The sequence below is a fragment of the Bartonella bovis 91-4 genome (assembly GCF_000384965.1).
Taxonomy (GTDB): Bacteria; Pseudomonadota; Alphaproteobacteria; order Rhizobiales; family Rhizobiaceae; genus Bartonella; species Bartonella bovis.
Genome location: NZ_CM001844.1, coordinates 269869 through 327539 on the forward strand (window position 1 = coordinate 269869; position 57671 = coordinate 327539).

Here is a 57671-nt window from a genome sequence, read left to right on the forward strand (position 1 = left end):
TTCATTACAACTGTTTTTTCAATTGGGACGTAAGAGGAAAGATTATCCATGATTTCCCGTAGATAAGGGGTACGTTTAGTTCTCCATAATCCAGGTTCAGCACTGGATAGTGTGCTTAAATAACGGTTTTTATCTGCCCATTGTGAAACTGTGTAGGGAGGGTCTGGTTGACACGCTTGACAGGCATGAAAATAAAAAAAAACTTCTCCTGTATCAGTCACTCTTCTCCTCCTTATGGTCTTGAGTATCCTGATCATGGAAAGGAACGGGAATTTTATTTATTTCCTGTAAAGCTTCTCGGATATAATGATCAATAGCACCAATCAGGCTTGCGCCATCACACTCAACCTGAGCTGCAATACGTGCACCAAAGCGATGAGGAAAATGCAGCATGATATCACGATAAGCTCTTCCAAAATTACGTGCTGCCCTCTTTACTTCTTCACGGTCAAGTGTTGTTTCTTTTTTTTGCTCAAGGTCAATTGTCTCACTTTCAAGAGCAACTTGCATTCTTTGGAGTTTTATCTTGTGTTCATTAGCTCCTTCTATAGAAGTTTGCTTTGTCTTTGTGCGAAGTTTTCCATCATCACCTACAACATAGGCTTGCTTGGTGGGATTCTCATTCCATAAAGCTGTAGCTAATTCTTCATTGATAGAACCATCATCATAAAGGGCTTCATTAAACTTTCCCGTCTTAAAACGAGCAATAACCGCATTAGGATAAACACCCATCTTTTTCGCAAACGCTCGAGCCGATAGCCCTTCTCTGGTCTGTTTAGTCATGTGTTTATTATTTTCTGAACTAGTTTTTTAAAGACTTTATTGTATTTGTGGATACATTTTGCTATACATACGTTATGAAAAGCATTAAAATATGTGGCATAAACTGGGACGAAGGTAACTGGCCTAAATGTGCTAAACATGGAGTTTCTAAAAAAGAAATTGAGTATTTATTCTCCGGTCATGGTCACCTAGTTATCAAAGATGACCCAAACGTTAGAGAGGAGCGGTTTAGAGCTATCGGGAAAAGCTATAATAAGCGATACATTTTTTTAGTTTTTACCCTTAGAACAATGAGCAATAAATTATTTGTGCGCCCCATTAGCGCTCGTTATATGCATCAAAAGGAAATTGATTTTTATGAAAACCTCTAAATTAAAACAGATGCCGGTTTTTAAAACCGATGAAGAAGCGGAAAACTTTGTAGATACTGCAGATCTCACTGAGTATGATTTAACAGGTTTTAAACCCGTTCATTTCGAATTTTTACCTAAAGAAGCCTCTATTAATATCCGTTTGCCTCAAGCACTTATGAACGCTTTAAAAGAAAAAGCTAAAAACCAAGCTATTCCCTATACACGTTATGTCCGACATCTTATTGAGCAAGATTTACAAAAAAGCTATCGTGATTAACATCCTCTAAGCTTCAGTATGACAATAGTTCCTCTTGACTCTAGTTTAAAAAGGCCGGAAATTTAATCCCAGCCTTTATGTTTTTTCACACTTGATAAGATATTCCATCCGAGCACGGACTATAAGCTTTCAACAAAGGATCCAACATTTTTGGAAGTTCTGAATTGCCAAAACCTGTAAGAATTGCCAGAATCTTAATCGTATCTGGAGTCTCACTTTGAAGCTTTGCAATTAGAGCCTTTTCTACCACGTCCATAATCTCAACCAGAGTATTACAGTCCTCCATTTCAATATTCTCACGAGTAGCAAACTGAAACAAAGCCATCCACACATCACATAAAAAGTCGATACTATTACTCATTGCACACCTCCATGGAATTCTTCACTCAGGTATGCCAATCCTTTGGATGTGATTTTTGCACTGGAAACGCTCTTTTCCGTCCCGTCTGGTCTTTGAATGGTTTTGGTTACACAATCCATCAATCCTTTTTTGATTTTGTCCTGATAAGGTAACAAAGGTCCACTTGAAAAGCGACGATAAGCCCAATCATTGCCTTGTAAGTACTTAACAAACTCTTTGGGTTTTACTTTTAAATCCTTTGCAGCTTCATATATACCAAACAGACCGTCAGAACGTTTTAAATGTTCAAGCGCTTCTGCTTTTGGTTTAAGCGTGTTAACTTCAGTTCTCAAATCTTCCAATTGTGTAATGCTCTCTAAAAGCAATTGTCTAATTGTAAGAGGATTCTGCAAAGCATTTACGAGGTCTAAAGGCTGTTTTGCTTTCCGTTCGCATTCGATGAAATATTGACGGGCTTGTTTACCTTTTTTGTTGTTCTCAACCATAGACAGCTCTTTGGCTACGTTTAAGGTGAGATGATATTCTTTTAATACTACATTTTGACGTTCGCCAATTTTGGCGAGCGTTAAAACATAATCTTTTCCTTCCTCAAATTCGTATTTTTTAATACGGTCTTTGATCCAGTTTGTGAAATCACGGCCAACTTTTAAAAAAGCATGCAACTCACGCGCATTGACTGTCTGAACAGTTTCCTGCCCAACAGTTTGTTCTTTAATTTCTATAAGACTGTTCATGATGAACTCCTAGGTAATTAAGTTTTCTTAATGACACTCAAAAAAAGAGCGCCGGGTGTTAAGAAACACGGTACCTAGTCCGTCGTTATGCTTTTCCCGTGAAGGTATTGTATAGCATAACTACACCCGACGAGGTCATTATATGCTGCATACATACAATGAGTCAAAGCCTTTAATATGTGCGGAAAAAAGATTGTCTCGGCAACCAATCCGCTAGGTATTTAAAGGTGTTTCTTAAGCACCTGATTCGCATATAGACGTATTCCTACTATGTTGTCAATAGGTAAAAGTAATTGCCTAATTGTAAGAGGATTCTGCAAAGCACTTACGAGGTCTAGTTGTGAACTCCCTCCTTGTTTTTCCAATTCTTGCCAGCGGTCTATAATTTTAGCTCGTAATGTCGTGCTATACCCTGACACGAGAATTAAACATTCACGTTTGGGAAGGTGATAGCAGGGAAGTATACGACCCGTTGAATCTTTATACGAGCCTGCAAAATCACTCACCTCAATTTTGAGGTCAGTACATATTTGTCGAATATCTCTTACAATATTATCATGTCTTTTACCACATAACTCGGCAATTTCACGGCTAGACATAGTCTGAGCCATTACACTGTTAGTAGTTCTTTCTTTTATCTCTATAAGATTGTTCATGATGAACTCCTAGATGTAATTAGTGTTTGTTAATGACACCCAAAAGGGCGCCGGGTGCTAACAAACACGGCATCTAGTCCGTCGTTATGCTTTCCCCATAAAGGGTATTGTATTGCATAACTACACCCGACAAGATCACTATACGCTACACGCATACAATGAGTCAAAGCCTTTAATATGTGCGGAAGACTGATTATTTCGGCAACCAATCCGCTAGATGTTTTAAGGTGTTTGTTAGGCACCTGACTCGTGTATATAAATGCTTCTGCAACATTGTCAATAGGTAAAAGCATTTTTTGTTAAAACAATTGTATGTTGTACAACATGTGCATATAAATTGTTATTTATCAATAATTTATGTGTACAATGTACAGTCATTTAAAAAATTTGTCGCTAGCGATATGTCGCGCTTGATTGCCCCGCAACACCCCCATCCCACTGGAAAGTACCTTTTAAAAACTTTTGTCTTAATAGTTTGATTTGAAACATTAAAATCATCATATTCTTGTCTATAAATTGGTATGGTTTAAGAGTGTGAGGCCTTTTGATTGACCATATATTCTTGCCGAGCAATTTGGCTCTGTATATTTTTAGTTAGCCTCTCACGAGCATGGTGTTCAATAGAACTTGAGACCTTTGTTTTAGACATGACATAAGCAATCGAGGTGCCGTCTTGTTTTGCGATTGGAAACTTATCTCCAGAGGTTCTTGTAAAAACATGCCCTCCCATTTTTAGATTAACACGCTCTGGAAACTTTCCCCCTCGAATGAAACCATGAGGCATGACTTCTCTTTTGTCAAAGATTTTGTAAATGACGCCACGCTTGGTTTCTCTTGCCTTAAAGATCTTAAGAGGGAGGGGAGAAGCTGAACCAATGATATCGGCTTCAAGAAATTTTGCTGTGGCTTTATCGTTAATGTAGACACCTTTTTTAACGCGTTTTGGTGGAATTGAAGCATCCTCTGCAACCTTCTTTTCAGCAAAACGCTTAACCTGTTTGGCTGTGGTATTAATAGCATTACGCAAAGCCCAATGAAGACGTGGGGCTTGAAGACTTGTAAAAGTATTTTCTGCTTGTTGCAGATACCACTTGGCATGGATCTTTAACGCCAAAATCTAAACCTTTTTTGTTCCACGCGTTGATGATTTAGAAGCTTTCGTTTTTTTAGACTGTTCGTCGGTTTCTATAGACGTTTGTTCAGTTTCTTCAACAACCTGTGTAACTTCTTGCGTATCTACGTCTGTAGAGACCTCTTGCTCATTAGGCTTTGGTTTTTCCTCAACAGTTTGTGATAGCCATTCTTGATAAAGCTTAGCAGCACCAGCACGTTTAAGACGATCATAGACTTGCGAGGAAATCTCAACGAATGGATTACTTGGTGTGGAAGGTTCAAAACGGACAGTAGCTTTGTTGTCACCAAGGACGCACATAGGCCTTGTGATGACTGCTTGTACTTTTTGCATGATTATTCCTTTTGAGAAATGTCAGACATAAAAAAACCTCACTCTCGGGAGGAAGAGAGGAGGTCAATAAATAGGAGTGACTAAACTTGACTTATTTAATAAAAAACCCCGCATTTACAGGGCTTTCAAAGACGTCAACGGCAAGAAGAACTTACGTGAATACTCAATTTTGGGCGCACTAAAACTAATGCAGTAATATCATTAAATACTATTTCCACCCCCCTGTCAACTAAAAAAATCATAATCTGGTATTTGTTAAGTGTAAATGTAAGCTTTCTGTTGACGTTTCTATTTTTTTATACTATAAAATATGACATGATTAAAACGTTTAAAAGCAAAACACTGGCTGAGCTATTTGCAACGGGAAATTCATCCAAAATTGACAAGAGACTTTTTAAACGGATCATTGTTCGTCTTGACCGTTTAGATGTTGCTGAAAAACCCGAAGACATGAATCTTCCAGGATTTAATTTTCACGCTTTAATTGGATTTCACCCCACTCGTTACACTGTACATGTGAATGGACCATGGTGTATCACATTTGAATTTGACTCATGTAATGCTTATCGTGTTAATCTTGAACAATATCACTAGGAGTAAAATTATGAATGATATTCCTGTACAATGCAAAAGAAACCGCTGTCCTTCTCATCCAGGTGATTTACTGGCAGAAATTATTCCAGCAACTGGCAAAACAAAATTAGAAATTGCACAAATGCTTGGGATATCACGCCAGCATCTTTATGATATTTTGAAAACAAAAAAACCAATTTCTCCCTCCGTTTCAGCTCGTTTAGGTAAATTGTTTGGGGATGGTGCTGCTGTCTGGTTGCGTATGCAAGCAGCTTATGATGCTTGGCATGCTGAGCGTGAAACAGATGTTAGTAAAGTTCCAACTATTCATATTATTTGAAAACCACATTAAAGCTGGAACTTACAAAGTTTTTTTCTTTTCCGGACAGTATTTCTGAAGAGCGTTTAGAGCGATGCGTAGAGAATTGACAAGATATTCCAGTTGTTGGTCTTCAATAACGATATACTGCAAAGCAGCATGAAGATTATACTGACGATATATCCCCTGTGTTTCTCTGATAACCTCTTGCATTGCTTTATAGTGTAAATGTTCATTTTAGCTTTTATATATATTTTTTCTATGTCCAACAGCTAAAACCAAAACCAAAAGCTCTTTGTCGTAGAGATCACATAATATCCTGTAATCTCCCACACGATATCTCCACAAACCTGATAATGGGCCTTTCAAAGGCTTACCCACTACACGCACATCTTCAAGCAGAGCAACGTGCTTATCTAAAAAATCAACAATCCGTCGTGCTTCTTTTTTATCACATTTTTTTAAAAAATTGAGAGCTTTTTTTTCATATCTAATCGTCCAAGCCAAGCTCTTTCCTCACCTCTTCAGAGCTATAAAAAGTAGCATTTCCCTTTCGAATACGCTCTCTTACTTGTGAAGCTAAATAATAATCCTCAGCGTCCTCTATTCCCTGTTCAATAATTTCACGCAAATAAAAAGACTTTGTACGTCCTGTTTTAAGAGCTAAATTATTCAAACGCGCTTCAAGCTCACTTGGTAATCGAATAGATATCGTCATAGTACATTCCTCACCTTTTTGTGTTCATTGTAATACAAGTACAACGCATTGTACAGAAAAATGTTTTACGTCATATCTTTCTTTCCAAATGTTTGTGTATTTTTTATTATTTTAATGCTGTTGCGAGAAGTATTTCTGAAGAGCGTTTAGAGCGATGCGTAGAGAATTGACAAGGTGGTCCATTGGTTGATCTTCAATAACGATATACTGCAACGCAGCGTGAAGATTATACTGACGATATAACCCTTGTGCTTCTCTGATAACCTCTTGGACAGCTTCATAGCGATCAGTTGCTATTTCAACCCACTGTTCCCTTTCTCTATCATCAGAAGATGTTGGCATTTCATCATAAACCGCCCCCGGCAACCCTTTCGCACACCGATAATTGTTTAGCACCTGAATATACTGCTGCGATGCATCGTACTGATCTTGATTAATCTTTTTTTCCAATAAATATAACCGTCCTACATAAGTGCCCATAAGCGGGTTTTTCGCCTCTTGAATGCTCACCCCATAACGCTTGGCACGCATTTCAAGAGTTAATTGATCAACAGGCTCACGAGGCTTTTTTGCACGCGAGATACGTCCATTGGGTTCTCTTATTTGACCGACTACTCTAGGTCTTCCCCGTTTTTTGCGTTTCTTCATGATAACTCTCCTGATTAAAACGGGATTTTGTCATTCAAAGTCGTTTCTAAATACTGTTGTTGCCTACTGTTTTCCCATGCCATTGTTTGCTCTTGAACGGCCATATCAATCTCATCCTTTTGAACATTATTAAGGATTTTCAATTCACCTTTATATTGGGATAAGACAATTTCTGTTGTGTAGTGTGTTTGCCCGCTTTTATCTTGCCATTTACGCGTCTGTAATTGACTTTCAACATAAACCTTGGAACCTTTGTTGAGATATTGCAGTGCAATCTTTGCAAGATGTGGATTAAAAACAACGACAGAATGCCATTCTGTTTTTTCTACTTTTTGCCCCGTTGTTTTGTCTAAATACTTTTGAGATGTACCTATACGAAAATTCGCCACTTCTACTCCAGATGGCATTATTCTGCTTTCTGGATCGGCACCCAGATAGCCGACTAAAATTACTTTATTGATCATGTTTTTATATCTTTTCTAAGGAAAATAATTGAAACGAAATGAGGATATGAAAAGCTATTTTTATACTATCATAATAGTGTGCATTTTCCAAAGAAAAAATGGTATAAATTATTGAAAATAAACAGTTTATTGTTTGTTTTATCAGTGCATAAATGATGTTTTTTGTGCTATAATTTCATTGCTTGATGCCAAGCAAATTATAAACCAGCGCGACTTGTTGAAATTTGAGTGATTTTTTCAAATTCATCTACTGGTTTGTACCGTAAAATACCATTTAATCAGGCACCCGAGATAACACTATGGAAACAACAAAAGGCAAGACTCTATTTAAACGGCAAAAACTATTGTTAGCCTTACTTCAAGAATTTGGAGGATACCTTTCAAGTACAGATTTTCAAAAGTATTTATTTTTATTTACGCAATGGGAAGAAAAACAAAGTTATGAATTTGTGCCTTACAAATATGGATGTTTCTCTTTTCAATCTTATGCGGACAAACACAAACTTATAGAATTCGGCATGCTTGCTGATGAAAATGATTGGCAGCTTACATCAATGGAAAGTGATTATTGTGCTGATATTGAATGTGCTACACGAAAGAAAATTTCTTCATTTGTTGAAAAATTTAGCAAACTCAAAGGTGATGAACTTATTCGATATGTCTACAAAGAGTATCCATATTTTGCAATCAATAGCTGTATAGTAAATAATCTTATGGAGAAAAAAGATTTAGAGAAAATCGATACATTTCGACCAAAGGATGAAACCTTTTGTTTCTTTACCATTGGATATGAAGGGCAATCTCTTGAAAACTATCTCAATCGTCTTATCAAAAATAATATCAAAACTTTGTGCGATGTTCGCAAAAACCCGCTAAGTCGCAAATATGGTTTTTCTAAAACGCAATTGTCTAAAATTGTAAATGCATTGGGTATTGAATATAGGCATATTCCAGAACTGGGTATTATTTCTGAAAAGCGTCAAGATTTGAAAACGCAAAAGGATTATGAGCGGCTTTTTCAAGATTATAACAATACAACTCTTAAGAATAATTCTCTTGCGATAGATAAATTATATCAACTTTTTTTAGACAAAAAACGCATTGCAATTACTTGTTTTGAAGAGCATGTATGCATGTGTCATAGAGGGCAAATTGCACTCGCTCTCTCCAAATTACATCAGTGGAAATTTAATATAAAACATATCTGATTAAATAAGAAAATGTGCTGTCATTGGAACAAAAGATTGTGTTTGACATTATCTTTTATGTTGCGTAAAAGCTACATATGTTTATTATTAAGAAAACCCTGCATTTTACCAAGTGGTTAAATTCCTTAAAAGACAGACAGGCACAAAAGAAAATTGCTGCACGTATTTTGCGTCTTGAATATGGTCTTTTTGGTGATGTTAAATATTTTCAAGGTATTGGAGAATTAAAAATAAATTATGGTCCTGGTTATCGAGTTTATTTTATAAAACAAGGGCAAGAAATTATTTTACTCCTTAGTGGTGGTGATAAATCTACCCAACAAAAGGATATTGAAAAAGCCCTGCAAATAGTAAAAGAGGTCAATGATGAAAATAACACCCTTTGACGCTAGCGAGTATTTCAAAACTCCTGAGGATTTTAAAGAATTATTACAAGATGCTTTGGAAACTAAAAACAGTGGTTATGTTTCCCATGTATTGGGCATTATTGCACGCAAACAAGGAATGACAACCATTTCAAACAAAACAGGCTTAAACCGAGAATCTCTTTATCGCTCTTTAAGTGACAAAGGTGATCCTAAGCTTTCAACTTTTTTTAATATTTTGAGTGCTTTAAATTTGCAAATTAGCCTAACACCTATCCAAAATGAAGAACACACATCTTTAGAAAAAGCTTAAAGAAATTCTCTCCCCATTTTCAGGGGAAAGGTATAGTTTATATTCCTTGTAATTAAGCAGCTTTTGCAACAGGGCTTTCTAAAACACGCTTGGCTTGTGTTGTAACTGATTTGTAATGTTCAAGCTCTCCCTCGAGTTCATTTGCATCTGACAAACGCTTGATAATCATTCCAAAAATTTCACCAATACCTGAGGGCGATTTTAATAAATCACGCGATAACAATTCATAGTTGGGTTGTAATTGACCTTCAAGTTCCATCCAACGATCAATAATCTTAGCACGTAACACTGTACTATAACCTGAAATTAAAATAAGGCATTCACGTTTGGGGAGGTTAAAGCAGTTTTGCGTCTTTTTTTGCTTGTCTAAATAGGTGCCCCCAAATTTGGGGAGACCTCCTTCAGAGTATAATTCTTCAAGCATTTTCTTGATATCACGCATAACATGATCGTGTCTTTTACCACACAATTTTGCAATCTCACGACTAGACATTGTCAGTGTAGTTTGTGGGTTTTTTACTAAATCATTCATGATGAACTCCTATGCAGTTAAATGTTTGTAATGACACCCAGAAGGGCGCCGGGTGTTAACAAACACGGTGCATAGTCCGTCGTTATGCTTTCCCCATAAAGGTATTGTATAGCATAACCACACCCGACAAAATCACTATACGTCACACACATACAATGAGTCAAAGTCTTTAATTTACGGAAAAAAGATTGTCTCGGCAATCTATCCGCTATGCACTATAAGGTGTTTGTTAGGCACCTGATTCACATATAGGCGTATTCCTGTTATGTTGTCAAACGAAAAAATCACCGCACTAAGTAACTAATTAAGTTCCTTAAAGCATTTACTCTAAAGGAGAGTAGACAGCATTTAAGTTAAACAAATGTACAAGACTGTTTATGAAACCGTACATTTGAAAGATAATATTAGATACAAAAATTAAAAAAAAGTACCATAACAAAACATCCCAATAAAAATGAAATTCCCATTTAGAATCCCAAGGTAAAACAACCTCTTGTTTGAGATTACTTGGGAAAATTAACAAAAGAAGTGCTATAAAGACTATATTCAAAAAACTATACAAATATTTGCGCAAATAAGCTGTTACAATATTCAGATCTGTTGTTGTTTTATGTTGATGTTCAGGACTGTGATGCAATTTTGAAGATGCTCGAGATTTAAAAAAGGATGCCATGAAAGTCATTGTTACCAAAATAGCAAGCGATGAAAATATTAAAACAGCTTGAATAAATTCGGTGTTTTTTTCTATTTGCAAAAACTGTAACACCGCAAATCCTATGATGTATATCGCTACAATTCTAATCTTTTTAAACATATTCAGATGCTTTCGATAGCTTTATGTAACTAGTTGGTTGAGTTGTTCAAAGTATTAATAGTTTTAGGAAGATCACCCCCGTGAATCCAAGCGCTTATTTGCGCCATCATACTAAAATTCGCGTTGTCTGGATCTTTATCGTAATAACAACGCCCTCTAAATGCTTCAAATGTTCGTTTTCCATCTTCACACTCATAAAGGTTGTAAAAATACTCAACCGATACCGTCGTCCATGAATCATGACGTATCAATGTCTCATGACCATGAACAGTGCCAAAAAAACGTTTTTTCATTGGTTTCGGAGGGGTTTCACAGAAAAGATATTTTAAAATTTCATAATAATGTTCATAACTATTGTCCTGATTTTAGTACAATCTTAAAGGTTTAGATTTTACTTACGAAAGTAGTTAAGCAGCGTTGCAAAGTGATAGTATATTTTGTTCTAGTGATTGTGGAATTTTGATTTTAGGTGAAAAAATCATCAGCTCTTGAGCTTTTCTCTTATTTTGTAGAGAATAGCGTATATTAAATTCTACTTTAGGATATTGACTGTACAAGAATTTAACTTCTTCTGCATTGTCATAAGTAATTAACCAAAGAGCATTCACATGTTTAGAAATGATGTTTTCTAAATGGTGGTGGTCTTTAGTTTTATAAAATGAAGTATAGAACCCTTTGCCCTTTTTAAAATATGGAGGATCCATATAAAGGCAAATGTTTTCATCTTTATCGGTTCTTCCATAACGTAGCAAAAATTCCTTCGCATCTAGCTGCGTTAAATATATCCTATCTTTTTTTGCGCTTATGTTTTTAATTCGGTCAATTAAATTTCCTTTATTGAATCTACAGTCTATTTTGTAATTCCCGGTTTGCTCTTTTCCTCCAATGGGACCAGCATTTTTAATAATTCCTGATCTGTTTGTTCGATTCAAAAAGAGGGCAGCAAACCCTACGGCAAGCACATCTGCTTTTTCAGGAGAAATTTCCTTTTGTTTGTACCATTCTTCTAAGTTAATAGTCGTCGTGTTAATTTTTTCTATTAATTCTTCTGTTTTGTACAAAACACAATGCCAAAAACTCCAAATAAACGGATCAATATCATTGATGTAAATATCTTTAACATCACCATTTAAAAGAAGTTTTAGAGCCAATCCGCCACCACCAGCAAAAGGCTCACGATAAGAGCATCCATTTAATCCATTTTTCTCAAAGATTTCTTTGATTTTTCCATAGAGTGCAGTCTTACCGCCAGGATACCTTAATGGAGAATAACTACAAACCATCTTTTTCAACCCCTCAATAATTAGAAAAAAACGTGATGGAAGCATTTTCATGATCCCTCGCGATTTTCTTAAATTAGCTTCATACAGAGCATTTTATGTTCCCAATGTGGAATTCATCAAAAAACTTCTCAATCTTTCTCTACGGTGCCTTTCTGTCGATTTAAACGCATATCTAATCCAAAAATGATCAGCACTTTTCTCTATTTTGCTGTCTCAAATACTTTGCGAAGTTCTTGTTGAAAAGCTTCCAGATGATCTGACGTTATCCGCTTCCCTCGTTCTTTGCTCTCTAACTCAGGCTTTTGAAGATTTTTAAGAATACAACTAGCCCTTGTTCGAATACGGTTTTCAAGTTTTTCACAGTAATGATAAAAATCTGCCGTTGATGGCATAAAGGTCGTGTTTAACCCTTCTGCTTTTCCTTTCAAGGCATCCTTTGTTGCTGTTTGCAATACCCAGCTGCTTACTCCATCAAGAGCGTAGAAATACGCAACCGATGTTGATTTTTCGTCTGATCCCAATTGGCTTTTTAAACCGCTTGAAAGGACAAAATACGCCGTTTGAATTTCTTCTTCAGTGGCTTTTTTCTTAAGCTTTTTCAGTGCATCATTAACCAATGAGGTAGCTTTCTTTGCTTCTGCAATCGATGGTTTTTGTCCCGTCTTCCAAAGGAATGGCGGTTCTTTCGTCATCCTCGAATAAAAATTTGTAGACACTGTCTGAATTTTTGATATTGGACATGTGCTGTGCAACTCGATAATTCCACCCACGCTGTTGGTTTGTGCACTCAATGCTCGGTTTTCCATAGTTTTTTCCTTTCTCTAATTCTTCGATTTTCCTTCGCACCCAAACACGCCATGCTGCCGGCCAGTCCTTTTTGACAGCGTTGGGGCTAGCGCTTGAACGCCAGTGATCTTTAAAATTTTCAATCTCGATTCTAACCCGCTCTGAAGGCAAACCCTCTTGAATGGCAAAATCGTAATCAGGTTCGAAATCCTCAGGAATGCGACAGCCTCGTTCACCCCTAGACCGTTTGGTTTTCTTTTCAGGGCTTTTTTGCTGTGAAACGGGTGATTGATTTTCTGATGAGGGCGTATCGTGATCCAAATGCTTCTCAACCATCTCATCGGTTGTTTTACTTTGAACCGAAACTTCAGTTGCTAAATCTTCTGAACCATTTTCTTTTTTTGATAACACGATAGTGTTAGTTTTTTTATATATCTGATTCTGATTCTTTATAGCTTGATTTTGCTTATCGTTTGCTTGAAGCAAAAAATCGTTTTGCTTATCATTTGCTTCAACATAATCGTTAGCAAATTGTTTTTTAAGCATTTTTGCTTGTACACCTTTTTTCCCAGCTTCACTACGCACTTGCGATATATGCTCTTGCTTATCAATAAAGTTTTTAAGTTCTCCCTCGACTTGCAAACTCCATAAACGACCATCTTCTAAACGAACGATTTTCTGATCACGCAACAAAAAATCTAATGCCTTATTAAAAGCCTTAACCGAACAACCAGCACTGTGTGCTAATTTACTTTGATCACAAAAAATAGGTTCACCACTTCTACGCATGTGCCATTGCAGTATTACGTATGTCGCTATCTGAAATGCTTTCATTCCACTCGTATCAGCAAGACAATCAGACGAAAAACTTTTTACCCAAGGTAATTTAGTTGCCATAATTTTCCTCCTGCTCTTGAATAAAAGCAGCTTCTTTTAACTCCTCTTCAACACGAAGATTCCATAATCCTTCATTCGTTTGGACTAACTTGTCATTTTTGATTAAATAATCGACAACAGTTGCGAGCTTTTTTTCAGTGCAATTGCATACACGTGCAAGCGTTTTGAAATCTTCTTTCACAGGTGACTTTTTGTCATACATGCAAATAAGAAGCATAATATAAATTCCTCTTTGCTCTGGTGTCATTCCGCCTGTACCGCTGGCCCAGTCATCCAGGTAGAATCTTATCCACGGTATAACATTAGACATGTGCATCTCCTTCTTTCTTTAAGTATAAAATTGCCAAGCCTGTCTTCGCACCTAGATCAAAACAAGGAATGGTTTGTGAATTAAATTTCTTTTTTGATGGGGACGATTATCACACCCTATCTGTTGTGCTCACATTGAGTAGAGGCACTCGTGTCAGTTTCTGTGGTGTTGTTAACCGTACACATAGCCATATGCACCTTTAGAAATTTCTGTATTGCCTGAAATTCGCGCATTGTCGTAAACTAAAACATCACCGTGCACCCGCGCTTTGCCGGAAACTTCTGCAAAGCCATGAACCCAAGCATCACCATAAACCTGTGCATTATCAAAAACATCTGCACTGCCGGAAACCCAGGCATTGTCGTAAACGCGTGCATCACCAAAAATCTCTGCATTACCGTAAATCTGTGCACGGTCGCCAATGAGTGCATTTTCGTAAACGCGTACATCGTCGTAAACTTCTGCTTTACCGGAAACCAAAGCATTGTCGTAAATGCGTGCATCACCATACACCTGCGCATCGTCATAAACCCAACAATCACCCTCGTGAGAAAGATTGTTTTCTTTTTTTATGAAACCACCCAAATCACCAGCTTTAACATTACTAAAGTTTCTTAATGCTCTAATTCGATAAAGAGTGTGGGTGTACTCCATTCTAAATCTTAATATATGAACTTGCTTACTTTCTTCCGTAAGCTCGTATTTTATCTTCATAATTGTCCCCTCAGTTTAGGTAATACGTGGCTATACACGCTATGACAGAATGTCTAGCGCGTAGCTTTATTGAAAAAATGTTTTTGAAAGTAGCCTTCTAAAAACTCTGAACGCTAAACAATAAGAGGGCCACGTTTAATGGAATACGAGGTTAAGCTTGAGCACATTCCTTTTTTTCAAAAGGAATAACTTTCATTGGTTGGGAAATCTCTACCGGTTTAACTGATTTTGTTATGTTACTTTTACCATTGCTCTGGCTAAGAATATCAAACAACTTCACCTTTAAAGCCAATGTTTTCTTTTGCTTCTGTAACGCCTTATTTTTTTGCTCAATTAGATTAGACAGCTTTTCAAGTGCAATTTGCTCTTCCTTAATCAACTGATTTTCTTCTACAAGGGTTTCTTCGTAGCGTTTTAGACAACTTTCGACTTTTGACTTATGCAACATTTCTTTTAATGAAAGGGCATTTTCTTTGAGTAAGCGAACATTTTTTTGAGTAGAAGATTGTATTATAAACTCATCTGTACTATCCTCACAAGGCGTTGCCTCTGTATATTCTTCTATTAATTTACTTGCATTCTCTATTCTTTTGTTACGACTTACTAATCTGTAAAATCGTGTATAAATTTCTTTTATCATCTCTTTTGCTTTCATATTCTTTCTTCTATTTGACAGGGCGAATTATCTCGTTGATGTTCAGTATCTGTGGAACTTTCGGTAAATGTAGACGTTGGGGATAATGCGGAATCACGTAATGGTGAGTTATATGAAAATGACAAAAAATCTTCCGCTTTAATTGGCACACCAATTCTCTTGGCTTCATTTAAAAGAGGTGGAATATGCTTTATTGGAATCCTTCCACCAGTCCCACCTTTCGATACAGGACGAAGCCAAACATATACACGTGTTCTATGAACCCCAAGTAATTGAGATACTCTACGAACACCACCCAATAAATCTATTATTTCGTAAAATTGTTTCATAATTTATATTGTAGCTTATTTCGGTACAAAATCAACAAAAAATGTAATGAAAATCACAAAAGATTTTTTTTCTAACAAAGATATAATGAAAACTATGAATAGCATTATGAAAATTTGGCTAAGTGAAGCCTTGCAAGAATCTGGATTATCTCAATCATCGCTTGCTAGACAACTGAGTGAGAAAATGCAGCGTCCTATCTATCGTTCTGCAGTCAATAAAATGCTAACAGGAGAACGGGGAATAAGTATGCAAGAGGGTATAGCAATTGAAGAAATCACAAAATATCCTCTTCCACGAAAAAAAACTATACCTTTAATGGGTTATGTGGGAGCAGGTTCAGAAGTTATTCCTTATGAAGATGGTTGGCTTGAAGAAGTGGAAATACCTCCATACATCACAAAAGATACATACGCAGTAAAAGTTGAGGGCGACTCAATGGAACCATTCATTGAGGATAAATCTATTTTGTTTTACTCACAAAACATGTCTCCAAATTTACTTCTTAACAAAAAAGCAATTGTCTATACGCAAGATGGACGTTGTTTTGTAAAGATCGTGAAGCAAGGCAGTAAACCCGGTTTATTTAATTTAGAAAGTTTAAATAGGCTGTATCCAGAAATAAAAGATATCCAATTAGTGTGGGCAGCTCCTATAGACTGGATAAAACCACCAAGACTTTAAAGTAGTAAAATGAGTATAGTTTTCCGTTCTTACGATATGTTTGTTAATACAAGAAGAATTGTTCTACCAAAAGATATAGGGGCCCTTTTTCGGGAAGTCACAACTACTTATCAAATAGATGATAAATGCATTACCTTAACGATAAAAAAATTCTATCAAGATGCTTGTTGGGTTTCTGCTTTAGTAGGAAATAAGGATCCCTATAATGATCAAGTTATTGATACTAACACAGATAAACTTGAAAAAATCACCAATCCACGTATTAAAACACTAGTTGAGCAAAACCAACAATTTTTTGGATTTTTTCTTCCTCAAATATCTACTTTTTATGCTTCAAATAAAAAGCTCAATAATCTTTTAGTTTCTTATTACAAAAAACATTTTCCCCAAAAACAGATTGTTTTTGAACCCACTTTTCTTGATAGTGAAAAAGTTGCTGAAAAACTTAAAACACTAAATAATATAAAAATGTCGATAGATTATGATGTACATAAATCCCCAAGTTTATGGCAAAAGAATGAAGAAATAACCTATATGTGTAAGCCTATAAACAAACTATTTCCTTCTGGTGATATTACTTACGTAAACTTATCCATTGGCTTAAAGACTCAAGATAAATTGTCGATAAAAAATTTTTTTAATAACTTTCTTAAAAACAACAAAGTAGGAAAATTGCGCTGTACAGGTAAAACGCAAGACGATTTCGATGCAGTTTTTAATACTGAAGAATTTCAACAACAAGTAATTGTTACTGCGAAAAAAGATAAAAATGGGCTCTATAAAGAAGATTCGATACAAACACAAATAATATCGCAAATAAATAAGTTACAGAGAATAGACACCATTTAATCTAAAGAAGAGTAGACACCATTTAAGTTAAACAAATTTACAAGATTGTTTATGAAACTGTGCATTTGAAAGGCAATATCAGACACGAAAATTAAAAAAGAGTACCATAACAAAACATCCCAATAAAAATGAAACTCCCATTTTGAATCCAAAGGCAAAACAACCTCTTGTCTAAGATTACTTGGGAAAAGTAACAACAAAAGTGCTATAAAGACCATATACAAAAAACTATACAGATATTTGCGCAAATAATCTGTTAGAATATTTAGATCTGTTGTTGTTTTATGTTGATGTTCAGGATTGTGGTGCAATTCTGAAGCAAGTCGGGAGTTAAAGAAGGCTGCCATGAAAGTCATTGTTACCCCAAAAGCAATAGATGAAAATATTAAAACAGCTTGAATAAATTCAGTATTTTTTTCTATTTTTAAAAACCACAAAATTACAAATCCAGTAATATATATTGCTAAGACTCTAATTTTTTTGAACATATCCCCTCCTTTTTTAGTAATTACAGCTTTAATTTTCTGGGCTATTTTGCATTTTTATGCAAAAAGTTTCTAAAATCATTACATTTTTATTGACATATGTTACTAAATTCGCTACATATTTGGCATACAAACCACAAAAATACAAATTAATTATATCATAAAAAGTATTAAGAAAGCTAGCTGATCTAGTTTGTCAGCAATATAAATTTAACTACCAACATGAAATGGAGGGGATGAAAAATGAATGAACAGGTTTTTGTGGCTGATCATGAGATTCTGTTAGTTGTATGTGATGATGGTAATCACCCTTCTTTATCAGGACCACTTGATCAAACTGAAGTCATGAACATTGTTAACGGTGTAGACGATGTTGTAAGCATTCTTCGTGTTGATCTTCATTCAGACCACTATAATGATATTTCAGAAGAAATCGCTAAACTTTATGTAAAGGATAGCGACTCCTCTCTTTTAGAGCGTAAGACACATCCCTTTATAGTTGATAGTGATGCATATCATCTTCTGAAAGAGGATGTAGAAAAACAGAGATATGCTGATGCGACCTATGGCACTTATGAAGAGCAACACCGTTTACGTCCTTGCGATGTTTTAAATATGAATTATCAGAGAGGCTGTGATGGAAGCTCCTATTAATAATCAGGATAATAAAACTGATCAAGAAACCGTGCGAATGGTGAAAATGGTGAAGGCTCATATATTACATGAGCGTTTAAAAATAAAAACCAACTTTAATGATTGGATTACTAAACGCATCCAAGAATATGAATTTGAGGAAGGGGAGGACTTTCGTATATTGCCTTTTGAAGATTCAAATGACCATTCAAAAAAGAAATACTACCTTACCGTAGACATGGCAAAAAAGCTTGCCCAAGCTGAGAAAAGTGGTGCAGCCAGAATAGTCTATCAACACCTCGCGTTTTGCGTTTGACAGATAAAGCAATAACACTTTCTTCCCAACACATCTAAAAATCAATCCAAGCAATATGAGGTCTGCAATGGAAGCGCTTATCGCTATTCATAACAATACAATTAATCAAGAAACTGTACAAACAGTCAATGCACGTGAGTTGCATGCATTCTTGGAAGTAGGAAAAGATTTTTCTACTTGGATTAAAGATCGTATTAATCAATATGAATTTGAAGAAGGAAAAGACTTTATCAAAACACAAGATTTGCGGTCCCCAAAATTGGGGAGCGCAAAATCTAGGGTTGTTCTTGCAATAAATTATCATCTCACCTTAGACATGGCGAAAGAACTTGCTATGGTCGAACGTAATGAGAAAGGAAAGCAAGCTCGTCAATATTTCATTGACTGCGAACGAAAAGCAAAACAAATAACAACCTCTCAAATTGACTACTCTAATCCCCAGGTCATGTTAGGTTTTTTTACACACTTAAAAAATGAAAATGAACGCAAAGATCATATCATTGCTGAGTTAATCCCAAAGGCAGAAGCACTTGAACGTTTAAAACGATCTGATGGCATGTTTGGTATAACCCAAGCAGCAAAAATGTTAGGTTTACTCCCCAAAGATTTAACGAGTCGCTTGCTTAATAATTATTGGGCTTATCGTAGTGGCATGGATAAACGTTTGTTACCTTATCAGGATAAAATCAATAAAGGACTGATGGATTGTGAACCTCACACTATTCAAACCATAAGCGGAAGAAAAAAAACCGTTCTGAGTACAAAGATCACATCCAAAGGATTAGCACGCCTAAGTGAGCAATTCCAAAAACAGACTCTGCATTAAGAAAAATATCAATCAAAACACACCCTTTTCAGCACATGCGTACTTCACGCTACATGTGAGGTGCACCTCAATTAAGGATAAAGATAATGACAACTTCCATCGTAGAGAAAGTGGCGCAGAAATATGGTTTATCAGAACAAGAGTTTCGCAAAAAAATCATAAAGAATTGTATCAATTTCAATATTTCTGAGGAAGATTTTGAAGACTTTATTTACCTTGCCGATAGGTATCGATTAAATCCTCTAGACAATGAAATATATGCCATCCCTAAAAGAGGAAGGGGTGTTAGCGCGGTCGCTTCTATTAACGGATGGTATAAAATCATACGTTCACACCCTAACTTTAATGGGATAAAATTAAAAAAAGAACGCGATAATGAAGGTAAGTTGATTGCTTATGAATGTTCCATATCTTTGAAAAACATTAAATATCCAATAGAAATCTCTGAAGAGATGGAAGAATGTAAACGCAATACGGAACATTGGCGGACAAATCCTTCTCGCATGTTACGTCATAAAGCTATTACGCAATGTGCACGTCTTGCCTTCGGTTTTCCTAATATCTACGATGAGGATGAAGCTGAGCGCATCAATGAGGTTTTTATCAATGAGGTTAATGAAGTTAACCACACCCCCCAAAACGAAAGGGTTTCTGATGATTTACTTGCGCAAATCAAAGAGTTAATGGAACAAACAAAAACAGAAGAAGAAAAAGTACTTTCTTTTGCAGAAGTTACAAATCTCACAGAAATGTCTCTTGAGACGGGGCAAATTGTTTTAGAAGGTTTGAAGGAAAGACAACGCTTCAAGATAGCAGAAGAGAAACAAGCTTTACCTTCACCAAAACAATCACACACACCAACTCAACAAGATTTAATAGGGGTGTGAGATGGAACAAAGAACACCAGAGTGGTTTCAAGCTCGTTTAGGTAAAGTAACAGCTTCAAACATTGACAGCATTGTCAGTAAAACAAATAAGGGCTCACCGACAAGTAAATATGAAGAATATAAAAATAAACTTATCAGGGAACGTTTAGAAGATGAAATAATACCATCTTATGAAACGTCAGCCATGCGATGGGGACGTGAACATGAAGACAAGGCAATTGAAGAATACAGCTTTAGACGTGGGGTCATTGTCACCCGATGCGGATTTATTCCTCACCCAACAATTGAAATGGCAGGGGCTAGTCCTGATGGTCTCGTTGGAGATGATGGCCTTGTAGAAGTCAAATGTCCTCAACCGGGAACACATATGTTTTTTTTGCGAACTGGCAAAATCAAACCTGAATATATCTTACAAATGCAATTCCAAATGGCTTGTACAGGGCGAAAATGGTGTGATTTTGTCAGTTATGATCCTTTGCTCAAAAAGAAATTAATTGGTTTTCGTGTAAAGATTCAACGCGTTCAACGCGATGATGAACAAATTGAGCTCATCAATAAAGCTGTCGAAACTTTTTTAGAAGAAATAGAACAAGAAACGCGAATCTTTACACAAGCTGCTTAAACCCATAGGGGGCGCTCTTTCATTGCATTCTCTTTAGCGCCCCCAACCATTTATGTAATCCAAAAAAAGAAAGGTAATAAGATGATATTTGATGATGGCGATAAATATGTCACGACACGTGAATGTGCACAGCTTTTTAATGTGTCAACAACAACGATTCGCAATTGGGTGATACGAGGAGTATTTCCCCAACCATATAAGCTTGGTAAGTCAGTTAGATGGAGAAAAAAAGAGGTTTTGGCATTCACCCCAAAGGAAATAAGCTAAAAATAACACAAATTTAGATAAAATTATATAAACTCTAAAGGGTGGACTAAAAGGTGGACTGAAAATTATCTAATTAAGTAAAAATCTATATATTTCAATATGTTAAACAAATAAAATGGTGCCCAGACGCGGATTCGAACCACGGACACGCGGATTTTCAGTCCGCTGCTCTACCAACTGAGCTATCTGGGCACGTTTCAATAAATATATGAAACGTGTGCGGTTATAACATTAAAATTCTTGCTGTCTAGCCGTCAAAGTAAAAATAATCGATTTTTATAAGTTTTCTCTTTATATTTCAGACATTATGATTATTGTTTTGTAAAATTAATTTAATAAGTATCTTGCGATGAATTAGGTTTATTATGGTCAGAATTACTAATTTTCTTTTGGGGCAAACAAAGAGAAATGCCTTTTAAAGGATTAAATTAAAAGGCATTTCTTGATTGAAGTGTGATTCATATAAGGTCTTTTTTATGTTTAATTTTAGCAATAAAATAGAAAACACTTTTTATGCTTGCATAACTAGGCTATAAGAGTGGCGTTTCAATAAGCGATTTTCTTCAACGAAAAGTGAACTTTTTGCCGGAAGTAAAGTAATGATATTGTTGAAGGAACCGTATTCTCGTCCCAGTAATCCTCATTTTTCTTCAGGTCCCTGCAGTAAGCGGCCTGGGTGGAGCGTTAAGGTTCTTGAAAATGCATTGCTTGGGCGTTCGCATCGTGCCCAGCTAGGCAAATTAAAACTTTCTGAAGCTATTAATTTAACCCGTGATATTCTTAGAGTTCCTTCTGATTATCGTATTGGTATTGTTCCTGCCTCGGATACAGGTGCTGTTGAGATGGCTCTATGGTCTTTATTAGGAGAACGGGGTGTTGATATGGTGGCTTGGGAAAGCTTTGGTTCAGGCTGGATCACCGATGTTGTTGAGCAATTAAAACTTTCTGATGTGCGTCGGTTGGAAGCTCCTTATGGTGAATTACCAGACTTAACAAAAATTGATTTTGATCGTGATGTTGTGTTTACGTGGAATGGGACAACTTCAGGTGTGCGTGTTCCTAATGCATCTTTCATTCCAAAGAAGCGTGAAGGTTTAGTAATTTGCGATGCAACATCAGCAATTTTTGCACAAGATCTTGATTTTTCAAGATTAGATGTTGTTACTTTTTCGTGGCAAAAGGTTTTAGGGGGTGAAGCGGCTCATGGTATGTTGATTTTAAGTCCTCGTGCTATTAAGCGGCTTGAGCATTATGTTCCAACTTGGCCTTTGCCTAAAATTTTCCGCATGACAAAAGGCGGAAAATTAAACGAAGGTATCTTTAATGGCGAGACGATTAATACACCTTCTTTGCTATGCGTTGAAGATTATCTTGATGCATTAAGGTGGGCAAAATCTTTAGGTGGTTTGCAGGCATTAATAGCACGAGCCGATAAAAACTTTGCCATTCTTGATAATTTTGTCCGTAGAACAGTTTGGTTAGAGCACTTAGCAAAAGTTCCTCAAACACGTTCTAATACATCTGTTTGTTTAACAATTGTGGATCCAATTATTGCTGATTTGGATATTGAAGAGCAGAGATCTTTTGTGAAAGCAATTGTATCCCGTCTTGATAAGGCTGGTGTTGCTTATGATATTGGTGCTTATCGGGATGCTCCTCCAGGGTTTCGGATTTGGACTGGTGCAACAATTGAAGCTTCTGATCTTAAGTTATTAACAGACTGGCTTGAATGGGCATTTCAAGTTGAAAAAGCTCATCTTTAAATAATCTTTATTATTTTTCATAATGCGGTTTTTTCAGTAACTAGAGTGCAGCAACTTATGTGAGATATTTTGTATAATTTATTAGATAAATTATACAAACCATTATTTAGATTTTTAAGATCGGAATGTACAAATGAGTTATTCACCATATCTTAGAAAAGAAAAAATGAGCTAAAATATTGGTATTTATGATGTGATTTATCTTGATTATCAGGGAATTTGTGGCTTAATAATATGAAATCGGCAAGAAGTTGAAATGAAGAGTCGCACTTTTTATAGGGTTTAGCTATAAGAAGCCGCTTGGTTTGGGATACTGGCGTTATTTCACCAAATACGATGGAGAGAATTATGACCAATGTGGTAGTGGTCGGCACACAATGGGGTGATGAGGGCAAAGGTAAAATTGTAGATTGGTTGTCAGAATGTGCAGATATTGTTGTCCGATATCAAGGAGGGCATAATGCAGGTCATACACTGGTTATTGACGGAGTGAGTTATAAATTATCACTTTTACCATCAGGTTTGATTCGTGGAAAGCTGTCAATTATCGGTAATGGTGTTGTGGTTGATCCCCATCATTTTGTTGCAGAATTAAAAAAATTGTGCTCTCAGGGCGTGAAGATTACACCAGAAATTTTGCGTATTGCTGAAAACGCTCCTTTAATCCTTTCTGTACACCGCGATCTTGATACGGCGAGAGAAAATAATATTTCAAGTTTACTAATTGGTACGACAAAACGTGGTATTGGTCCTGCTTATGAAGATAAAGTAGGTCGTCGGTCTATCCATGTGAGGGATTTAGCTGAAACTGATACACTTATGGCTAAGATTGAGCGTCTTTTGGAGCATCATAATGCTTTACGTCGTGGTATGGGAATTGCAGAAATTGATTCACAAATGCTACATGATGAATTGATGCAAGTAGCAGATGAAATTCTACCTTTTATGGATTGTACGTGGCGTCTTTTGAATGAGAGCTCTCGGATGGGAAAGCGCATTCTTTTTGAAGGTGCACAAGGTGCGTTGTTAGATAATGATTTTGGAACTTATCCTTATGTGACATCATCTAACACAGTTTCTGGGCAAGCTGCTGTAGGTTCAGGTATGGGGCCTGGTTCAATTCATTATGTTTTAGGTATTACAAAGGCTTATACCACACGGGTGGGAGAGGGGCCATTTCCGACAGAGCAGATAAATGATGTTGGTGAGTTTCTTGGGACGCATGGGAATGAATTTGGTGTTGTGACTGGTCGAAAGCGTCGATGCGGTTGGTTTGATGCTGTTTTAGTACGTCAGACGGTAGATATTTGTGGCGTTCATGGTATTGCACTGACAAAGCTTGATATTCTAGATGGCTTAGATGAAATTAAAGTTTGTGTGGGTTATGAACTTGATGGTAAAAGAATTGATTATTTGCCATCTTCTATGGAGGCACAAGCTCATGTAAAGCCAATTTATAAAACATTAAAGGGCTGGAAGGAAACGACAACATGTGCAAAAAGCTGGAAAGAATTGCCGGTGCAGGCTATTAAATATATACGCTATATTGAGGAATTGATAGGTGTACCGGTAGCTTTATTGTCAATTGGCCCTGAGCGTGAAAATACAATCCTTATTACTGATCCTTTTGCAGATTAATCGTTGTTTGTAGATTTCAATATTGGCTTTAAACTTATATTTTCTCTATTTTTTAGTGAGAATAGGGACTCATATGTGTGAAAAAGAGTATAAATTAATATTGTTTATTTTTTATGCATTTTAAAACTGCTACAATATTTTGTGCCAATGTAAATTATAATCAATTTAAAAGATTCAAAAAGGGAGGTTAAAAACGGTTTAAGCTTTTGTGAACTAAATTTTTTCTTAAATTTGAGAAAGACTATATAAAATATGGTAGATTTCGTTGGGATTTTAAAAAAGAAAATTGATGCACAAAATAATATTACACCACAGTTGCGCGAGCGGATTTATAAACAAGCCTTTGAAATACTAGAGCACAAGTTTGTAAAAATAAAAATGCCAAAAAAAATGGCAGATGCGCAAAGACAGGCTTTACAAAGTGCTATTACGGCTATTGAAGAGGAATATTTAACTGCTGAAAAAGAGTTACTTTCTTCAATTATGGGGTGGGATTTTACAGGTAAAGATGATGATAACGAAAGTACACAACAGTCTATACTGTCGCAAAATAATGATACGTTGGTTGTAGTTACAGAAGAAAAAAGGCAACAATTATCTGTTAGAGGTAGAAAGAGTAAAAAGGCACTTGATAAGATTTCTGTAGAATCGAATATGTCAAATACGGAGTCTGTTAATGTAGATACTACTTTAACTCCTTGTTCGCATAAAATACATTCAAATGTGAAAAAAAATATTCTTAAAGAAACCGCTTTGCAAATAGATACTTCTCATGTTGTTTCACATATTTTTGCTCAGGCTCTTCGGCGCGCTAAACGACCAATTGTGAGAAAACGTATCTTAATAGGTATCGCTATCTTTATTATTTTTTTTATTTTATTGATAAGCGTTTTTTTTGTTGGTGAATATATGTTTGGATCATACAATAATCAGATACAGGAGGCAAATATTCAATTTCATGGATCACAAAAAGAAGGCCAAACTAATCAAAAGTTGATGCAACGCTTATTGGAAGATGGGAGTGAAGTTGATACTACAGGTTCAATTGAAAAAACGGAATTTCTGAGTGAGAAGGAAGCATTGACAATTGTTTCTACCGATTCGAAAACAATTGAACATCCAGGTGAAGCTATATTCTATAAAATATACGCAGATCATGATTCAGAAAAAGTGATAACGGGTAATGCTTGGTGGTCGCTTATCAAAGAAGCTTCTATTAAAAATGCACCAGAAGAATTAGCTATACGAGGTAATATAAATATTCCAAGTGAGGGCTTATTATTACAGTTAACTTTGCGCCGTAATATCGATCCATCTTTCCCTGCCGCTTATATTATGGATCTTGTTTTTATCACTACTGATAAATTTTCAAGTCAAGCAATACATGATATTAAAGAGCTAACCTTTAAGGCAAATAAACAATCAATTGGTCAGCCTTTAGAGAGAGCTCCTATAGCTAAGATTGATGATGATTTTTTTCTTGTTGCATTAAGTAACAGTTATCCATTTCTTAACCAAAACTTACAAATGATTCGAGAGTTAGATTGGATTCATTTGGTGATAAGTGACAAAAATGGCCATATGCACGAATTAACTTTTACAAAGGGGCCAACAGGTAAGGCTATTTTTAATGAAGTTATTGAACAATGGCTTGCACAAACAGCTAAACCAACAATTTTCGATTAGAAAAAAATATATTAAAATGAAAGAGGTGAAAATAGCTTCTTTTAAAAAGCTAAAGCCCTATAAACCAACCTTTTAACAGGTTAGTTTATAGGTATGATTGGATTATCTCTCTATCTTAACTGATTCATGTTCAGAAATGTGCAAACAGCGTTGTTTTTGTGCTTTTTTCTGGGATAGAATAGCTGCTTTAATAGAATTTCGCACTTTTTCAAATGCGCGCATTTCGATTTGTCTTATGCGTTCTCGGCTGATATTAAATGTACTTGAGAGCTCTTCAAGTGTCAGCGCTTCATCGTTTAACCGACGTGCTTTAAATATATACCTTTCGCGCTCATTAAGATTATCTAGAGCGTGTATTAACATGGAGCGACGATTTTCTAATTCATCTTGTTCAATCAAAATTTGCTCTTGACTATTTGAATCATCAACTAACCAATCTTGCCATTCACTTTTCTCACCTTCTTTTGTGCGAAGAGGTGTATTAAGTGAAGTATCGCCGCTAAGTCGATGATTCATGGATACAACTTCATCTTCTGTAACATTTAATCGCGTCGCAATCTCTTTGACTTGTTCTGCATTGAGATCACCGTCATCAAGAGCTTGAAGTTTATTTTTTAATTTACGAAGATTGAAGAACAAGCGCTTTTGATTAGCAGTTGTTCCTATTTTTACTAGACTCCAAGATCGTAAGACATATTCTTGGATTGATGCTTTAATCCACCACATCGCATAAGTTGCAAGACGAAATCCCCGTTCTGGTTCAAAACGTTTAACAGCTTGCATAAGTCCAATGTTACCTTCTGAAATAACCTCTCCAATAGGTAAGCCGTAACCTCGATATCCTATTGCAATTTTAGCTACAAGACGTAAATGACTTGTTACTAGTTTATGCGCAGCTTTTGGGTCGTTATGTTCACGATAACGCTTAGCTAACATATACTCTTCTTTTGGCTTAAGCATTGGAAAACGACGTATTTCTTCTAAGTAACGACTCAGACCTCCATCATCTGCTACTATTGATGGTAAGTTTACATGGGCCATATAGCACCCTCCTTTCACATGAATTCCCTAATAAGGCAAATTCTATTTCCAAGTACTATATAAGTATTTCTTTCTTTTTTCCATCATTATAATTTTTAATTTTGTTCGAAAATGGATATTTTATTATGAAATCATTGAGGTGGGTAAAAGTTCCGATTAAGTTTTTTAAAATGATTGATAAGTTCAGCCATATCTTGAGGGAGTGGTGAGGAAAAAGACATAACTTCACCTTTTGCGGGATGCTCGAAGGTAAGGTTAGCTGCATGAAGTGCTTGCCGGTTAAATTGGTCGATAGCGTTTTTAATTATCGAATTAAGTGTGTTTGCTTTTGTTTTAAAGGCATTTCCATAAACTGTATCTCCTACAAGTGGGTGTCCAATATGGGCCATATGAACACGGATTTGATGTGTGCGTCCAGTTTCCAAACGACATTCCAAAAGACTGGCAAAAGGTTCTGCATCTGCACATGTTTTATATTTTTCAAGTAAAGAAAAATGTGTAATAGCACGGCGAGCATGCACATTTTGGTGACGGAAAACAGTTTGCTTTATTCGGTTATGGGGGGAACGACCAAGTGGCACATCAATTGTTCCAATGTTGCGACGTGGAGCGTTCCAAATCAAAGCATGATAGCGCCGATCTAGTGCGCAAGTACGCCCGTGGTCAGAAAATTGAGCGCTGAGACTTTTGTGAGCAAAATCATTTTTAGCAATAACCATAATTCCGCTTGTATTTTTATCAAGGCGGTGGACAATACCAGGACGTTTAACACCACCAATGCCAGATAAACTATTGCCACAATGGTGAATAAGGGCATTAACCAATGTGCCCGTCCAATTGCCATGACCGGGATGGACAACAAGGCCAGCTGGTTTATTAATAACAATGATATGGTCATCTTCAAATAGGATCTCGAGTATAATAGCTTCACCTTCAAGATGTATGTTCTTGAGAGGAGGTATCGTCAATTCAATTGCCTGGTTGGGTTGCAATTTTGTTTTCGGTTCTTTTATTGATTGGCCATCAACTTTAAGATAGCCTTCACGGATCAGAGTTTGCAAACGTGAACGCGATAGTTCATTATGATATTTTTTAGCAAGCCATTGATCAATACGTTGTCCAAGAGCACTCTCATCCGTTATTTGTTGTATCACCATGCGATCCTGTTTTTGAAGTTTTATAAGATTTTTTACCAGTATGAAATTGCTTTGGTATCCAGGAATTCTTCAATCCCCCATCTTCCGCCTTCACGGGCGCGTCCGGAAAATTTTACTCCTCCAAAATAACTACCATTTGGTAAATTGTGTCCATTAATTTCCACCATACCAGAGCGCAATTGTACAGCAATACGCCGACATTTAGCTTGATCTTGCGATTGTATATAGTTTGTGAGTCCATATTCTGTGTCATTGGCTAAGGTGACAGCTTCATTTTCTGTATTAAAAGGAAGGATTGAAAGGACTGGGCCAAATATTTCTTCTCGGAAAATGCGCATGTCAGATTTGACATCGGCAAAAACTGTCGGGCGTACATAATAACCGCGTGTCATTCCTATGGGTAAACCAATTCCACCTGCGACAAGAGTTGCACCTTCATCAATTCCAGATTGGATAAGGGCTTGTATTTTATCATATTGTTGTTTTGAGGCTACAGGGCCAATATGATCTCCTGCTTTATGGTTCGAGGCTACCATGGTTGTTTCAGCAATATGCTGTGCCGTTTTTACAGCTTTATCATAGATGGAATGTTCTACAAGCATGCGCGTTGGTGCATTGCAGCTTTGTCCACTATTGTAAAAACAATGTCGTACACCACGTTGTACAGCATCTATATCGGCATCAGCAAAGATGATATTGGCTCCTTTACCTCCAAGTTCTAGACAGACACGCTTTAAAGTATCACTAGCGTTTTTAGAAATAACTTTTCCTACTCTGGTTGAGCCGGTAAAACTAATCATTGCTATATCTGGGTGAGAAGATAGATAAGAACCTACATTGTCTCCATCGCCGTTGATGAGATTAAAAACGCCAGCCGGCAGAGCAGCTTCATCTAAAATTTCAGTAAAAAGCATGGCAGAAAGAGGAGCAATTTCAGAGGGTTTTAAAACCATAGTGCAGCCAGCTAATAATGCTGGAATAACTTTAAGGGTTATTTGATGTATGGGCCAATTCCATGGAGTGATCAATCCTACAACGCCAATAGAATCATATTGAAGGATTGCATTGTTATTTCCTTTTATCAAAGCTTTTTGGAATAAAAATTCTTCAAAAGCTTTGATGAAATCGCGAATATTATAACTACCGGCTGTAGTTTGCGCATGGCGTGCCATATCGATAGGAGCACCCATTTCCATTGAAATGGCTTTAGCCATATCCTCAAAGCGTTTTTCATAGATTTCTAAAATTTTTTCAACAAAGGCAAGACGTTGAGTTGGTGTGGTTGTTTTCCAATTTTGAAAAGCCTTTTTAGCAGCTGCAATCGCTTTATCTATATCTTGGATACTGCTAGTGCTGATAATAGCGCAAGCTTCTTCTGTTGAGGGGTTAATGACATATAGATCATTGGAAATGCTCGGATCTTGCCAGAGGCCATTAATATAAAATTTTCGTTTATTTAACATGGCTTGCTTCCTATTTCTTCGTTTTTAAAATTGTATACTACTAGAATTTTTTATAACAAAACTATTTTTGTTGAATACGAGTAAATGTTGATTATTATATTGCAAGTATCAAGCGTATTGAGATGGGTGGGGTTTTGCCAAATTAAAAAAAGTAATGATTATTTTATATCATTTTTATGATTGGTGTTTGCATGAATAGAGTTGTTTTATGCGTTGTTCATACTTCACGTCTGTGAACAGTGTTAAAAGCTTATGAGAAAATCGAATCAAGGCTTTTTTATTAGATGGATTTCTAAAAATTTTAGATACATTTGAATTTTTCTTGATAAAAATACAATTAATAAGGCTTATTTTTGTTTTAAATTGGCTGATGACAAAAGGTTATTAACCTTCATGATGTATTGCTTGCGCGTTCTTTTTAAAAAATTATTTTCATTGTTATAATTTTGTTGGGTGTCATGCGTAATTTAAAAACTATATCTATGTCTACATCTTGTTTGGTTGATAAGAATGCAGAAAGTGCATCAGAACAAAACTCATCTGACATTTTTGATAAGATGTTTTCTTATCCAACAGTATGGAAGAAGGCTTTTACTCTTGAACAGAATGTGCGTTTCACTCGAACTCCAGAAGTTGAAATTTTGCGTCGTCGTATAGAAGAAAATCCAGTTTTTGCAAAACGGTTTAAAGCTTTTGCAAAGCAAGAACCGCAAAAATTAACGGATGTTACGGAATTTAAAGCGCAACCTCAGGCTGCAGAAAAGGTGTTTCAATCTCAATCACTTGAAAATAAAGCATCACTTTATTGTTCAACAACCCTTGGGCAATCAGTGCAACAGGCTGTTAGTGCACCAATTGAAAAGGATACAATGGAGCGTACCTTACAGGTAGAGGAAGTAGCACAAGAATCGAAAGCTGTTGCTTATCTTTCTGATAATGCATTTTTTGAATATGCGCCCTTTTTACTAGAGCAAGTTAGTATTCAAACTTTGCAAGAAGAAGTTGCGCTTGTTAATTTAGAAAATAATAAGACTTTGCTGGGAAGTGTTTCTTCTTTTGATGAAACAGTTTCTACTCTTTACCGCGTGTTTGAATGTCATTTCCCGCAATTTGATAATGTGACTGTGTCAGAAGTTTCAGAAAATGATGTTAAGGCTATTAAGGGAATTTCTGATTTAAATCATATTAACGATGAGATTGTTAAAGAGGTTCAGATACAGAGTGCTGAGCCTGTTTTTAAGGAAAACGAAGAAATTGAAAAGGTTCAAGAGCTGTCTGTTATTGAAACGCCTGATTATGAGATAAGCGATGTGATAAACACTGCAGTAGGCAATGATTCCAATAATATTGCTCATTATATGACAGCTGATGTGACAAAAAACGTTGAAAATCTTTCTGTAATGAAAGCAGCAGGAAGCATAATGGGAACCGCTGATATGTCATTTCGCAACCATACCTCTGCTTTTGTACCAACTTCCCAATCTATTGTTAGTGGTACTTATGAATTACCTCCAATTGAATTATTACAAGAGCCTGTTTTTCAGGATGATACGGTGATTTCTCAAGAAATGTTGGAGCGTAGTTCTGGACTTTTAGAAAGCGTTTTGGAAGATTTTGGTATTAAGGGTGAAATTATTCATGTTCGCTCAGGACCGGTGGTAACAATGTATGAATTTGAGCCGGCTGCTGGGGTAAAATCATCGCGAGTTATAGGTCTTTCTGATGACATTGCTCGTTCTATGTCTGCCATGTCTGCACGTGTTGCTGTGATTCCTGGGCGCAATGTTATTGGAATTGAATTACCAAATGCGGTACGTGAAACTGTTTATTTGCGTGAATTAGTTCAGTCGAGCACTTTTCGCGATAGTGAATTTAAATTAGCTCTTGCCTTGGGGAAGGGAATTAATGGTGATCCTGTAATTGCAGAATTAGCAAAAATGCCTCATTTATTGATTGCAGGTACTACAGGGTCAGGCAAATCTGTTGCTATTAATACAATGATTTTATCCATTCTTTATCGAATGACACCAGAGCAATGCCGTTTAATTATGGTTGATCCTAAGATGTTGGAGCTTTCTGTCTATGATGGTATTCCTCATCTTTTAACACCTGTAGTCACTGATCCAAAGAAAGCTGTAACAGCTTTAAAATGGGCTGTTCGTGAAATGGAAGAACGCTACCGCAAAATGGCAAAATTAGGTGTACGTAATATTGATGGTTTTAATGCACGAGTTGCGCTTGCTGTCGAAAAAGGTGAGACGATTATGTGCACCGTTCAGTCTGGCTTTGATAAGGAAAGTGGTGAAATACTTTATCGTGAAGAAGAGATGACTTTAACACAATTACCTTATATTGTTATTATTGTTGATGAGATGGCTGATCTCATGATGGTTGCTGGTAAAGAGATTGAGAGCGTCATTCAACGTTTAGCACAAATGGCGCGTGCTGCAGGCATTCACCTTATTATGGCAACACAACGTCCTTCTGTTGACGTGATTACCGGCACGATTAAGGCAAATTTTCCTACACGTATTTCTTTTCAGATAACTTCAAAAATTGATAGTCGTACAATTTTGGGTGAACAAGGTGCTGAAACACTTTTAGGTCAGGGAGATATGCTTTATATGGTTGGTGGTGGACGCATTGAGCGTGTTCATGGGCCTTTTGTTTCTGATGAAGAAGTTGAATCTGTGGTTGCTCATCTTAAAGTACAAGGAAAACCTGATTATTTAGCAACAGTAACAGATAGTGAACACGATGATGACAAGATCGAAGATGCTCATTCAGTTGCTGAAATTATTGCGGCGGGAAGTTCTAATGAGGACGGTGAAGAACTTTATATGCAAGCTGTTAAGGTTGTAATGCGTGATGGAAAATGTTCAACATCCTATATTCAGCGTCGACTTGCAATTGGTTATAATAAAGCTGCTTCTCTCGTTGAACGGATGGAAGAAGAAGGTATTGTTGGAGCTGCTAATCATGTGGGGAAACGTGAAATTTTACTCAATGGGCGTAATGATTAAGATGAATTTTAAAAGTGCATAAAGACAGTAATTTTAAAAATTAAAAACTTTATTTCATAAGGGCGGACATTATTTCCGCTCTTAATTTTTATGTCGCGAAGTGTTAAAAAGAATTTATAGAGAAAGACAAAGTAGAAATGCTATCTTATATTTAAAATTATTGGCAATAGTGCAGCTGAATAAAAAAGAGGTTGAAAATGTCTTTAGCATTTTTAGATTATCTAAAATGTAAAGAAATTAAACAGGCCTTTATAAAAGGACAAATAGCTTTTGTCTTATCTTTCGATGGTAGAAAGATTCTATGGTTAAATGGCGCTGCAGCACGTTTTTTTGGTTTTTCTTCTGTTATAGAGGCCATTAAACATCAGTCTTTCTTTGATGAAGAACTGCGTCGCCAAATATTAAAAAATGCACAATATACACGCTCTATCACGTTGCATGGTTTAAAGTGCTGTGCTGAGTTTTCTATAATTTCTATTGATATTACTGGTCTAGGTAAAGCATTTGTACTTGAAGCTTTGCCAGAAGAGGATGTTTCTCTTATTGCTGGTTTGAATGATGCAGCAATGTTTGCTGCAATTATTGATCAACATGCAGCTGTGTTGGAAGCTTCTTCCCATTTTAATTTTGTTGATGAAACAGTTAAAATTTTACTCCAAACGATTGATGATGATATTCCGGTGACAACTGTTTTACCTATAGCAGGTGTTAATACACAAATTGGTGTGGTCCGCTTAGGAGTAAAACCGACGAGTTTTTTAGTGTTATATACGCAATTGAATGAAAATGAATTGGATAAAGGTCAAGAAACTTTTAGTTTTAAGCCACATCTTTTGCCGCGGCGTTTTATCTGGAAAATGGATGCAAATGGCTATTTTTATGAGATTTCAAAAGAGTTAGCTGAAATTGTCGGCCCTATGTCTTCCAATATTATAGGATCTGATTGTCATAAACTTGCTGATCAATTTAATGATGAACGATACCGATCACTAAGTAGCTTTATTGAAGCGGCTATACCTTGGAAAAAACAGAAAGTTCATTGGCCTGTTGACGGTTGTCTAGAACGAGTTGATGTTGAATTGTCTGCTGTTCCAGTTTTTGATATCAATCGTCAGTTCAAGGGATTCCATGGTTTTGGGATTTTAAAAGCACAAGAAAATATACAAGATGAAAGAAATAAAAAACTGAATGTAAAAACATCGGGTCTTTCAGAGATAGAGCGTTCAGCTTTTCATGAAATTGCAGAACGGTTGCGTGGCGAATTACATTTGTCCTTGGAGCACGAAAATACAGTTAAGGAAACGGCAGTCCAATTGCCATGTGCACAGATATTACCGGTGAATATTGTAAAACAAGCTTTAATAAAGGAACCTGAAGTAATTTTATCATTGTTAGATACAGTAACTGATGGTGTTTTGTGGCTTGATGGACAGGGTTGTATTCAGTCCGCTAGTGACGCTGCTTTGGCGTTGATTGGTTATGAAATGGATGAATTACTGGCACGGCAGTTATCATCATTATTTACGTTGCAAAGCCGAGTTTTGATTGAAGAATATTTTAAACTGATCCGCATGAAGGGAAAAAATCAAATCTTTAATCGTGGTGAGATAGCTGATTTGATAACAAAAAATAACGAGAATATAAGGGTTTCTATGACAATTGTACCTTTGACTCTACAAGACAATTATGCTGTTATGTTGCGTGATATGACAGGAATGATTTTATCGCCTTTAGATACAATATCAGAAGAAAATAAAGTGATTGAAGTTGTTCATGAAATGCGAACACCTTTGAATGCTCTTATTGGTTTTGCAGAAATTATGAAAAATGGCCGTTTTGGTTTAATAGAAAATGAGCGTTATCGTAGATATTTACATGATATTATTTTGTCTGGAAAACATATATTATCTCTAGTTAATCAATTATTAGAGTCCTCTAAAGCAAATTATTCTAGCTCAAATAGCACAATTGATGCATCTCTTATAACTCAAAAATTTGATGTAACAGCTTGTTTGCGTTCCAGTGTAGCTTTTCTTGAAACGCAGGCAAATCATAATGGCATTATTATGCGTATTATTACACCGGCATGTGTGCCATCTATTTGTATATCGCAACAAATATTTCAACAGATTATATGGAATCTTCTTTCCAATGCCATCCGTTTTACGCCTTCAGGTGGACAAATTGTTATTCATGTTTCTTATGGAAAAAAAGAGCGAGTAAAGATTTCAATTAGTGATAATGGTTTAGGGATGAGTGATGAAGAAGTTGTGCAAGCCATGCAACCTTATGGACAGGTAGAACACAAGGATGGCCGATGTGGGGACAACGTATTTGTCGGGACTGGTTTAGGACTTCCAATATGTAAAACAATGGTGGAAGAGGTTGGTGGCCAGTTTTTGTTATTTTCAAAACCCAATCACGGAACAACTGTAGAGATGTTTTTTCCTGTGCTGCGTGAGTGAAGCTATGTAATGGATTGATCTTTTTGGGCCAATAAATCTCTAATTTCTGTCAAGAGTTGTTCTTCAAGAGACATTTCTTTTAGCTTTGCCACTTCTTTTTGCCGGCGCATTTTATTTAAGCCTTTGACAAATAAAAAAAGGATCAAAGCAATAATCAAAAAATTGATAAAAAGTGTTATAAAGTTTCCATAGGCAATGGTAGCACCTGCCTCTTTTGCAGCACTTAATGTGGCTTTTTTCTCGCCGGCAAGCTGAATAAACATATTAGAAAAATCAATACCACCTGTGATAAAGCCGATGATTGGCATAAAAATATCGTTGACAATTGAATTGATCAAGCCACTAAAAGCACTTCCTATAATCACACCAATAGCAAGATCAATCATATTTCCTTTTAAGGCAAATTCTTTGAATTCTTTAAGCATTGCATTTCCCTCCTCATGTATATGATGTATAGCTGTTTTAACTATTGCTTTTGGTAAAAAAAGAAAGAGAGAGAAGGTTTATTTTCTTGAAAAATTACATTGCAAATATCAGCATTCTTTTTTCATAGTATTGTAATGTGTAAAAAATACTAATTAATGCTTCATGATACGATAGTACTTTTAAGGTTCAGATGAATGAAAAGCTTTTGGGTAAAAGTTGTATATACTCTTTCTTTTCAATGACAAAGTGAGAAAATATATTTTATTGATAAAATCAATTCAGGAATTTTATAGAAAAATTTTGAAAAAGAAGGCGTATTTACGAGATCGTCTTTTTCTTTGTAGGAAGATTGATCAATTTTTTAATATGTGAAGAAGTTGTTAAAGGGAGTAAAAAAGCATTTTCGAAATAAGAATAATCGCTTTATCAATCGATATTTTAAAATAAGCTTGATTAATTATTTCTTCTTGTTTTGGGAGTTGATTTCTTTATTTGTATAGTGTGTTTTATTGGTGGTTTTTGATTTTGGAAAATTAAAATAAGATGAAAATGGTAGTTTTCATTTTATAAAGAGAGATTTTGTGAGTTTTTTTCATTGTATTGGTCGTTCTGTTTTATTTATGTTGGATCCAGAGCGTGCGCATCGTTTGGCCATTGCTGGGTTAAAAACAGGATTGAGTGAATGCTTAAAGATTTTTGATAAGCGTTTGTGTGTGACTGTTGCAGGTCTTGAATTTAAAAATTTTATTGGTCTTGCTGCGGGGTTCGATAAAAATGCAGAGGTTATAGATGGTGTTTTGAATTTAGGATTTGGTTTTACTGAGATTGGTACAGTTACACCAAAACCTCAAATGGGAAATCCCAAACCACGACTCTTCCGTTTGGTAGAAGATGAAGCTATTATTAATAGAATGGGTTTTAATAATGACGGACATCAGGCCGTTTACAAAAGGATTTGTGCGCGTAAGCAAGATGGTATTATAGGGATCAATATTGGCGCTAATAAGGATACGGTCGATAGGATTGATGATTATATTGCGGGTATTACTTGTTTTTATGATGTAGCTGATTATTTCACAATTAATATTTCTTCACCTAATACACCAGGGTTGCGTGATTTACAGGCGCGTAAGAGTTTGAGTTTTTTAATGAAGGCGATTTCACAAGCGCGTAATGAAAAAAAGGAAAAACATAGTTTCTCTGTTCCGATTTTTTTAAAAATTGCACCTGATTTAACGGAGCAGGAATTAGACGATATAGCTGAAGAAATGAAACTATCTGATTTTGATGGTTTAATTGTTTCCAATACTACCCTTTTACGTCAGGGTCTTAAGAATAGTGCATTAATTAGCGAAGAAGGAGGGTTGTCAGGGCGTCCACTGTTTGAGCATTCCACCATTGTGCTTGCGAAAATGCGTCAAAAATTGGGTAAGGAGATTGCAATTATTGGTGTTGGAGGTGTACGTGATGCACAAACAGCTTTGGAAAAAATTAAAGCCGGAGCAGATTTAGTCCAGCTGTATAGTGGAATGATTTATGAGGGGCCAGAACTTGCCGTAACTATTATGAAGGATGTTTTGCAGATTATGCAGCAAGATGGTGCTGATACTATAAAAGCTTATCGTGATCATAGTGTTGACAATTGGGCAAAACGTGCACTTCTTTTATCGTAAGATTGTTGTATTTTCACAAAAAAATGTAAGATTCTTTTTAAGGGGCTTGCAAACTCTTTTGATCTTCCGTATGTCACACAGACGAAGAATAAATATTTTTTAGGCGGTTGTAGCTCAGTTGGTTAGAGCGCTGGTTTGTGGCACCAGAGGTCGTAGGTTCGAATCCCACCAACCGTACCATTTTTCCAATATATTTTAATATAATTCAAAGTTTGGAAAGATCATGAAGCGCATTTTATCTTGATAAAGCTTATGATGTTCTGTAAAACAAATTAAATCAATGCAGTTTTTGCAGGTGTTTATGTATAAAATGATACCATAACAAGGGGGAGCTTTAATTGTTTTTTGGGTTTGTGTGTTATAGCTGTGAGAAATAGCGAGCCAATGAAACGCAAAGGTTATAAGCCTGTTTCTGATTTTCTAAAAAGTTTGCGTGGTGTAAACAATTGGGAACAAGTTTCGCAGTGGCTTTCATTTCGAGATGTGGAAGATATTGAGTGTATTACACCTGATCAAGCGGGGGTAGCACGTGGCAAGATGATGCTTTCTAAAAAATTCACATCAGAGACATCTTTAGCATTGCCTTCAGCAGTTTTTATGACAACGATTTCAGGATCTTATCCCGAAGATGGAAATGGTTTTGAATATCCAAAGACAGATGGTGATTTGCGTCTTGAGCCTGATCTTTCTACACTGAGTATTGTGCCATGGGAAGATGCACCTACAGCACAGGTGATTTGTGATCTTGTATATCAAAATGGGCAAGCTGTTGATTATACGCCGCGTAATGTTTTACGGACAGTGATTGATTTTTATGCTCAAATGGGGCTGAAACCGATTGTTTCACCAGAAATTGAGTTTTATTTAGTAGAAAAGAATCCTGATCCTGATTACCCTTTAGTACCTCCAGTTGGTCGTTCTGGGCGTTCGATTGGTGGTGGGCAAGGCTACTCGATTGCGGGTGTTAATGAATTTGATGAGTTGATTGACGATATTTATCAATTTTCAGAGGCACAAGGATTGGAAATTGATACTCTCATTCATGAGGAAGGAGCTGGTCAATTTGAAATTAATTTACGGCATGGTGATCCTATTGAATTAGCTGATCAAGTCTTTATGTTTAAACGAACAATTCGTGAAGCAGCACTTAAACATAATATGTATGCAACTTTTATGGCCAAGCCTATTCAGGGGCAACCGGGTTCTGCCATGCATATTCACCAGTCTGTTATCGACAAAAAAACTGGAAACAATATTTTTACAGAAAAAGATGGTGGGGAAAGTATGTGTTTTCGCCACTTTATTGGTGGTTTGCAAAAGCATATGGCTGGAGTATTTGTTATGCTTGCTCCTTATGTTAATTCTTATCGACGCCTTATGCCTTGCGTTTCAGCGCCGGTTAATTTGCGGTGGGGATACGATAATCGTACTACAGCATTTCGCGTGCCACGTTCTGTTCCACAAGGACGACGTGTTGAGAATAGACTTCCTTCGTCGGACGCTAATCCTTATTTAGCGCTTGCTGCTTCTTTAGCGTGTGGGCTCATTGGTTTGCAGCATAAGCTTGAACCAGATGAACCGGCAGAAAAAACTGTAAATTCTGATAATATTGAATTACCACGCGGATTGATTGAAGCGGTCAATTTATTTGAACAAGATAAAGTGTTACGCGCTATTTTAGGAGATGCATTTGTAAGCACTTATGCTGCTATCAAACGACAAGAATTTGAAACTTTTATGCAAGTGATTAGCCCGTGGGAGCGTGAATATCTCTTGCTTAATGTTTGAATATTATTACTATGGTTAATTCTCATCAAATTTCCCCAGGAATTTCTTGGTATGAGGATACTCTAGAAGACCGTCCTTCTTATCCTCTGTTTGTTGGTGATCAGGTACAGTGCGATGTAATTATTGTTGGGGGTGGATTTACAGGGCTTTCAGCTGCTTATCATTTAGCTAAGGCTGGAATGAGTGTCGTTTTGTTTGAAGCTTCATGCTTTGGTGACGGTGCTTCGGGGCGCAATGGTGGGCAATTGGGAACGGGTCAACGACAATGGGTAGAAACATTAGAGAATAAGTATGGTTTTGAACGAAGTAAGATATTATTTGATTTAGCCGAAGAAGCCAAAAGGGATATATTATCTTGGTGCGCTATGCCTGATTGCAATATCGACTTTATAGCAGGCCAACTTTCCGTTACCCATAAAAAACGTGAGATCAAAGTTTATCAGCAGCATGTTGAGACGATGCAACGTTATGGTTATCATGGTCTTACTTTTATGGATAAATCTGAAACAGATGAACGACTTGGTTCGTCTTTTTATCATAGTGGTATCTGTGATGTAGATACTGGCCATATCAATCCACTAAAGTTAATTGTTTGGTTAGCAAAAAAAGCAAAGAGAGTTGGTGCTAAACTTTATGAGAAGACTCAAGTGAAAGCGATAAAGTGCAACAATAATCAGTGCGTAGTGGTAACAGAACGAGGCAATATAAAGGCTGAGAGTGTTTTATTGGCAACCAATGCATATAATCTTGGGCTTCAGGATTTTGTGCAGAAACATATTTTTTCTATTCGTTCTTATATTGGAGCAACTGAGCCACTACCAGAGAATAGTTCGATTCTTCCTGAAAGAGAAGCGGTGGATGATTCCCGTTTTATGGTTCGTTATTTTCGAAAGAGCATTGACAATCGTTTATTATTTGGTGGGGTAGAAAGTTACAGTAACCAGTATCCAGTTGGTTTAGATGAGCGTATACATCGGCAAATTGTTGAAATTTATCCACATCTTCAGTCTATAAATTTGACACATCGCTGGGGGGCAACAGTAGCAATTACGTTTGAACGCATGCCCTATGTTCGCCAACTTATGCCGGGTGTTACTTATTGTGGAGGATATTCAGGACACGGAATTATGCTTGCTCCTTTTATAGGAAAATTATATGCTGAATGGTTATCTGGAAAACGTGAACGTTTTAAGTATTTTCAGGATTTGAAGATTTCGTCTTTTCCAGGTGGTAAAATTTTTCGTTATCCGCTTGTATTTTTAGCAATGAACTGGTTTTCTTTGATGGATCGTTTTTAATCAGTTACCATTTAGAATGAAGAAAACTAATGGCTCGTTTGGTATCTATCTATTGTAATGGTGAGGGGCTTTTTATAAATTTTAAACTTGTATAATTGAATGGAAAAATGGGTAAATCCGTGGTTAGTAAAATTATTCCAATATCTTTTTTTGATTGTGTTTGGTGGTAGTGGGTGATTTAGCAGAACGAAACTTGTTGCTATTTTTTATCGCTTTAATTTAATATATTAGGCAATTTAGTAAGCTAACGGTTGTATATAAAAATTTTATGTTTTCTTCTAAGCTATTAAGAATGTTGCAATTTTTTACGCTTTTTCTTGAAAAAGCATATTTGTTATACAATTTTCAATCAGGCTAAATTTGATCACTTTGTTATGTATTTAACTCTTATATTTCTACTGAAATTTATATTAAACTAAGAGGATAGAAAGATCTTACTGTATTGAGATAGAAATATACGGTTAATATTTGAAATTTTTATTTGGTAGTTAATTCATCATTTTTAGGTAATTTCTTAATTAAATTGAGGTAGAGTAGTTTGGTAACGCAATTAGACACAGGGTTTTTATTTATCAAAAATCGATTTTCTGTAATTTAACCACAGTAGATGAATTGAATAATGCATTTGTGTAAGTACTTAATGAAAATTAGATCTTTCCTATTAATCATTATCTAAAAGAAAATAACACAAATCAAAGAATATTTATTATTATGACAGATTGAGAACACAAAACGTAGAAAATTTATATAACTGTGGTAAAAGTACAAAAAAGTCTTAGAATTTTGGTATAGGCAACTTATGTGCTCGAGCAGCAGCTTTAAGCGTATTGACCATGAGCATAGCAATCGTCATAGGACCAACACCCCCTGGTACAGGAGTAATAGCGGCGGCTTTTTCTTTAACTTCTGCAAAATCTACATCACCAACAAGACGGGTTTTATTAGTACCTTTTTCTGAAGCTTCAATCCGGTTAATGCCAACATCAATAACAATAGCTCCCTCTTTTACCCAATCTTTCTTAATGATATGTGGGCAACCAACAGCTACAACTAAAATATCGGCACTACGACATACTTCATCAAGATCACGAGTGCGACTATGAGCGATTGTCACAGTGGCATTGGCTGCCATCAATAAGGCTGCCATAGGTTTGCCAACAATATTAGAACGCCCAACAATGACCGCATCAAGACCTGATAGATCTTGCCCACATTGTTGTTCGATTATCATCATAACACCAGCAGGTGTGCAGGGAATGATAGTATCTTCAAATATATTTGCTGAGAGTTTTCCTATATTGATATAATGAAAACCATCAACATCTTTCTGGACAGCGATAGCTTGCGTTATTTTGTTCGTATTAATATGAGCAGGCAGAGGGAGTTGCACCAAAATCCCGTGGATTTTAGGGTCGGAATTTAACGTTTCAATGAGTTGTAGAAGTTCTTCTTCTTTCGTGTCTTGGGGAATTGTGTGCTTAATTGAAAGGAAACCACATTCTTCAGCTTTTTTACTTTTTGAGGTAACATAAATTTGACTTGCAGGATCATCTCCAACAATGATAACAGCAATCCCAGGCTGTATTTTATGATTGTTACGGAATTTTTTTGTTTCTTTTTTGACTTTATTAATGGTGTTTTCAGCAAGCTTTTTTCCGTCAATAATATTGTCCATGAGAAGAATCCTTTCGATAGGGATATTCAGTTTTTTATAAAGTATTTGCTGATAGTAAAAAGAGTTTTATGGCACTATTTAATAAACATAGTTACACGGTTTGACTATCTGCTTTCTGTTAGAGAGTAGTGGAAAATAGTTGCTTTATAAAAAAGAGAGTAACATTGTTGTTTCAATAAAATTTGAATAAGAATAAGGGTAATTGAGTTATTAAATAGATATAGCAAATTATAGGATTATAAAAACCATTTTTTAATGATCATTTAGTTTCGTTTTAATCTATTATAGGGTCTATAGAGGAAATTGTGCTCATCAGAATAATAAAATTTTTGAGTGGGATTTTTGTTGCAGTTGTTTTTTTGCTTGGAGCTTCTGTTGTCATTTTACCTTATCTTGTATCGACAGACGCGATTCGTCTCCGAATGGCACAGGATTTAAGTGCGTGGACAGGCTATAATGTGCAATTGCGTGATCCACCACGTTTGAAACTTTTTCCTTATCCAAAAGCATTTCTTTCAGGAGTTACTTTAACATCAAAAATTGATGATGTTGCGCCTTTAATGGAAGCTGAATCAATAGAAGTAGATCTTTCTTTAATTGATCTTTTTAGGGGATGTATTTCTTTTTCAGAAACACGAATTGTGCATCCACAATTTGTTATGGGAAAGCCTTTTAAAACAGTGTCTGATTTTTTTAATACACTTTCACAATCGCAAGGTACTTTGGGGTTAGCAGTACGTAATGCTCGTGAAATTGTTAAACTTAATCCTGATCAGCCAGATATAGAACGCCTTTTAAACCAACCTTTTGGACGTATTGTTATTGAAAATGGTGTTCTTATTTATCGTGATAGTGTTTCTGATGTAACAGAAAAAATAACAGGACTGAATGCAACTATAGATTGGTCGGAATTGACACAAGCAGCACGGTTTCGTGCAAATGCTCGTTGGCATGGAGAGTTAACGGAATTATTAATTAATGCTGATCAAGCTTTATTACTTTTAGCAGGGGGGCAAAGCTCACTTAGAGTGAGCTTCAATTCTGTGCGTGGTGGTATAACGTTTATGGGAAAAGCGCGATTATCTGAATATTACATTTTTGATGGAAAAGTATCAATGCGTTCTCCTGGCTGGAATCAAACACTAGCTTGGATCGGTAGAAATCAGTTTTGGGGGGAAAGATTAAAACTGCCTATTGTAGGGGAATCTCATTTTTTAGCACAGCCAACGCGTATCGAAATGAATAATATTACATTTACAATGGGTGTTACAAATGCACGTGGAGCTTTGGAATTTGACTTTCAAAATCGTATTCCTACCATAATCGGATCTTTAGCTTTTGATAATGTGGATTTTAATGTATTGGCGTCGATGTTTTCATCTGTTGGAGAGGAAAATAGATTCTTTAATATGGCAATTTTTGATCGCATTGGATTAGATGTGCGACTTTCAGCACCGCAAGCAAAAGTAGGTAAAATTGTACTCACAAATTTGGCAGCAGCAATGCAAGTTGGAAATGGGCATGGGATTTTTGATCTTGGAAATGTAAATGTTTTTGGTGGATCTATTCAGAGTAATGTCCAAATTGTACCAAATGGTAAAAAAGCGCGCATTGAAGGACGTGTTTCGGGTACTTCTGTTGATGTGCAGGCTGTTTCAGAGGCTTTAGGACTAACTCCGTTTATACAAGCTAAAACTGACTTTATTGTAACAATACAAATGCTTGTTAGTCGTTGGTCGGAAATCCTTGAGAAAATGCAAGGGCAGTTAACAGTGGATATGCCTTCTGGCCGATTATTGAGATATGATTTAAATGAGTTGCAGCACAAGCTTTCAGAGAATGAACAGTTTTTTTTAGTAAATAACCATGCGTTTTCAACGCCTTTTGAGCGTTTCAATATTAAAGCAAAATTTTTGGATGGCACAGTAACGGAGATAGAATCATTAATACGTACGGCAGATTGGAATTTGTCTATTGATGGTTCAATTGCAATGCCTTTTACTAAGAAAAAGCAGAATGATTTTATATTGCAAGCACGATTACAGAAAAATAATCGTTCAGACACTTTATGCAAAGATGTTCAATGTCTTACTAATAGCCTTGTGCGGCCTTTTAGTTTTTCACTTAGCTCTACGGGGCAGTCTCTAGGAAATTTTTTTGTTAAGAAAAATATCGATGAAAATTAAATCTTTATTTTTCATTATTGATTTTAAAAAATCACTCAAAAATATTATTTTAGAATAAAATTTTAAAGAATACACTACCAGGAGTCTAACGTATTTGAGAGGAAATACCATAGCCATCTGTGGCAATTATATGCTTTCCCTTTGTTCCAACTGAGCTAATTCCTATAGTGATCAGAATAAAGGCTAAAATTGTGGTAACAATAATAATGGTCGCTTTTTTAGCAGACATATCTTTCTCCAATCATAAGGCAAGTCGTTGAGTGCAAAAGAATATTTTGTGATTAATTTTTATGCAAATAGAATCATTTAATATTCTATTTGTTCCAATTATTATAAACAAAGGTAAATAAATTCTATCACTCTTCAGTATATTGTAATTCTATGGGGCTGATTTTTCCTTTTAATTGTGTTTTTTGTTTCATTATCTTGACGATTGTAATTTGCTCTGTCACGAATTTTTTATGCGTGTAAATTATAAATTTCAAAGGTTGTTTATTCAGCAGCCACTTTCTTTGAACAGAAAGATAGAGATAGAAGGAGCTCAAGTTTCTTACCTTGTGCATGTTTTGCGCATGAAAGAAGGAGCTCAGATTTTGCTTTTTAATGGGCAAGATGGTGAATGGTTAGCCAAGATTACCGCTATTAAAAAAAAGTTTGTAGTGGTTCAACTTATTCACCAAACAAGACCTCAAACAATATGTCCAGATCTTGTTTATTGTTTTGCTCCACTTAAACATGCACGTTTAGATTATATGGTGCAAAAGGCTGTAGAAATGGGGGTGTCTGTTTTGCAGCCTGTTATAACACATCATACACAAGTTTCTCGTATCAATATGGCACGTATAAAGGCTAATATTATTGAGGCGGCTGAACAATGTGGCATTTTGTCTTTACCGGAATGCTTACCTGCTGTATCGCTAAAAACACTTTTAGCACATTGGGATAAGACACACTCTTTGTTCTTTTGCGATGAGTCGCATAAAACACAGAATCCATTACCTCTTTTAAAGAAGCATGGAACTATTCCGCTTGGTGTTCTTATTGGACCAGAAGGAGGATTTAGTGAAGAAGAACAGATTCTTTTAAGAAAACATTCTTTTGTGATTTCTATATCATTAGGTCCACGTATTTTACGTGCTGATACTGCAGCTGTTGCAGCTTTGGCGCTTATTAATACTGCAATAGGGGTTTGGTCAATCGATTAAGAAGCTTGCAATGTCATTTAAAACAATTCATTTAAAGTGATGGAACTTGTTGATAAGGTAAAATAATTTATGGTGCTTGATACAACTGATAAAAGTGAAATTCACAATTTAGATTCTCTAGTTGGTTATCTCCAAGAGGGTTGTAAAGCAAAAAATGACTGGTGTATTGGTACAGAGCATGAAAAATTTCCATTCTATATAAATGGTTTTCGTCCTGTTCCATATGAAGGTGAAAGGGGTATTCGTTCACTTTTGGAGGGGATGCAACAAGCTCTAGGGTGGAAAGCTATTTTAGATGAAGGAAATATTGTTGGACTTGTAGAATCAGCAGGTCAAGGTGCGATTTCTTTGGAACCTGGTGGGCAGTTTGAGTTATCTGGTGCACCATTGAAAACGGTTGGTCAGACTTATTGTGAGCTGATGGAACATTTGGCTCTCCTCAAAAAAATTTCAGGACCATTAGGTATCGGTTTTTTAGGTATTGGTGCTAGCCCGAAATGGACTTTAGCTGAAACACCGCAAATGCCCAAATCACGTTATCAAATTATGACTAGATATATGCCAAAAGTTGGTCATGGTGGTCTTGATATGATGTATAGAACAGCGACTATCCAAGTGAATCTTGATTTTTCATCTGAAACTGATATGCGGCGGAAAATGCAAGTATCAATGAAATTGCAATCCATTGCAACAGCATTATTTGCCAATTCACCTTTTATCGGGGGGTGCCCAAATAATTTCTTGTCTTGGCGTTCTCACGTTTGGTGTGATACTGATAATCAAAGGACAGGAGTGCTTCCTTTTATATTTTCCGAACGCTTTGGATTTGCTGATTATGTTGAGTGGGCACTTGATGTACCAATGTATTTTATTGTACGCGATGGGCATTATCATGATTGTACACATGTAACTTTTCGCCAATTTATGAATGGAGCATTGAAAGGGCAAATTGCAGATTCAACACCCAATATAGGAGATTGGGTAGATCACTTGTCGACTTTATTTCCTGAAGTACGCTTAAAACGCTTTTTAGAAATGAGAGGTGCTGACGGTGGGTCTTGGCAACATATCTGCGCATTATCTGCTTTTTGGGTTGGTCTTCTTTATGATAGTGAAGCACTTAATGAAGCAGAAGCTTTAACAAAAGATTGGTGTTTTGAAGAAGTTTTAGATATGCGTAGACGTGTTCCAAAAGAAGGGCTCCAAACACCTTTTCGTCGAACGGTGATTTTAGAATTAGCACACCAGGCTATTGCGATTTCACGTAAGGGTTTAAAAAATCGCAAGCAGTATGATACTGCTGGTTATGATGAGGCAAGTTTTCTTAATCCTTTGGAAGAAATGATTGCAATGGGACAAACGGACGCTGACAGGCTGTTGTCTAATTATCATTCTATTTGGGGTAGGTCTGTAGAACCAGTATTTTTAGAATGTGCTTATTAGATTTTTAAAGTAGAAAAAAATTTTTATGCCTGTATAAAAAAACATTTCATATTTTCTGTGGTAAAAGCCCCATTCATGCTTTCTCTCTTCTATTCTTTTTAAAATAGCTAAACAATGTCATGCAATCATGAAGCTATTAACAGTAGGTGAGAATCAGCAATCATGTCTAGGGCACAGAGTAAAATTTATTTAAAATGAAGAAAAAATTCCCATTTATAGACTTAAGTCTGAATTCTTTGAAATAACATTAACCGACTTTTTCGTTGGAGCTACTTTATAATACACCAACAAAAATGTATTATCGCATAAAAGCAGCTCGACCGTTACCAATAAGGCCTTCTCTTTGTGCGCGTTTACGAGCAAGTTTACGTGTACGACGAATAGCTTCAGCCTTTTCACGAGCTCGCTTTTCTGATGGTTTTTCATAATATCCACGCATCTTCATTTCACGAAAGATACCTTCACGCTGCATTTTCTTTTTTAACGCGCGCAATGCTTGATCAACATTATTATCACGAACGAGTACTTGCACAGTTTACCTTACTTTGTTTCAGTGTCATAAATAAATAGGCAAAAGCCAATCGCCCTTTGAACAAACTCAAAAGAATTACATTATCAATGCGCATACCATATAAATAAGGTGGTTGTCTATATTGCTTTTCAAAAACTCTATTTTTTTTGCTATAAGTGGGCTTTCATAATTAACAATAAAGCGTACAAATATGCGTTTATAAGAACTTCTAATTTCATTGCTTGAATTAAAATCAAGGTAATTTTCTGTCAGTAAGTAATAGAGTAGTACAGTATAGCTGGGTATTAGTTATGTTATTGTAGCACTACTTTATACTAAATACTAAGATGGTTATCGTAGAAAACAATTAACCATAAAAAAAACTAAAAAAGTATGAGGTAAAAGCCACAAATTCAATAAAACCAACAAAATTAAAAGTCTTTAATTTGTCTATAGTGTTTTGATTCTACTAATATTTGGCGCACCCGAAGAGATTCGAACTCCTGACCCCCAGATTCGTAGTCTGGTGCTCTATCCAGCTGAGCTACGGGTGCATAAATTTTTAGTCTCTTATATCATTAAGACATGGGGTTCCTAATCGTTTCGTTGATGAATTGCAAGTGAAACTTGGTAAAAAAATTTTTTTGTTTGAAGTTTGTGAAATATTTGCGATTTTTGTAGTGTTTCTACATAGTATTTTTTTATTTTGTTTGTGGTAAGAATCTAAGATGAACGATAGTTAACTTGACGGTCTGTTCCATGAAAGATAGTCAGATATAATAAGATTATATAGATGAGATACGTTTTTGCGGTGTAGTTACACTATTCATAATTCGATTTTTGCAAAATTTGAATATTGCTGCTGAAGACTATTTCAAATGCATTGGCGTAAGTAAATGAAAAAGCAAGGATAGATGTATGGGGTCGTTGAAAAAGATCATTCCATTAATGCTTTTGGGTGTTATTTGTGTTGCCATTTATTTTTGGCCAAAACATAATATAGAATACCTCGTTCCTACAGAAGGTAAAACAAAAAACGCATTGCATGCAACATCAAAAATGCCAATGGGAATGCCGCCGGTAAATGTCGTTGTTGATCTTGTTAAAGTTCAAAATTTTTATGAACGTTTTAATGCTATTGGTAGTGGACGGGCTATTGCGGCGGTGGATTTAACTCCTTGGTCAGGGGGTGTTGTTGATAAAATTTTTGTATCTGCTGGCACAAAAGTGCAGGCGGGTGATGCGATTGCAAAGCTTGATTCTAAAAAGGAAGAAATAGCAGCTGCAAGAGCGAAAGTTCAACGCGACAATAGCGCTTTAACGCTTTCACGTATTCTTAAGTTGCGCGCAACTAATACAGCGACTGAGGTTCAAGAGATTACTGCACGCTTAGAATTAGAGAATGCAAATTTAACTTTATCTGATGCTGATTTAGCGCTTAATCGGCGAACAATTCGTGCGCCAATTAGTGGAATTGTTGGCATTTTGCCTATTGATGTGGGAAATTCTGTTGGTCTTGATACTGTGATAGGCCGTATTGAGAATAATGAACGTATTTTGATTGATATTTGGGTGCCTGAGCGATATGCATCACGCATCCATAAAGGAGATGAAGTAAGTGCAACCCTAATAGCCCAACCAGATAAGACTTTTGTTGGCCATGTTTATGCGCTTGATAATATGGTTGATACACAAAGCCGTACACTTCACGTTCAAGTTGAAATCCAGAATGAAAAAAATATACTTATGTCTGGTATGTCTTTTTCTGTTACATTTCAATTCCATGAAGGTTCTTTCCCAGTCGTTGATCCTCTTTCCGTTCAGTGGAACAGTAGAGGGTCATTTGTTTGGCGTGTAAAAGAGGGTAAGGTAGAATATGTTCCAGTATCGATTGTTCAGCATATGGCAAATCAAGTATTTGTGAAGGCTCCTTTAGAAAAAGGTGATCAAATTGTCGTTCAAGGGGTACAAATGCTTCGTCCAGGTGGTAAAGTCATTATTAATGATTCAAAGGCTCATCAAAAGCAATTATCAGAAGTTAATGGTCAGGATGGGCAATGAATCAAGAATTTGAAAAGCAACAGCTTTTAGCAAAGTCAGAGCAAGGCGGTATGATGGCATTTTTCATTAGTAGGCCAGTTTTTACCTTTGTTTTGAATGCTATGATTATTATTGCAGGGATTTCTGCATGGATAAGCGTTGATGTGCGTGAACTGCCAGATGTAGATATTCCAGTGGCAACAATTCAGACGAATTTTACAGGTGCATCGGCAGAAACAATTGATCGTGAAATTACGAAAGTTATAGAAGATGCCGTTTCTCGTGTGTCAGGGGTTAAAACGATTTCTTCAACTTCCTCTTTTGGTCGTTCTCGTGTGGAAGTTAAATTTAATGTAGGTGTTGATTTAAATGTCGCAGCATCTGATATTCGTGATGCTATCTCTCGTATTACCTATTCTCTGCCAAAAGATGCAGAGCCACCTGTAATTATTAAAGCAGATTCAAATGCTGCTGCAATGATGTATTTGGTTGTGACTTCACCAACAATGAGTATTGATGATTTAACAACGATTGTGAATGATCAAATTGTTGATGCGCTTTCTGCCGTTGATGGTGTTGGTGATGTGCAAGTTGATAACGCTCGTGTGAAGATTTTTCAAATTGATATTGATCAAGCAAAGCTTGCCAGTTATGGGCTGACTGTGGGAGATATTTCACGTGTTTTATCTGATATGACCACTGATGCCCCTGTGGGATCATTGCGTAATTCTGAGCAAGCTTTAATTGTGCGGGCAACTGCTCGTTTGACGACACCAGAGGCTTTTGAACAGGTTGTATTAAAGCCCCATGTACGTCTTGGTGATGTTGCGCACGTTACTTTGTCTCCTGATGTAGAGACAGTTATTCTTCGTGTAAACGGGAAGGTGGGGATTGGGTTAGGTATTGTGCGTAAGGCACAATCCAATACTCTTGATATTTCCAAGAATGTTCGAGCAGTTGTGGAGCGCCTCAAAACTATTCTCCCTTCTTCTGTCCATATAAGTATTCCTAATGACGATGCTATTTTTATTAAGAGTGCTCTTCATGAAGTTGAGGTTGCATTGGTCATTGCTGTACTTAGTGTTGTTTTAATTATTTTTCTATTTTTGAGAGATGTTCGTATAACACTTATTCCTGCTGTATCTATTCCAGTAGCTTTGATTGGGACAATTGCTGCGATTTATCTTGCGGGCTTTTCCTTGAATATTCTCACGTTTTTAGGGCTTGTTTTAGCAACAGGGCTTGTTGTGGACGATGCAATTGTTGTTCTTGAGAATATTGTTCGGTGGCGCAATATGGGATTTGGTGCTCGGTCAGCAGCTGTATTAGGAACGCAAGAAGTGTTTTTTGCTGTTGTGGCAACGACATTAACTTTGGTGGCTGTTTTTGTGCCTATTTCCTTTCTTCCTGGACAAATAGGGGGGCTTTTTAGAGAATTTGGTTTTGTGTTAGCAGTGTCTGTTTTGCTTTCTTCGGTTGTTGCTTTAACTCTTTGTCCTATGCTCGCTTCGCTCTTTCTTAAAGAAGCAAAACATGTTGAAGATAATGAACAAAAGGAACATCGTTTAGTTTTTCTGTCTCGGGTGAGTACTTTCTTTGGTAGGGGTTATGCTCATAGTTTGCATAAATGTTTGGAACGACCTTGGACTGTTGTTTTTGCTTCACTTATTTTTTTCGTCTTCTGTATTGGAGGCTATATGGCACTCAAACAGGAGTTAACTCCAGCAGAAGATAGGGGAATTATTTTTTTGGTTGTTAATGGTCCGCAAGATATTTCAGTACATTATCTGAATGAGCAAATGCAGCAAATTGAAGCGAGCTTAAAAACATTGCGTGATTCTGGTGAAGTTGTTAGCAGTTATTCTATTTCTGGAGCTAGAGGCTCATCTAACAGTGGTTTTCTTATCTTGTTGCTTTCACCTTGGGACAAGCGTTCGCGTAGCCAACAAGAGATTTTAAAAGATGTTAATGCACAAGTTAGGCAGTTTCCGGGAGTTTTTGCGTTTGCTGCACAAATTAGTTCTTTAGGAGTTTCAGGAATTGGTCAAGGATTGCAGTTTGCAGTCGTTGGAGATAATTATACCCAACTGCAATCGATTGCTGATAAGCTTGTAAGCACTTTGAACACTGATCCGCAATTTGTTCGTCCGCGGCTTACTGTTGATGCGACACAACCTCAATTTTTTATCGAAATTGACCGAGAAAAAGCTTCTGATTTGGGAATTGATATCACCAATTTAGGTGATACATTGCAAACGATGGTGGATGGAAAGCAGATTGGTTCGATTTATGTGGATGATCACGCTTATGATGTAAAACTTACATCACGTAAAAATCCTATTAATAATCCTGCTGATTTAGAGAATGTTTTTTTAAAAACCAAAGACAATAAATATGTTCCTTTGTCGGTTGTTACGGATTTACATGAAAAAGCTATTGCACCTCAATTAAAACGGGAAGAACGCATGAGCGCTGTTGTTATAGGTGCAAATCTCGCTCCAGGAGTTTCTTTAGGAAGTGCTTATAAGACTGTAAAAGAAGCTGCGCTTCCTTTATTGTCAGAGGGAAATTATATTATTCCTTTGGGGGATGCTGCAACGCTTGGTGAAACATCTTCTGATTTGATGATCGTTTTTGGAATTGCTTTTTTGATTATTTTATTGATTTTAGCTGCGCAGTTTGAAAGCTTTATTTCAGGTTTTATTATAATGGCGACTGTACCATTAGGGATTGGTTGCGCAGTAATTGCCATGCTTTTGGGTGGTGTTAGTCTCAATATTTATAGTAAAATTGGTTTAATTCTATTAATTGGTATTATGGCTAAAAATGGTATTCTAATTGTTGAATTTGCAGATCAGTTACGTGATCAAGGTAAAAGTGTACGTGAAGCTGTAGAAGAAGCTTCTAATGTTCGTCTTCGGCCAGTTTGTATGACAATGATTTGTGCTATTTTAGGGGGTATTCCTTTGATTTTAGCAAAAGGTGCTGGTGCAGAAGCCCGTGTAGCTTTAGGTTGGGTTATTGTTGGTGGTTTGGGGTTGGCAACTATTTTTACGCTTTATGTAACACCAGTTGTTTATCTATTTCTTGGACGTTTTATAAAGCCAAAATCAGAAGAAGTTAAACATTTGACAAAAGAATTAAGCCAAGTCAAATAAATGCTTTCGAATAGAAGGTTAGCACAATTTTTTATTTTTGTCTAAGAGATGCCATTTGAGAGTGCTTTGTCTTTTCGTTTTTGTATTATTTTTCATATGTGAGCAGTCAGAATTGGTTGGAGTAAAGGAACTATCCTCTGTTTTAGAGTGATTTGTGTCTTGATATTATTGTCAATGACTGGGGAAAATAATTATGGTTCGCAGTGAAAGAGCCTTTGAAGTAGCTTTGAAGGCTTTAAAAAGGCATATTACAGAAGATAAGGTTTGTGATATTCGTCGACATTTTGCAGAAGATAAACAACGTTTTACTCGTTTTTCTTTAAAACTTGATGATTTCCTTTTCGATTTTTCGAAATGTGGTGTAACATTAAACACGCTGCAACTTTTAGATAACCTTGCTATTACAGCAGATGTTTCAGGCAAGTGTAAGGCAATGTTTTCGGGGGAAGCTATTAATGTAACTGAAAAACGTTCGGCTCTTCATATTGCGTTACGTTTATCTACTGATGAAGTTTTTATGTTGAACAAGCGTAATATTGTTCAAGACATTCATACTGTTCTTACCCGTATGGAAAAATTTTCTGAAATGGTTCGTTGTGGTAACTATAGAGGGTATAGTGATAAGAAGATAATTGATATTGTAAATATTGGTATTGGAGGGTCTGATCTTGGACCTGTAATGGTTACCAATGCTTTAAAACCTTATCATGATGGGCCACGTTGTCATTTTGTTTCTAATGTGGATGGTGCACATATTGTTGATATTCTTGCTGATTTGAATCCGGAAACAACGCTTTTTATTATTGCTTCTAAAACTTTTACAACATCTGAAACAGTAGCCAATGCTAAAGTTGCACGCCAATGGATCAGTTCACATTTAGGAAAAGAAGCGGTAAAAATACATTTCGTTGCTGTTTCGAGTGCAGTCGATAAAGTGATAGAATTTGGTATAGATTCTTCAAGAATTTTTGAATTTTGGAATTGGGTTGGAGGACGTTATTCAGTTTGGTCAGCGATCGGACTTGTTGTTATGTTAGCAATTGGTGGTCAAAACTTTCGTCAGTTTCTCAAGGGTGCACGCCAGATGGACGAGCATTTTAAAACTGCGCCTTTGCATAAAAATATTCCGATTCGATTTGCTCTTTTAGGATTCTGGCATCGTGTTGTTTGTGGTTATTCATCACGTGCAGTTATTCCTTATGCACAGCGTTTAGTGCGCTTTCCAGCTTATTTACAGCAGCTTGATATGGAATCAAATGGCAAGTATGTTTCTTTAGATGGCAAACCAATAGACTTTTCAAGCGGTCCAGTTGTTTGGGGTGATGCAGGGACGAATGGGCAGCATGCTTTTTTCCAATTTCTGCATCAAGGAACGGATATTATTCCTGTAGAATTTATTTTATTTGTCAAAGGGCATGAATCACATTTAAGTCATATGCATGATATATTAGTAGCTAATTGTTTGGCACAATCAGAGGCTTTGATGAAAGGCCACATTATTAAAGACAGCTGGGACACTGTTGTTAATAATACAATTAATGATAGTGAAGTAAATGATTTGGCACTTCATAAAAGTTTAAAAGGAAATCGGCCAAGCATTATGCTAATTCAGGATTTATTGACACCTTTTACACTTGGTCGTTTAATGGCGCTTTATGAGCATCGTATTTTTATTGAAGGTGTTTTAATGAATATTAATTCATTTGATCAATGGGGTGTTGAATTTGGTAAAGAATTAGCAAATGAATTGTTACCCGTTATACGTGGAAAAGCTAAAGCTAATAATCGCGATAGTTCAACATTAGGATTATTGGCACATATTCAAGCAAGACGCATTAAATAAAAAGGTTTGAAAATTTATCTCAACTATTTTAGCAATTGGCGGAGAGAGAGGGATTTGAACCCTCGATAGAGTCACCCCTATGCCGCATTTCGAGTGCGGTGCTTTCAACCACTCAGCCATCTCTCCATATGTAAGTGCAATAAAATTTTTCTATTGTAAATTTGTGTATATAATATTTGATAATCTTCAATTGTTTTAAGTACAACCTTTTTTTGCTTCTTCGTTGGCTTTTCTTGACAGAGAAAAGAAATTCTATCATATATATAAGTATTAAGGAATTTTTTGCGCTCTAAGAAGTGTGAGTTATCTTTTTAAATTTTTACGACTGATAAAAAGAAGCCTATTTCTCTGCTGAATAAATCAAAAGTGAAATAAGAGCGGGATCGAACGAAAGGATAAAAAATGTTCGCAGTCATCAAAACAGGTGGTAAACAATATCGTGTTGTTGCTAACCAAGTATTAAAAGTTGAAAAAATCATTGGCAACATTGGTGACATCATTAAATTCGATAATGTATTGATGGTAGGTGAGGGGGAGAGTGTGACTATCGGTGCGCCTGTTGTCGCTGAGGGTTTAGTTACAGCTGAAATTGTAGAACAGGGGCGTGCACGTAAAGTTATTGCATTTAAGAAACGGCGTCGTCAAAATTCAAAGCGTACTCGTGGTCATCGTCAAGAAATGACGACGCTTCGTATTTTAGAAATTTTAACGGATGGTTCAAAGCCTAAAAAAGCAGCAGCAAAGTCGGTTGAAAAGAAAGCAGCTGTAGCAAAAGAAGCAAAGACTTCTACTTCTTCTAAAGAAATTACCACAAAAACTGCTAAAAAAAAGGTTGCATCACAGAAAGTAGTGGCTGCAATATCAGAAAGTAAAGAAGATTAAGGGAGAATTCCATGGCACATAAAAAAGCGGGTGGTTCCTCGCGTAATGGTCGCGATTCAGAATCAAAACGCCTTGGCGTTAAGAAATTTGGTGGTGAAGTTGTTATTGCAGGAAATATTATTGTACGTCAACGTGGTACGCGTTGGCATCCTGGTGAGAATGTTGGTATTGGAAAAGATCATACTCTTTTTGCGCTTTCAAATGGGAAAGTTTCTTTTCGTAAGAAAGCGGATAATCGCTCCTATGTTTCAGTCATTCCTATGTGAGGGAAATGAAGTAATCTGAGTATTCTTTAAAAAGAGATTAGTATATATTAGATTTCAATTTTATAAAGGTTTGAGGCATTTAAAAAAGGTAATGTCCCATCTTTTTTATTCTGGATGTATAAAAGTATCAAAGCTATATGAGAAACTGGAACAAAACAGAATTTCCTGATTATCTTGCTGAAAGATTTATTTCACGTTTTCTTTATGCTGAAGATATTGAATAATAACTTGGATTCTACAACAATTTATTCTGTTTATACAATTTTATTTAAAAATGAAACTTTGATTGCTCAAGTTTGTTTTTTGATAATGGGAAGGTTATGATATTGTTTGAGCTTAGCGAGTGGGCAGCAATTTATAGGTATGTTTTAAGACAAATGATTCTTTGTTAGGATGCGCTCTGTTGGATTATTTAATGTTGGATGCTTAGTTTAGCTGGACTCAAATCCACGTATAAATTATTCATTTTAAAATGATGTTTTACTTGGTGTTATTTTACAGACGATTTATCATTTTGATATAGTTTAGCTTGACTGTACGAAAGTTGTGAGGTTGATAACAATATTAGGGGTAGTGTTTCATACAACTATATTAGCATACGCTCGATATTGCAGAAGTTTTTACTGTAAGCATCAATATTTTAGCATTAAGATTAAGTAGGTATTATTTAGTAAGTAGTATAGGCGGCTATTATTATAGCTGATCTTATGAATAGATAACATAGGCACTGTCCATTGCGTTAGCACTATCTAGAAGTTTGTTTATTAATTATTAGCACAACGATAACAAATATGATCTTCTACTTGTAGTATAAATTCTTAGCTATTTAATATTTCTGAGTTATTTGAGCAAGGGAAATCGTAATAAAATCAATTGATGATTTTTATTTAGAGTTTATCATTATAACTAAAGAAAACGTCATTTATTATGTGTTGATTTCTGAGTTAGAACAGATTTTAAGGATTTTTTCTAGTTTATACAATGAAAGCAGTTACGAAGAGGATTTTTTTTACACAAAAATTATCCTGATGATAGCATTTTTCAGCTTTAATATTATAGTTAGGTGAATGATTTAATATTATTGAACTGTTTTTTGAGTAGTTTTTCTATTAATTTCTTCTTATTTTACTCATAAGTACAGTATGTTATTTATATGTTACCAAAAATCGACATATGATGCTAATTTATAAAGTGAAGACGGCAATATTTTATTATTTAAGTTTTCAATTATATCTGAAAAGTATTTTTCATAAAGTAAAATTGCATATTGAAAGATTTTTTTGAAGTTTTCTTATAATTGTAAGTAGAGCTGTAATGACAAATTTTCAGTATCTTATTATATAAATTTCGATATTTTATAAAATATACTGTAGATACTATTGAATATAAAATACATTTCAATCTTTATAAGAATCTAGCTTATAAAAAATCTATAAAAATTATTTATTGGTGCTCTTGCTATTTTTTTACTGCGCGTTATTTGAGGAAAAAATTGAGCTTTAATAAAGGTCACTTTTATCACAAAAATGGATTACGTTTTTTGATGGAGGTTATACAATATTTTGAAAATAAGTTGTATGTTTTCTTTTTTATTTAAAGGCTTTCAATTGAGAAGGCTGTAATATTTTCTAAGCTTCAATATTTTTAAAAAATTGTAGAGCGATGTCAAAATAAATAACGGCATCGACAGATTTTCTTTTGTTTTCATTTTTTCTAGTGCGCAACATTGATTTTGCGAAGGGCTTTCCTTTGCTTTCTGTGATGATGTTGGGTTTTGTTTTAGTGCTTCATATATTATCTTGTTCAAGGGGGTGTTATGCAAAAATTGTATTTAAGCTTAAAAAACAGTAGATTAAATTATGGTCATTTTCTTTATAGGTCACTTTGGGTCAAAATAGCTTCATTAGGAACTACAGT

59 protein-coding genes, 4 tRNA genes and 3 pseudogenes (1 of these 66 running past the window's edge) are annotated in these 57671 nt (G+C 35.9%); 33 read left to right on the plus strand and 33 right to left on the minus strand.

What is annotated here, in order from left to right:
- Positions 1 to 221 (minus strand): annotated as a pseudogene (locus BBBE_RS01160) (phage terminase large subunit family protein); the annotation flags it as partial.
- Positions 214 to 783, minus strand: coding sequence for a hypothetical protein (locus BBBE_RS01165; RefSeq protein ID WP_010700792.1), 570 nt, complete (start codon positions 781 to 783; stop codon positions 214 to 216). The pseudogene BBBE_RS01160 and the gene BBBE_RS01165, both read right to left, overlap by 8 nt.
- 74 nt (positions 784 to 857) lie before the next feature.
- On the opposite strand from BBBE_RS01165, the gene BBBE_RS01170 reads away from it, so the two are divergent.
- Positions 858 to 1154, plus strand: a complete 297-nt coding sequence (locus tag BBBE_RS01170) for a BrnT family toxin (protein ID WP_010700793.1) — start codon at positions 858 to 860, stop codon at positions 1152 to 1154.
- Positions 1141 to 1413, plus strand: a complete 273-nt coding sequence (locus BBBE_RS01175) for a CopG family antitoxin (protein WP_010700794.1) — start codon at positions 1141 to 1143, stop codon at positions 1411 to 1413. Before BBBE_RS01170 ends, BBBE_RS01175 begins: the two co-directional genes overlap by 14 nt.
- 85 nt (positions 1414 to 1498) lie before the next feature.
- On the opposite strand, the gene BBBE_RS01180 is transcribed toward BBBE_RS01175, so the two are convergent.
- The 5 genes from BBBE_RS01180 to BBBE_RS01200 all read right to left on the minus strand — a co-directional run bounded on the left by BBBE_RS01180 (position 1499) and on the right by BBBE_RS01200 (position 4629).
- Positions 1499 to 1774, minus strand: a complete 276-nt coding sequence (locus BBBE_RS01180) for a hypothetical protein (RefSeq protein ID WP_010700795.1) — start codon at positions 1772 to 1774, stop codon at positions 1499 to 1501.
- Positions 1771 to 2508, minus strand: a complete 738-nt coding sequence (locus tag BBBE_RS01185) for an antA/AntB antirepressor family protein (protein WP_010700796.1) — start codon at positions 2506 to 2508, stop codon at positions 1771 to 1773. Before BBBE_RS01185 ends, BBBE_RS01180 begins: the two co-directional genes overlap by 4 nt.
- Positions 2509 to 2729: 221 nt before the next feature.
- Entirely contained in the window at positions 2730 to 3119 is a 390-nt protein-coding gene (locus BBBE_RS01190) for a Rha family transcriptional regulator (RefSeq protein WP_338024770.1), read from the minus strand.
- A 571-nt stretch (positions 3120 to 3690) separates the two neighbouring features.
- Entirely contained in the window at positions 3691 to 4278 is a 588-nt protein-coding gene (locus BBBE_RS01195; RefSeq protein WP_010700797.1) for a phage tail protein, read from the minus strand.
- Between the two features lie 3 nt (positions 4279 to 4281).
- Entirely contained in the window at positions 4282 to 4629 is a 348-nt protein-coding gene (locus BBBE_RS01200; RefSeq protein WP_010700798.1) for a hypothetical protein, read from the minus strand.
- 315 nt (positions 4630 to 4944) lie between these two features.
- On the opposite strand from BBBE_RS01200, the gene BBBE_RS01205 reads away from it, so the two are divergent.
- Together BBBE_RS01205 and BBBE_RS01210 are read left to right on the plus strand one after the other, a co-directional pair.
- On the plus strand, positions 4945 to 5223 hold the full coding sequence (locus BBBE_RS01205) for a type II toxin-antitoxin system RelE/ParE family toxin (protein WP_010700799.1): 279 nt from the start codon (positions 4945 to 4947) through the stop codon (positions 5221 to 5223).
- Between the two features lie 10 nt (positions 5224 to 5233).
- A complete protein-coding gene (locus BBBE_RS01210; protein WP_010700800.1) occupies positions 5234 to 5542 on the plus strand; it encodes a HigA family addiction module antitoxin in 309 nt (102 codons plus the stop codon).
- Between the two features lie 21 nt (positions 5543 to 5563).
- Here BBBE_RS01210 and BBBE_RS07400 read toward each other — a convergent pair.
- From BBBE_RS07400 to ssb, 5 genes and pseudogenes are all read right to left on the minus strand, one after another.
- Positions 5564 to 5743 (minus strand): annotated as a pseudogene (locus BBBE_RS07400) (hypothetical protein); the annotation flags it as partial.
- A gap of 15 nt (positions 5744 to 5758) precedes the next feature.
- Positions 5759 to 6028: a type II toxin-antitoxin system RelE family toxin gene (locus BBBE_RS01215; RefSeq protein ID WP_010700801.1), complete on the minus strand. Its 270-nt coding sequence runs from the start codon at positions 6026 to 6028 to the stop codon at positions 5759 to 5761.
- On the minus strand, positions 6012 to 6239 hold the full coding sequence (relB, locus tag BBBE_RS01220; RefSeq protein ID WP_010700802.1) for a type II toxin-antitoxin system RelB family antitoxin: 228 nt from the start codon (positions 6237 to 6239) through the stop codon (positions 6012 to 6014). The genes BBBE_RS01215 and relB overlap by 17 nt, the downstream gene beginning before the upstream one ends.
- 111 nt (positions 6240 to 6350) lie before the next feature.
- Positions 6351 to 6887: a hypothetical protein gene (locus BBBE_RS01225; RefSeq protein ID WP_010700803.1), complete on the minus strand. Its 537-nt coding sequence runs from the start codon at positions 6885 to 6887 to the stop codon at positions 6351 to 6353.
- A gap of 14 nt (positions 6888 to 6901) precedes the next feature.
- On the minus strand, positions 6902 to 7351 hold the full coding sequence (gene ssb / locus BBBE_RS01230) for a single-stranded DNA-binding protein (RefSeq protein ID WP_010700804.1): 450 nt from the start codon (positions 7349 to 7351) through the stop codon (positions 6902 to 6904).
- A 299-nt stretch (positions 7352 to 7650) separates the two neighbouring features.
- Here ssb and BBBE_RS07510 point away from each other — a divergent pair, with 299 nt between their 5' ends.
- From BBBE_RS07510 to BBBE_RS01245, 3 genes are all read left to right on the plus strand, one after another.
- Complete coding sequence (locus BBBE_RS07510; RefSeq protein ID WP_010700805.1) at positions 7651 to 8559, plus strand: DUF488 domain-containing protein; 909 nt, start codon at positions 7651 to 7653, stop codon at positions 8557 to 8559.
- 77 nt (positions 8560 to 8636) lie between these two features.
- The gene (locus BBBE_RS01240; RefSeq protein ID WP_010700806.1) at positions 8637 to 8945 is read left to right on the plus strand and encodes a type II toxin-antitoxin system RelE/ParE family toxin; all 309 of its coding nucleotides are present in this window, start codon (positions 8637 to 8639) and stop codon (positions 8943 to 8945) included.
- On the plus strand, positions 8926 to 9237 hold the full coding sequence (locus BBBE_RS01245; RefSeq protein WP_010700807.1) for an addiction module antidote protein: 312 nt from the start codon (positions 8926 to 8928) through the stop codon (positions 9235 to 9237). Before BBBE_RS01240 ends, BBBE_RS01245 begins: the two co-directional genes overlap by 20 nt.
- A gap of 241 nt (positions 9238 to 9478) precedes the next feature.
- On the opposite strand, the pseudogene BBBE_RS01250 reads toward BBBE_RS01245, so the two are convergent.
- From BBBE_RS01250 to BBBE_RS01295, 10 genes and pseudogenes are all read right to left on the minus strand, one after another.
- Positions 9479 to 9769: pseudogene (locus BBBE_RS01250) on the minus strand (Rha family transcriptional regulator); the annotation flags it as partial.
- Positions 9770 to 10091: 322 nt separating this feature from the next.
- Positions 10092 to 10583, minus strand: a complete 492-nt coding sequence (locus tag BBBE_RS01255; protein WP_010700809.1) for a hypothetical protein — start codon at positions 10581 to 10583, stop codon at positions 10092 to 10094.
- 29 nt (positions 10584 to 10612) lie between these two features.
- Positions 10613 to 10876 carry a hypothetical protein gene (locus BBBE_RS01260; RefSeq protein WP_010700810.1) on the minus strand — a complete coding sequence of 88 codons (264 nt, stop codon included), beginning with the start codon at positions 10874 to 10876 and terminating at the stop codon, positions 10613 to 10615.
- A gap of 114 nt (positions 10877 to 10990) precedes the next feature.
- Positions 10991 to 11911, minus strand: a complete 921-nt coding sequence (locus BBBE_RS01265; RefSeq protein ID WP_022708611.1) for a DNA adenine methylase — start codon at positions 11909 to 11911, stop codon at positions 10991 to 10993.
- 155 nt (positions 11912 to 12066) lie between these two features.
- Positions 12067 to 12483 carry a hypothetical protein gene (locus BBBE_RS01270; protein WP_010700812.1) on the minus strand — a complete coding sequence of 139 codons (417 nt, stop codon included), beginning with the start codon at positions 12481 to 12483 and terminating at the stop codon, positions 12067 to 12069.
- Positions 12476 to 13549 (minus strand): DUF1376 domain-containing protein, encoded by a 1074-nt coding sequence (locus tag BBBE_RS01275; RefSeq protein WP_010700813.1) that lies wholly within the window; start codon positions 13547 to 13549, stop codon positions 12476 to 12478. Before BBBE_RS01275 ends, BBBE_RS01270 begins: the two co-directional genes overlap by 8 nt.
- Positions 13539 to 13859, minus strand: coding sequence for a DUF1376 domain-containing protein (locus BBBE_RS01280; RefSeq protein ID WP_010700814.1), 321 nt, complete (start codon positions 13857 to 13859; stop codon positions 13539 to 13541). The genes BBBE_RS01275 and BBBE_RS01280 overlap by 11 nt, the downstream gene beginning before the upstream one ends.
- 171 nt (positions 13860 to 14030) lie before the next feature.
- Positions 14031 to 14513, minus strand: coding sequence for a hypothetical protein (locus tag BBBE_RS01285; RefSeq protein ID WP_244428355.1), 483 nt, complete (start codon positions 14511 to 14513; stop codon positions 14031 to 14033).
- Positions 14514 to 14724: 211 nt separating this feature from the next.
- Positions 14725 to 15228 (minus strand): hypothetical protein, encoded by a 504-nt coding sequence (locus BBBE_RS07105; protein ID WP_010700816.1) that lies wholly within the window; start codon positions 15226 to 15228, stop codon positions 14725 to 14727.
- Entirely contained in the window at positions 15225 to 15557 is a 333-nt protein-coding gene (locus BBBE_RS01295; protein ID WP_010700817.1) for a helix-turn-helix domain-containing protein, read from the minus strand. Before BBBE_RS01295 ends, BBBE_RS07105 begins: the two co-directional genes overlap by 4 nt.
- 46 nt (positions 15558 to 15603) lie before the next feature.
- Here BBBE_RS01295 and BBBE_RS01300 point away from each other — a divergent pair, with 46 nt between their 5' ends.
- Entirely contained in the window at positions 15604 to 16239 is a 636-nt protein-coding gene (locus tag BBBE_RS01300; RefSeq protein ID WP_010700818.1) for a S24 family peptidase, read from the plus strand.
- A gap of 9 nt (positions 16240 to 16248) precedes the next feature.
- Positions 16249 to 17088 carry a hypothetical protein gene (locus BBBE_RS01305; protein ID WP_010700819.1) on the plus strand — a complete coding sequence of 280 codons (840 nt, stop codon included), beginning with the start codon at positions 16249 to 16251 and terminating at the stop codon, positions 17086 to 17088.
- Here BBBE_RS01305 and BBBE_RS01310 read toward each other — a convergent pair.
- A complete protein-coding gene (locus tag BBBE_RS01310) occupies positions 17085 to 17576 on the minus strand; it encodes a hypothetical protein (protein ID WP_010700820.1) in 492 nt (163 codons plus the stop codon). The two genes, BBBE_RS01305 and BBBE_RS01310, sit on opposite strands and share 4 nt — an antisense overlap.
- 240 nt (positions 17577 to 17816) lie before the next feature.
- On the opposite strand from BBBE_RS01310, the gene BBBE_RS01315 reads away from it, so the two are divergent.
- The 6 genes from BBBE_RS01315 to BBBE_RS01340 all read left to right on the plus strand — a co-directional run bounded on the left by BBBE_RS01315 (position 17817) and on the right by BBBE_RS01340 (position 21124).
- Positions 17817 to 18227, plus strand: a complete 411-nt coding sequence (locus tag BBBE_RS01315; RefSeq protein ID WP_010700821.1) for a hypothetical protein — start codon at positions 17817 to 17819, stop codon at positions 18225 to 18227.
- Positions 18211 to 18522 carry an antA/AntB antirepressor family protein gene (locus BBBE_RS01320; protein WP_022708612.1) on the plus strand — a complete coding sequence of 104 codons (312 nt, stop codon included), beginning with the start codon at positions 18211 to 18213 and terminating at the stop codon, positions 18520 to 18522. The genes BBBE_RS01315 and BBBE_RS01320 overlap by 17 nt, the downstream gene beginning before the upstream one ends.
- A 67-nt stretch (positions 18523 to 18589) precedes the next feature.
- Positions 18590 to 19348, plus strand: coding sequence for an antA/AntB antirepressor family protein (locus BBBE_RS01325; RefSeq protein ID WP_010700822.1), 759 nt, complete (start codon positions 18590 to 18592; stop codon positions 19346 to 19348).
- Positions 19349 to 19434: 86 nt separating this feature from the next.
- Positions 19435 to 20235, plus strand: coding sequence for a recombinase RecT (locus BBBE_RS01330; protein ID WP_010700823.1), 801 nt, complete (start codon positions 19435 to 19437; stop codon positions 20233 to 20235).
- 1 nt (position 20236) lies between these two features.
- The gene (locus BBBE_RS01335) at positions 20237 to 20857 is read left to right on the plus strand and encodes a lambda exonuclease family protein (RefSeq protein ID WP_010700824.1); all 621 of its coding nucleotides are present in this window, start codon (positions 20237 to 20239) and stop codon (positions 20855 to 20857) included.
- A gap of 81 nt (positions 20858 to 20938) precedes the next feature.
- Entirely contained in the window at positions 20939 to 21124 is a 186-nt protein-coding gene (locus BBBE_RS01340; RefSeq protein WP_010700825.1) for a helix-turn-helix transcriptional regulator, read from the plus strand.
- 116 nt (positions 21125 to 21240) lie between these two features.
- Here the strand turns inward: BBBE_RS01340 and BBBE_RS01345 are convergent.
- Positions 21241 to 21316: transfer RNA gene (locus BBBE_RS01345), tRNA-Phe, on the minus strand.
- A gap of 407 nt (positions 21317 to 21723) precedes the next feature.
- Here BBBE_RS01345 and BBBE_RS01350 point away from each other — a divergent pair.
- The 3 genes from BBBE_RS01350 (at position 21724) to BBBE_RS01360 (ending at position 26211) form a co-directional block, all read left to right on the plus strand.
- Positions 21724 to 22887 (plus strand): phosphoserine transaminase, encoded by a 1164-nt coding sequence (locus BBBE_RS01350; RefSeq protein WP_010700826.1) that lies wholly within the window; start codon positions 21724 to 21726, stop codon positions 22885 to 22887.
- Positions 22888 to 23235: 348 nt separating this feature from the next.
- Complete coding sequence (locus BBBE_RS01355; RefSeq protein ID WP_010700827.1) at positions 23236 to 24525, plus strand: adenylosuccinate synthase; 1290 nt, start codon at positions 23236 to 23238, stop codon at positions 24523 to 24525.
- A 252-nt stretch (positions 24526 to 24777) separates the two neighbouring features.
- Positions 24778 to 26211 (plus strand): hypothetical protein, encoded by a 1434-nt coding sequence (locus BBBE_RS01360; protein ID WP_010700828.1) that lies wholly within the window; start codon positions 24778 to 24780, stop codon positions 26209 to 26211.
- A 102-nt stretch (positions 26212 to 26313) separates the two neighbouring features.
- On the opposite strand, the gene rpoH is transcribed toward BBBE_RS01360, so the two are convergent.
- The 3 genes from rpoH to BBBE_RS01375 all read right to left on the minus strand — a co-directional run bounded on the left by rpoH (position 26314) and on the right by BBBE_RS01375 (position 29872).
- Positions 26314 to 27252, minus strand: coding sequence for an RNA polymerase sigma factor RpoH (gene rpoH / locus BBBE_RS01365; protein WP_010700829.1), 939 nt, complete (start codon positions 27250 to 27252; stop codon positions 26314 to 26316).
- Between the two features lie 131 nt (positions 27253 to 27383).
- Positions 27384 to 28409 carry an RluA family pseudouridine synthase gene (locus BBBE_RS01370; protein WP_010700830.1) on the minus strand — a complete coding sequence of 342 codons (1026 nt, stop codon included), beginning with the start codon at positions 28407 to 28409 and terminating at the stop codon, positions 27384 to 27386.
- Between the two features lie 32 nt (positions 28410 to 28441).
- A complete protein-coding gene (locus BBBE_RS01375; protein WP_010700831.1) occupies positions 28442 to 29872 on the minus strand; it encodes an aldehyde dehydrogenase family protein in 1431 nt (476 codons plus the stop codon).
- A 458-nt stretch (positions 29873 to 30330) separates the two neighbouring features.
- Between BBBE_RS01375 and BBBE_RS01380 the strand changes: the two genes are divergently transcribed.
- Complete coding sequence (locus BBBE_RS01380) at positions 30331 to 32895, plus strand: DNA translocase FtsK (protein WP_010700832.1); 2565 nt, start codon at positions 30331 to 30333, stop codon at positions 32893 to 32895.
- Between the two features lie 197 nt (positions 32896 to 33092).
- Entirely contained in the window at positions 33093 to 35360 is a 2268-nt protein-coding gene (locus BBBE_RS01385) for a PAS domain-containing sensor histidine kinase (protein ID WP_010700833.1), read from the plus strand.
- A 2-nt stretch (positions 35361 to 35362) separates the two neighbouring features.
- Here the strand turns inward: BBBE_RS01385 and mscL are convergent, their stop codons facing one another.
- Positions 35363 to 35785, minus strand: coding sequence for a large conductance mechanosensitive channel protein MscL (gene mscL / locus BBBE_RS01390; protein WP_010700834.1), 423 nt, complete (start codon positions 35783 to 35785; stop codon positions 35363 to 35365).
- Between the two features lie 582 nt (positions 35786 to 36367).
- Between mscL and BBBE_RS01395 the strand changes: the two genes are divergently transcribed.
- From BBBE_RS01395 to BBBE_RS01410, 4 genes are all read left to right on the plus strand, one after another.
- On the plus strand, positions 36368 to 37459 hold the full coding sequence (locus BBBE_RS01395) for a quinone-dependent dihydroorotate dehydrogenase (RefSeq protein ID WP_010700835.1): 1092 nt from the start codon (positions 36368 to 36370) through the stop codon (positions 37457 to 37459).
- A 103-nt stretch (positions 37460 to 37562) separates the two neighbouring features.
- Positions 37563 to 37639: transfer RNA gene (locus tag BBBE_RS01400), tRNA-His, on the plus strand.
- 204 nt (positions 37640 to 37843) lie between these two features.
- Positions 37844 to 39247, plus strand: a complete 1404-nt coding sequence (locus BBBE_RS01405; protein ID WP_420806239.1) for a glutamine synthetase family protein — start codon at positions 37844 to 37846, stop codon at positions 39245 to 39247.
- Positions 39248 to 39258: 11 nt separating this feature from the next.
- Positions 39259 to 40545, plus strand: a complete 1287-nt coding sequence (locus BBBE_RS01410) for an NAD(P)/FAD-dependent oxidoreductase (RefSeq protein WP_010700837.1) — start codon at positions 39259 to 39261, stop codon at positions 40543 to 40545.
- 775 nt (positions 40546 to 41320) lie between these two features.
- Here BBBE_RS01410 and folD read toward each other — a convergent pair.
- Positions 41321 to 42220: a bifunctional methylenetetrahydrofolate dehydrogenase/methenyltetrahydrofolate cyclohydrolase FolD gene (folD, locus tag BBBE_RS01415; protein WP_010700838.1), complete on the minus strand. Its 900-nt coding sequence runs from the start codon at positions 42218 to 42220 to the stop codon at positions 41321 to 41323.
- A gap of 305 nt (positions 42221 to 42525) precedes the next feature.
- Between folD and BBBE_RS01420 the strand changes: the two genes are divergently transcribed.
- Positions 42526 to 44406, plus strand: coding sequence for an AsmA family protein (locus tag BBBE_RS01420; RefSeq protein WP_010700839.1), 1881 nt, complete (start codon positions 42526 to 42528; stop codon positions 44404 to 44406).
- A gap of 85 nt (positions 44407 to 44491) precedes the next feature.
- Here the strand turns inward: BBBE_RS01420 and BBBE_RS07405 are convergent, their stop codons facing one another.
- Positions 44492 to 44635 carry a hypothetical protein gene (locus BBBE_RS07405; protein ID WP_010700840.1) on the minus strand — a complete coding sequence of 48 codons (144 nt, stop codon included), beginning with the start codon at positions 44633 to 44635 and terminating at the stop codon, positions 44492 to 44494.
- A gap of 232 nt (positions 44636 to 44867) precedes the next feature.
- On the opposite strand from BBBE_RS07405, the gene BBBE_RS01425 reads away from it, so the two are divergent.
- Both BBBE_RS01425 and BBBE_RS01430 read left to right on the plus strand, forming a co-directional pair.
- Entirely contained in the window at positions 44868 to 45611 is a 744-nt protein-coding gene (locus BBBE_RS01425) for a 16S rRNA (uracil(1498)-N(3))-methyltransferase (protein ID WP_010700841.1), read from the plus strand.
- 69 nt (positions 45612 to 45680) lie between these two features.
- Entirely contained in the window at positions 45681 to 47054 is a 1374-nt protein-coding gene (locus tag BBBE_RS01430; protein WP_010700842.1) for a glutamate--cysteine ligase, read from the plus strand.
- A gap of 298 nt (positions 47055 to 47352) precedes the next feature.
- On the opposite strand, the gene rpsU is transcribed toward BBBE_RS01430, so the two are convergent.
- Positions 47353 to 47586, minus strand: a complete 234-nt coding sequence (rpsU, locus tag BBBE_RS01435) for a 30S ribosomal protein S21 (RefSeq protein ID WP_010700843.1) — start codon at positions 47584 to 47586, stop codon at positions 47353 to 47355.
- A gap of 456 nt (positions 47587 to 48042) precedes the next feature.
- Positions 48043 to 48119: transfer RNA gene (locus BBBE_RS01440), tRNA-Arg, on the minus strand.
- 364 nt (positions 48120 to 48483) lie between these two features.
- Here BBBE_RS01440 and BBBE_RS01445 point away from each other — a divergent pair.
- From BBBE_RS01445 to pgi, 3 genes are all read left to right on the plus strand, one after another.
- Positions 48484 to 49626, plus strand: coding sequence for an efflux RND transporter periplasmic adaptor subunit (locus BBBE_RS01445; RefSeq protein WP_010700844.1), 1143 nt, complete (start codon positions 48484 to 48486; stop codon positions 49624 to 49626).
- Positions 49623 to 52763, plus strand: a complete 3141-nt coding sequence (locus BBBE_RS01450) for an efflux RND transporter permease subunit (protein ID WP_010700845.1) — start codon at positions 49623 to 49625, stop codon at positions 52761 to 52763. Before BBBE_RS01445 ends, BBBE_RS01450 begins: the two co-directional genes overlap by 4 nt.
- A 193-nt stretch (positions 52764 to 52956) precedes the next feature.
- Positions 52957 to 54606: a glucose-6-phosphate isomerase gene (gene pgi / locus BBBE_RS01455; protein ID WP_010700846.1), complete on the plus strand. Its 1650-nt coding sequence runs from the start codon at positions 52957 to 52959 to the stop codon at positions 54604 to 54606.
- Positions 54607 to 54642: 36 nt separating this feature from the next.
- Here pgi and BBBE_RS01460 read toward each other — a convergent pair.
- Positions 54643 to 54732, minus strand: a tRNA-Ser gene (locus BBBE_RS01460).
- 276 nt (positions 54733 to 55008) lie between these two features.
- Here BBBE_RS01460 and rplU point away from each other — a divergent pair.
- From rplU to BBBE_RS01475, 3 genes are all read left to right on the plus strand, one after another.
- Positions 55009 to 55488, plus strand: coding sequence for a 50S ribosomal protein L21 (gene rplU / locus BBBE_RS01465; RefSeq protein ID WP_010700847.1), 480 nt, complete (start codon positions 55009 to 55011; stop codon positions 55486 to 55488).
- 11 nt (positions 55489 to 55499) lie between these two features.
- The gene (rpmA, locus tag BBBE_RS01470; protein WP_010700848.1) at positions 55500 to 55754 is read left to right on the plus strand and encodes a 50S ribosomal protein L27; all 255 of its coding nucleotides are present in this window, start codon (positions 55500 to 55502) and stop codon (positions 55752 to 55754) included.
- A gap of 1915 nt (positions 55755 to 57669) precedes the next feature.
- A protein-coding gene (locus BBBE_RS01475) for a YadA-like family protein (protein ID WP_210162039.1) crosses the window boundary here: on the plus strand, positions 57670 to 57671 show a 2-nt sliver of it. Its footprint extends 2488 nt past the window's final position; just 2 of its 2490 coding nucleotides fall inside the window; the start codon is cut by the window's right edge — 2 of its three bases fall inside, at positions 57670 to 57671; the stop codon falls past the right edge of the window.

Coding starts and splice junctions, on each gene's coding strand:
- BBBE_RS01165 (WP_010700792.1), bottom strand. CDS start 783: ATGACTAAACAGACCAGAGAAGGGCTATCGGCTCGAGCGTTTGCGAAA.
- BBBE_RS01170 (WP_010700793.1), top strand. CDS start 858: ATGAAAAGCATTAAAATATGTGGCATAAACTGGGACGAAGGTAACTGG.
- BBBE_RS01175 (WP_010700794.1), top strand. CDS start 1,141: ATGAAAACCTCTAAATTAAAACAGATGCCGGTTTTTAAAACCGATGAA.
- BBBE_RS01180 (WP_010700795.1), bottom strand. CDS start 1,774: ATGAGTAATAGTATCGACTTTTTATGTGATGTGTGGATGGCTTTGTTT.
- BBBE_RS01185 (WP_010700796.1), bottom strand. CDS start 2,508: ATGAACAGTCTTATAGAAATTAAAGAACAAACTGTTGGGCAGGAAACT.
- BBBE_RS01190 (WP_338024770.1), bottom strand. CDS start 3,119: ATGGCTCAGACTATGTCTAGCCGTGAAATTGCCGAGTTATGTGGTAAA.
- BBBE_RS01200 (WP_010700798.1), bottom strand. CDS start 4,629: ATGCAAAAAGTACAAGCAGTCATCACAAGGCCTATGTGCGTCCTTGGT.
- BBBE_RS01205 (WP_010700799.1), top strand. CDS start 4,945: ATGATTAAAACGTTTAAAAGCAAAACACTGGCTGAGCTATTTGCAACG.
- BBBE_RS01210 (WP_010700800.1), top strand. CDS start 5,234: ATGAATGATATTCCTGTACAATGCAAAAGAAACCGCTGTCCTTCTCAT.
- relB (WP_010700802.1), bottom strand. CDS start 6,239: ATGACGATATCTATTCGATTACCAAGTGAGCTTGAAGCGCGTTTGAAT.
- BBBE_RS01225 (WP_010700803.1), bottom strand. CDS start 6,887: ATGAAGAAACGCAAAAAACGGGGAAGACCTAGAGTAGTCGGTCAAATA.
- ssb (WP_010700804.1), bottom strand. CDS start 7,351: ATGATCAATAAAGTAATTTTAGTCGGCTATCTGGGTGCCGATCCAGAA.
- BBBE_RS07510 (WP_010700805.1), top strand. CDS start 7,651: ATGGAAACAACAAAAGGCAAGACTCTATTTAAACGGCAAAAACTATTG.
- BBBE_RS01240 (WP_010700806.1), top strand. CDS start 8,637: ATGTTTATTATTAAGAAAACCCTGCATTTTACCAAGTGGTTAAATTCC.
- BBBE_RS01245 (WP_010700807.1), top strand. CDS start 8,926: ATGAAAATAACACCCTTTGACGCTAGCGAGTATTTCAAAACTCCTGAG.
- BBBE_RS01255 (WP_010700809.1), bottom strand. CDS start 10,583: ATGTTTAAAAAGATTAGAATTGTAGCGATATACATCATAGGATTTGCG.
- BBBE_RS01260 (WP_010700810.1), bottom strand. CDS start 10,876: ATGAAAAAACGTTTTTTTGGCACTGTTCATGGTCATGAGACATTGATA.
- BBBE_RS01265 (WP_022708611.1), bottom strand. CDS start 11,911: ATGCTTCCATCACGTTTTTTTCTAATTATTGAGGGGTTGAAAAAGATG.
- BBBE_RS01275 (WP_010700813.1), bottom strand. CDS start 13,549: ATGGCAACTAAATTACCTTGGGTAAAAAGTTTTTCGTCTGATTGTCTT.
- BBBE_RS01280 (WP_010700814.1), bottom strand. CDS start 13,859: ATGTCTAATGTTATACCGTGGATAAGATTCTACCTGGATGACTGGGCC.
- BBBE_RS01285 (WP_244428355.1), bottom strand. CDS start 14,513: ATGGAGTACACCCACACTCTTTATCGAATTAGAGCATTAAGAAACTTT.
- BBBE_RS07105 (WP_010700816.1), bottom strand. CDS start 15,228: ATGAAAGCAAAAGAGATGATAAAAGAAATTTATACACGATTTTACAGA.
- BBBE_RS01295 (WP_010700817.1), bottom strand. CDS start 15,557: ATGAAACAATTTTACGAAATAATAGATTTATTGGGTGGTGTTCGTAGA.
- BBBE_RS01300 (WP_010700818.1), top strand. CDS start 15,604: ATGAAAATCACAAAAGATTTTTTTTCTAACAAAGATATAATGAAAACT.
- BBBE_RS01305 (WP_010700819.1), top strand. CDS start 16,249: ATGAGTATAGTTTTCCGTTCTTACGATATGTTTGTTAATACAAGAAGA.
- BBBE_RS01310 (WP_010700820.1), bottom strand. CDS start 17,576: ATGTTCAAAAAAATTAGAGTCTTAGCAATATATATTACTGGATTTGTA.
- BBBE_RS01315 (WP_010700821.1), top strand. CDS start 17,817: ATGAATGAACAGGTTTTTGTGGCTGATCATGAGATTCTGTTAGTTGTA.
- BBBE_RS01320 (WP_022708612.1), top strand. CDS start 18,211: ATGGAAGCTCCTATTAATAATCAGGATAATAAAACTGATCAAGAAACC.
- BBBE_RS01325 (WP_010700822.1), top strand. CDS start 18,590: ATGGAAGCGCTTATCGCTATTCATAACAATACAATTAATCAAGAAACT.
- BBBE_RS01330 (WP_010700823.1), top strand. CDS start 19,435: ATGACAACTTCCATCGTAGAGAAAGTGGCGCAGAAATATGGTTTATCA.
- BBBE_RS01335 (WP_010700824.1), top strand. CDS start 20,237: ATGGAACAAAGAACACCAGAGTGGTTTCAAGCTCGTTTAGGTAAAGTA.
- BBBE_RS01340 (WP_010700825.1), top strand. CDS start 20,939: ATGATATTTGATGATGGCGATAAATATGTCACGACACGTGAATGTGCA.
- BBBE_RS01350 (WP_010700826.1), top strand. CDS start 21,724: ATGATATTGTTGAAGGAACCGTATTCTCGTCCCAGTAATCCTCATTTT.
- BBBE_RS01355 (WP_010700827.1), top strand. CDS start 23,236: ATGACCAATGTGGTAGTGGTCGGCACACAATGGGGTGATGAGGGCAAA.
- BBBE_RS01360 (WP_010700828.1), top strand. CDS start 24,778: ATGGTAGATTTCGTTGGGATTTTAAAAAAGAAAATTGATGCACAAAAT.
- rpoH (WP_010700829.1), bottom strand. CDS start 27,252: ATGGCCCATGTAAACTTACCATCAATAGTAGCAGATGATGGAGGTCTG.
- BBBE_RS01370 (WP_010700830.1), bottom strand. CDS start 28,409: ATGGTGATACAACAAATAACGGATGAGAGTGCTCTTGGACAACGTATT.
- BBBE_RS01375 (WP_010700831.1), bottom strand. CDS start 29,872: ATGTTAAATAAACGAAAATTTTATATTAATGGCCTCTGGCAAGATCCG.
- BBBE_RS01380 (WP_010700832.1), top strand. CDS start 30,331: ATGCGTAATTTAAAAACTATATCTATGTCTACATCTTGTTTGGTTGAT.
- BBBE_RS01385 (WP_010700833.1), top strand. CDS start 33,093: ATGTCTTTAGCATTTTTAGATTATCTAAAATGTAAAGAAATTAAACAG.
- mscL (WP_010700834.1), bottom strand. CDS start 35,785: ATGCTTAAAGAATTCAAAGAATTTGCCTTAAAAGGAAATATGATTGAT.
- BBBE_RS01405 (WP_420806239.1), top strand. CDS start 37,844: ATGAAACGCAAAGGTTATAAGCCTGTTTCTGATTTTCTAAAAAGTTTG.
- BBBE_RS01410 (WP_010700837.1), top strand. CDS start 39,259: ATGGTTAATTCTCATCAAATTTCCCCAGGAATTTCTTGGTATGAGGAT.
- folD (WP_010700838.1), bottom strand. CDS start 42,220: ATGGACAATATTATTGACGGAAAAAAGCTTGCTGAAAACACCATTAAT.
- BBBE_RS07405 (WP_010700840.1), bottom strand. CDS start 44,635: ATGTCTGCTAAAAAAGCGACCATTATTATTGTTACCACAATTTTAGCC.
- BBBE_RS01425 (WP_010700841.1), top strand. CDS start 44,868: ATGCGTGTAAATTATAAATTTCAAAGGTTGTTTATTCAGCAGCCACTT.
- BBBE_RS01430 (WP_010700842.1), top strand. CDS start 45,681: ATGGTGCTTGATACAACTGATAAAAGTGAAATTCACAATTTAGATTCT.
- BBBE_RS01445 (WP_010700844.1), top strand. CDS start 48,484: ATGGGGTCGTTGAAAAAGATCATTCCATTAATGCTTTTGGGTGTTATT.
- BBBE_RS01450 (WP_010700845.1), top strand. CDS start 49,623: ATGAATCAAGAATTTGAAAAGCAACAGCTTTTAGCAAAGTCAGAGCAA.
- pgi (WP_010700846.1), top strand. CDS start 52,957: ATGGTTCGCAGTGAAAGAGCCTTTGAAGTAGCTTTGAAGGCTTTAAAA.
- rplU (WP_010700847.1), top strand. CDS start 55,009: ATGTTCGCAGTCATCAAAACAGGTGGTAAACAATATCGTGTTGTTGCT.
- rpmA (WP_010700848.1), top strand. CDS start 55,500: ATGGCACATAAAAAAGCGGGTGGTTCCTCGCGTAATGGTCGCGATTCA.